Origin of the sequence: Leptospira licerasiae serovar Varillal str. VAR 010 (assembly GCF_000244755.1) — a bacterium.
Taxonomy (GTDB): domain Bacteria; phylum Spirochaetota; class Leptospiria; order Leptospirales; family Leptospiraceae; genus Leptospira_B; species Leptospira_B licerasiae.
Map to the genome: position 1 here is coordinate 376,479 of NZ_AHOO02000011.1, position 57,671 is coordinate 434,149.

56 protein-coding genes (2 of these 56 cut by a window edge) are annotated in these 57,671 nt (G+C 41.8%); 29 read left to right on the forward strand and 27 right to left on the reverse strand.

Features of this window, described 5'->3' with window-relative positions; all coding sequences use genetic code 11:
- The 3 genes in view from LEP1GSC185_RS14260 to LEP1GSC185_RS14270 are tightly spaced (at most 53 nt apart) and all read right to left on the reverse strand, a layout consistent with a single transcriptional unit that may run on beyond the window.
- On the reverse strand, positions 1-98 hold the 5' end (the start) of the coding sequence (locus LEP1GSC185_RS14260; protein WP_024864019.1) for an ABC transporter permease. 658 nt of this gene lie to the left of the window's left edge; the window shows 98 of its 756 coding nt (coding positions 1-98); the start codon lies at positions 96-98; its stop codon lies beyond the left edge, outside the window.
- 53 nt (positions 99-151) lie between these two features.
- Positions 152-823: a JAB domain-containing protein gene (locus LEP1GSC185_RS14265; protein ID WP_008594623.1), complete on the reverse strand. Its 672-nt coding sequence runs from the start codon at positions 821-823 to the stop codon at positions 152-154.
- Between the two features lie 2 nt (positions 824-825).
- On the reverse strand, positions 826-1,050 hold the full coding sequence (locus LEP1GSC185_RS14270; RefSeq protein ID WP_010515858.1) for an LIC12298 family protein: 225 nt from the start codon (positions 1,048-1,050) through the stop codon (positions 826-828).
- A 286-nt stretch (positions 1,051-1,336) separates the two neighbouring features.
- Here LEP1GSC185_RS14270 and LEP1GSC185_RS14275 point away from each other — a divergent pair, with 286 nt between their 5' ends.
- Together LEP1GSC185_RS14275 and LEP1GSC185_RS14280 are read left to right on the forward strand one after the other, a co-directional pair.
- Positions 1,337-2,203 carry a hypothetical protein gene (locus tag LEP1GSC185_RS14275; RefSeq protein ID WP_008594306.1) on the forward strand — a complete coding sequence of 289 codons (867 nt, stop codon included), beginning with the start codon at positions 1,337-1,339 and terminating at the stop codon, positions 2,201-2,203.
- On the forward strand, positions 2,204-3,502 hold the full coding sequence (locus tag LEP1GSC185_RS14280; RefSeq protein WP_008594399.1) for a hypothetical protein: 1,299 nt from the start codon (positions 2,204-2,206) through the stop codon (positions 3,500-3,502). It abuts the gene before it with no gap.
- Here the strand turns inward: LEP1GSC185_RS14280 and pssA are convergent.
- The 5 genes from pssA to lexA are packed head-to-tail and all read right to left on the reverse strand — an operon-like array spanning position 3,499 to position 7,600.
- Positions 3,499-4,257, reverse strand: a complete 759-nt coding sequence (pssA, locus tag LEP1GSC185_RS14285; RefSeq protein WP_008595416.1) for a CDP-diacylglycerol--serine O-phosphatidyltransferase — start codon at positions 4,255-4,257, stop codon at positions 3,499-3,501. The two genes, LEP1GSC185_RS14280 and pssA, sit on opposite strands and share 4 nt — an antisense overlap.
- Entirely contained in the window at positions 4,254-5,270 is a 1,017-nt protein-coding gene (tsaD, locus tag LEP1GSC185_RS14290) for a tRNA (adenosine(37)-N6)-threonylcarbamoyltransferase complex transferase subunit TsaD (RefSeq protein WP_008595466.1), read from the reverse strand. Before tsaD ends, pssA begins: the two co-directional genes overlap by 4 nt.
- Positions 5,271-5,272: 2 nt before the next feature.
- The gene (locus tag LEP1GSC185_RS14295) at positions 5,273-6,640 is read right to left on the reverse strand and encodes a S41 family peptidase (RefSeq protein ID WP_008595200.1); all 1,368 of its coding nucleotides are present in this window, start codon (positions 6,638-6,640) and stop codon (positions 5,273-5,275) included.
- Positions 6,630-6,932, reverse strand: a complete 303-nt coding sequence (locus LEP1GSC185_RS14300) for an LA_1448 family UV-C exposure upregulated protein (protein ID WP_008593789.1) — start codon at positions 6,930-6,932, stop codon at positions 6,630-6,632. Before LEP1GSC185_RS14300 ends, LEP1GSC185_RS14295 begins: the two co-directional genes overlap by 11 nt.
- Before the next feature lie 59 nt (positions 6,933-6,991).
- Positions 6,992-7,600 carry a transcriptional repressor LexA gene (gene lexA / locus LEP1GSC185_RS14305; protein WP_008594759.1) on the reverse strand — a complete coding sequence of 203 codons (609 nt, stop codon included), beginning with the start codon at positions 7,598-7,600 and terminating at the stop codon, positions 6,992-6,994.
- Positions 7,601-7,687: 87 nt separating this feature from the next.
- Here lexA and LEP1GSC185_RS14310 point away from each other — a divergent pair, with 87 nt between their 5' ends.
- Positions 7,688-7,984, forward strand: coding sequence for a type II toxin-antitoxin system Phd/YefM family antitoxin (locus tag LEP1GSC185_RS14310; RefSeq protein WP_008594550.1), 297 nt, complete (start codon positions 7,688-7,690; stop codon positions 7,982-7,984).
- 3 nt (positions 7,985-7,987) lie between these two features.
- Positions 7,988-8,389: a type II toxin-antitoxin system VapC family toxin gene (locus LEP1GSC185_RS14315; RefSeq protein ID WP_008594652.1), complete on the forward strand. Its 402-nt coding sequence runs from the start codon at positions 7,988-7,990 to the stop codon at positions 8,387-8,389.
- Here the strand turns inward: LEP1GSC185_RS14315 and LEP1GSC185_RS14320 are convergent.
- From LEP1GSC185_RS14320 to LEP1GSC185_RS14335, 4 genes are all read right to left on the reverse strand, one after another.
- Positions 8,379-9,560: an efflux RND transporter periplasmic adaptor subunit gene (locus tag LEP1GSC185_RS14320; RefSeq protein WP_008595898.1), complete on the reverse strand. Its 1,182-nt coding sequence runs from the start codon at positions 9,558-9,560 to the stop codon at positions 8,379-8,381. The genes LEP1GSC185_RS14315 and LEP1GSC185_RS14320 overlap by 11 nt on opposite strands.
- A gap of 2 nt (positions 9,561-9,562) precedes the next feature.
- Entirely contained in the window at positions 9,563-10,957 is a 1,395-nt protein-coding gene (locus LEP1GSC185_RS14325; protein ID WP_332306309.1) for a TolC family protein, read from the reverse strand.
- Positions 10,958-11,103: 146 nt separating this feature from the next.
- Entirely contained in the window at positions 11,104-11,700 is a 597-nt protein-coding gene (locus tag LEP1GSC185_RS14330; RefSeq protein ID WP_008595350.1) for a hypothetical protein, read from the reverse strand.
- Between the two features lie 33 nt (positions 11,701-11,733).
- Entirely contained in the window at positions 11,734-13,296 is a 1,563-nt protein-coding gene (locus tag LEP1GSC185_RS14335) for a tetratricopeptide repeat protein (RefSeq protein WP_008594849.1), read from the reverse strand.
- A 310-nt stretch (positions 13,297-13,606) separates the two neighbouring features.
- On the opposite strand from LEP1GSC185_RS14335, the gene LEP1GSC185_RS20205 reads away from it, so the two are divergent.
- From LEP1GSC185_RS20205 to LEP1GSC185_RS14360, 5 genes are read left to right on the forward strand one after another with little or no spacing between them, the layout of a single operon-like run.
- Positions 13,607-13,891 (forward strand): hypothetical protein, encoded by a 285-nt coding sequence (locus LEP1GSC185_RS20205; RefSeq protein ID WP_232298506.1) that lies wholly within the window; start codon positions 13,607-13,609, stop codon positions 13,889-13,891.
- Positions 13,888-14,553, forward strand: coding sequence for an ABC transporter ATP-binding protein (locus LEP1GSC185_RS14345; RefSeq protein WP_008594711.1), 666 nt, complete (start codon positions 13,888-13,890; stop codon positions 14,551-14,553). The genes LEP1GSC185_RS20205 and LEP1GSC185_RS14345 overlap by 4 nt, the downstream gene beginning before the upstream one ends.
- Complete coding sequence (locus LEP1GSC185_RS14350) at positions 14,550-15,455, forward strand: ROK family protein (RefSeq protein ID WP_008595657.1); 906 nt, start codon at positions 14,550-14,552, stop codon at positions 15,453-15,455. The genes LEP1GSC185_RS14345 and LEP1GSC185_RS14350 overlap by 4 nt, the downstream gene beginning before the upstream one ends.
- Complete coding sequence (locus LEP1GSC185_RS14355) at positions 15,452-15,799, forward strand: histidine triad nucleotide-binding protein (protein ID WP_008595386.1); 348 nt, start codon at positions 15,452-15,454, stop codon at positions 15,797-15,799. Before LEP1GSC185_RS14350 ends, LEP1GSC185_RS14355 begins: the two co-directional genes overlap by 4 nt.
- A gap of 19 nt (positions 15,800-15,818) precedes the next feature.
- Positions 15,819-16,766, forward strand: coding sequence for a lysylphosphatidylglycerol synthase transmembrane domain-containing protein (locus LEP1GSC185_RS14360; RefSeq protein WP_008594560.1), 948 nt, complete (start codon positions 15,819-15,821; stop codon positions 16,764-16,766).
- A 4-nt stretch (positions 16,767-16,770) separates the two neighbouring features.
- On the opposite strand, the gene LEP1GSC185_RS14365 is transcribed toward LEP1GSC185_RS14360, so the two are convergent.
- A complete protein-coding gene (locus LEP1GSC185_RS14365) occupies positions 16,771-17,289 on the reverse strand; it encodes an OsmC family protein (protein WP_008594603.1) in 519 nt (172 codons plus the stop codon).
- Between the two features lie 78 nt (positions 17,290-17,367).
- Entirely contained in the window at positions 17,368-17,796 is a 429-nt protein-coding gene (locus LEP1GSC185_RS14370; protein ID WP_008595652.1) for an LA_2478/LA_2722/LA_4182 family protein, read from the reverse strand.
- A 264-nt stretch (positions 17,797-18,060) separates the two neighbouring features.
- On the opposite strand from LEP1GSC185_RS14370, the gene LEP1GSC185_RS14375 reads away from it, so the two are divergent.
- The gene (locus LEP1GSC185_RS14375) at positions 18,061-19,347 is read left to right on the forward strand and encodes a beta-ketoacyl-[acyl-carrier-protein] synthase family protein (RefSeq protein WP_008595590.1); all 1,287 of its coding nucleotides are present in this window, start codon (positions 18,061-18,063) and stop codon (positions 19,345-19,347) included.
- A 7-nt stretch (positions 19,348-19,354) separates the two neighbouring features.
- Entirely contained in the window at positions 19,355-19,894 is a 540-nt protein-coding gene (locus LEP1GSC185_RS14380) for a SiaB family protein kinase (RefSeq protein WP_008595145.1), read from the forward strand.
- 36 nt (positions 19,895-19,930) lie between these two features.
- On the opposite strand, the gene LEP1GSC185_RS14385 is transcribed toward LEP1GSC185_RS14380, so the two are convergent.
- The 4 genes from LEP1GSC185_RS14385 to LEP1GSC185_RS14400 form a co-directional block, all read right to left on the reverse strand.
- Positions 19,931-20,695, reverse strand: a complete 765-nt coding sequence (locus tag LEP1GSC185_RS14385; RefSeq protein WP_008595137.1) for a PP2C family protein-serine/threonine phosphatase — start codon at positions 20,693-20,695, stop codon at positions 19,931-19,933.
- 96 nt (positions 20,696-20,791) lie between these two features.
- Positions 20,792-21,553: an SDR family NAD(P)-dependent oxidoreductase gene (locus LEP1GSC185_RS14390; protein WP_008594348.1), complete on the reverse strand. Its 762-nt coding sequence runs from the start codon at positions 21,551-21,553 to the stop codon at positions 20,792-20,794.
- Positions 21,550-22,419 carry a four helix bundle protein gene (locus LEP1GSC185_RS14395; RefSeq protein WP_008595890.1) on the reverse strand — a complete coding sequence of 290 codons (870 nt, stop codon included), beginning with the start codon at positions 22,417-22,419 and terminating at the stop codon, positions 21,550-21,552. The genes LEP1GSC185_RS14390 and LEP1GSC185_RS14395 overlap by 4 nt, the downstream gene beginning before the upstream one ends.
- A 5-nt stretch (positions 22,420-22,424) precedes the next feature.
- Positions 22,425-22,865 (reverse strand): acyl-CoA thioesterase, encoded by a 441-nt coding sequence (locus LEP1GSC185_RS14400; protein WP_008597046.1) that lies wholly within the window; start codon positions 22,863-22,865, stop codon positions 22,425-22,427.
- A gap of 330 nt (positions 22,866-23,195) precedes the next feature.
- Between LEP1GSC185_RS14400 and LEP1GSC185_RS14405 the strand changes: the two genes are divergently transcribed.
- The 6 genes from LEP1GSC185_RS14405 to LEP1GSC185_RS14430 all read left to right on the forward strand — a co-directional run bounded on the left by LEP1GSC185_RS14405 (position 23,196) and on the right by LEP1GSC185_RS14430 (position 33,930).
- Positions 23,196-25,007: a CoA-transferase gene (locus LEP1GSC185_RS14405; protein ID WP_010515867.1), complete on the forward strand. Its 1,812-nt coding sequence runs from the start codon at positions 23,196-23,198 to the stop codon at positions 25,005-25,007.
- Between the two features lie 72 nt (positions 25,008-25,079).
- Positions 25,080-26,057, forward strand: a complete 978-nt coding sequence (locus tag LEP1GSC185_RS14410) for a ketoacyl-ACP synthase III (protein ID WP_008593558.1) — start codon at positions 25,080-25,082, stop codon at positions 26,055-26,057.
- 48 nt (positions 26,058-26,105) lie between these two features.
- Positions 26,106-31,481, forward strand: a complete 5,376-nt coding sequence (locus tag LEP1GSC185_RS14415) for an AAA family ATPase (protein WP_008595866.1) — start codon at positions 26,106-26,108, stop codon at positions 31,479-31,481.
- Between the two features lie 32 nt (positions 31,482-31,513).
- On the forward strand, positions 31,514-32,065 hold the full coding sequence (locus tag LEP1GSC185_RS14420) for a SiaB family protein kinase (protein ID WP_008595640.1): 552 nt from the start codon (positions 31,514-31,516) through the stop codon (positions 32,063-32,065).
- 2 nt (positions 32,066-32,067) lie between these two features.
- Complete coding sequence (locus LEP1GSC185_RS14425; RefSeq protein ID WP_008594487.1) at positions 32,068-32,442, forward strand: DUF1987 domain-containing protein; 375 nt, start codon at positions 32,068-32,070, stop codon at positions 32,440-32,442.
- Positions 32,443-32,463: 21 nt separating this feature from the next.
- Positions 32,464-33,930: an adenylate/guanylate cyclase domain-containing protein gene (locus LEP1GSC185_RS14430; RefSeq protein ID WP_008595544.1), complete on the forward strand. Its 1,467-nt coding sequence runs from the start codon at positions 32,464-32,466 to the stop codon at positions 33,928-33,930.
- Positions 33,931-34,046: 116 nt separating this feature from the next.
- On the opposite strand, the gene LEP1GSC185_RS14435 is transcribed toward LEP1GSC185_RS14430, so the two are convergent.
- Positions 34,047-34,505 carry a VOC family protein gene (locus LEP1GSC185_RS14435; protein WP_008594118.1) on the reverse strand — a complete coding sequence of 153 codons (459 nt, stop codon included), beginning with the start codon at positions 34,503-34,505 and terminating at the stop codon, positions 34,047-34,049.
- Positions 34,506-34,575: 70 nt separating this feature from the next.
- A complete protein-coding gene (locus LEP1GSC185_RS14440) occupies positions 34,576-35,661 on the reverse strand; it encodes an endonuclease/exonuclease/phosphatase family protein (RefSeq protein ID WP_008596981.1) in 1,086 nt (361 codons plus the stop codon).
- Between the two features lie 149 nt (positions 35,662-35,810).
- Here LEP1GSC185_RS14440 and LEP1GSC185_RS14450 point away from each other — a divergent pair, with 149 nt between their 5' ends.
- Positions 35,811-36,836 carry a hypothetical protein gene (locus tag LEP1GSC185_RS14450; RefSeq protein ID WP_024864017.1) on the forward strand — a complete coding sequence of 342 codons (1,026 nt, stop codon included), beginning with the start codon at positions 35,811-35,813 and terminating at the stop codon, positions 36,834-36,836.
- A 51-nt stretch (positions 36,837-36,887) separates the two neighbouring features.
- Here the strand turns inward: LEP1GSC185_RS14450 and LEP1GSC185_RS14455 are convergent, their stop codons facing one another.
- Entirely contained in the window at positions 36,888-37,838 is a 951-nt protein-coding gene (locus tag LEP1GSC185_RS14455) for an alpha/beta hydrolase (RefSeq protein ID WP_008594343.1), read from the reverse strand.
- Between the two features lie 262 nt (positions 37,839-38,100).
- On the opposite strand from LEP1GSC185_RS14455, the gene LEP1GSC185_RS14460 reads away from it, so the two are divergent.
- Positions 38,101-39,495, forward strand: a complete 1,395-nt coding sequence (locus LEP1GSC185_RS14460; protein WP_008595036.1) for an MFS transporter — start codon at positions 38,101-38,103, stop codon at positions 39,493-39,495.
- The gene (gene mtnC / locus LEP1GSC185_RS14465) at positions 39,496-40,200 is read left to right on the forward strand and encodes an acireductone synthase (protein WP_008593921.1); all 705 of its coding nucleotides are present in this window, start codon (positions 39,496-39,498) and stop codon (positions 40,198-40,200) included.
- 42 nt (positions 40,201-40,242) lie between these two features.
- Here mtnC and LEP1GSC185_RS14470 read toward each other — a convergent pair whose 3' ends face one another.
- Both LEP1GSC185_RS14470 and LEP1GSC185_RS14475 read right to left on the reverse strand, forming a co-directional pair.
- A complete protein-coding gene (locus LEP1GSC185_RS14470; RefSeq protein WP_008594667.1) occupies positions 40,243-41,010 on the reverse strand; it encodes an ABC transporter permease in 768 nt (255 codons plus the stop codon).
- A gap of 4 nt (positions 41,011-41,014) precedes the next feature.
- Positions 41,015-41,815 carry an ABC transporter ATP-binding protein gene (locus LEP1GSC185_RS14475; RefSeq protein WP_008595744.1) on the reverse strand — a complete coding sequence of 267 codons (801 nt, stop codon included), beginning with the start codon at positions 41,813-41,815 and terminating at the stop codon, positions 41,015-41,017.
- Positions 41,816-41,961: 146 nt separating this feature from the next.
- Here LEP1GSC185_RS14475 and LEP1GSC185_RS14480 point away from each other — a divergent pair, with 146 nt between their 5' ends.
- The gene (locus tag LEP1GSC185_RS14480; protein ID WP_008593855.1) at positions 41,962-43,242 is read left to right on the forward strand and encodes a tetratricopeptide repeat protein; all 1,281 of its coding nucleotides are present in this window, start codon (positions 41,962-41,964) and stop codon (positions 43,240-43,242) included.
- A gap of 113 nt (positions 43,243-43,355) precedes the next feature.
- Here LEP1GSC185_RS14480 and LEP1GSC185_RS14485 read toward each other — a convergent pair whose 3' ends face one another.
- A complete protein-coding gene (locus LEP1GSC185_RS14485) occupies positions 43,356-44,489 on the reverse strand; it encodes a putative glycoside hydrolase (RefSeq protein WP_008594826.1) in 1,134 nt (377 codons plus the stop codon).
- A 93-nt stretch (positions 44,490-44,582) separates the two neighbouring features.
- Here LEP1GSC185_RS14485 and LEP1GSC185_RS14490 point away from each other — a divergent pair, with 93 nt between their 5' ends.
- From LEP1GSC185_RS14490 to LEP1GSC185_RS14525, 7 genes are all read left to right on the forward strand, one after another.
- A complete protein-coding gene (locus LEP1GSC185_RS14490) occupies positions 44,583-45,509 on the forward strand; it encodes a histone deacetylase family protein (RefSeq protein WP_008594111.1) in 927 nt (308 codons plus the stop codon).
- Between the two features lie 73 nt (positions 45,510-45,582).
- Positions 45,583-45,822 (forward strand): hypothetical protein, encoded by a 240-nt coding sequence (locus tag LEP1GSC185_RS14495; RefSeq protein WP_008595551.1) that lies wholly within the window; start codon positions 45,583-45,585, stop codon positions 45,820-45,822.
- Between the two features lie 283 nt (positions 45,823-46,105).
- Positions 46,106-48,145 carry a hypothetical protein gene (locus tag LEP1GSC185_RS14500; protein WP_008595194.1) on the forward strand — a complete coding sequence of 680 codons (2,040 nt, stop codon included), beginning with the start codon at positions 46,106-46,108 and terminating at the stop codon, positions 48,143-48,145.
- The gene (locus tag LEP1GSC185_RS14505; protein ID WP_008595405.1) at positions 48,142-50,163 is read left to right on the forward strand and encodes a tetratricopeptide repeat protein; all 2,022 of its coding nucleotides are present in this window, start codon (positions 48,142-48,144) and stop codon (positions 50,161-50,163) included. The genes LEP1GSC185_RS14500 and LEP1GSC185_RS14505 overlap by 4 nt, the downstream gene beginning before the upstream one ends.
- Before the next feature lie 35 nt (positions 50,164-50,198).
- A complete protein-coding gene (locus LEP1GSC185_RS14510) occupies positions 50,199-50,687 on the forward strand; it encodes an SRPBCC family protein (RefSeq protein WP_008594315.1) in 489 nt (162 codons plus the stop codon).
- Between the two features lie 621 nt (positions 50,688-51,308).
- Entirely contained in the window at positions 51,309-53,717 is a 2,409-nt protein-coding gene (locus LEP1GSC185_RS14520; RefSeq protein WP_008594721.1) for a TonB-dependent receptor, read from the forward strand.
- Between the two features lie 8 nt (positions 53,718-53,725).
- Positions 53,726-54,115 carry a hypothetical protein gene (locus LEP1GSC185_RS14525; protein ID WP_008594923.1) on the forward strand — a complete coding sequence of 130 codons (390 nt, stop codon included), beginning with the start codon at positions 53,726-53,728 and terminating at the stop codon, positions 54,113-54,115.
- Between the two features lies 1 nt (position 54,116).
- On the opposite strand, the gene LEP1GSC185_RS14530 is transcribed toward LEP1GSC185_RS14525, so the two are convergent.
- Positions 54,117-54,563, reverse strand: a complete 447-nt coding sequence (locus tag LEP1GSC185_RS14530) for a methylglyoxal synthase (protein WP_008593796.1) — start codon at positions 54,561-54,563, stop codon at positions 54,117-54,119.
- A gap of 93 nt (positions 54,564-54,656) precedes the next feature.
- Here LEP1GSC185_RS14530 and LEP1GSC185_RS14535 point away from each other — a divergent pair, with 93 nt between their 5' ends.
- Entirely contained in the window at positions 54,657-55,463 is an 807-nt protein-coding gene (locus LEP1GSC185_RS14535) for an FcpA-related putative periplasmic flagellar protein (RefSeq protein WP_024864015.1), read from the forward strand.
- Between the two features lie 221 nt (positions 55,464-55,684).
- On the opposite strand, the gene LEP1GSC185_RS14540 is transcribed toward LEP1GSC185_RS14535, so the two are convergent.
- The gene (locus LEP1GSC185_RS14540; RefSeq protein ID WP_008594009.1) at positions 55,685-56,521 is read right to left on the reverse strand and encodes a hypothetical protein; all 837 of its coding nucleotides are present in this window, start codon (positions 56,519-56,521) and stop codon (positions 55,685-55,687) included.
- Positions 56,522-56,607: 86 nt separating this feature from the next.
- A protein-coding gene (locus tag LEP1GSC185_RS14545) for an LptF/LptG family permease (protein ID WP_008595049.1) crosses the window boundary here: on the reverse strand, positions 56,608-57,671 show its 3' portion. 706 nt of this gene lie beyond the right edge of the window; 1,064 of the gene's 1,770 nt are visible here — the last part of the coding sequence; the start codon falls outside the window, past its right edge — the gene reads right to left on this strand; its stop codon occupies positions 56,608-56,610.

A 57,671-nucleotide genomic window follows, 5' to 3' on the forward strand; every position in this document is an offset into this window, starting at 1 on the left:
TGTAGGAACATCCAGGCCAGGCCCAAAGCGGAACCTGCATACTGCAATGCATAATCCCTTCTGACAAGAACCGATAAAATTCTGAGATTACGCAACAAAACGAAAGAGGTCATCTAAAACCTAGGATTGGAATTTAAGAGGAGAATGGATTTTAGTTCTCTTCTAGTCGAGTAGATTGTTTGCAGGAAAAGATCCCGTCAATTCCAAAAATCCAATGGTCCAAGAGCTCTACGTCCAAATTGCCAAGCAGTTCTTTTAAATTGAAATAGACTTCCCAATCCTCTTGGCTCGGATAACAGATCATGCCGGGATGATTATGGGCCAGTATCGCTTGAGAAGCCTCGTCATTCAGTATGATCCGGACCAAATCCCTGGGAAGAACTCCCACTTCTTCCAGACTACCTTTGGAAACGATCTCTACTCTTAAAAGATCTCCTGCAGGAGAGATAGTCGCTAATACAAAACATTCTCTTTTTAAAGGGAAGAATAAACCCTTAAGATAAGAAGAAAGGGTTTTCGGGTTATAACCCGCCATTCGGATGGACTTGTATTTGAGTCTTTTAGCAAGTTCAAGGGCAGCAAGTAGAATACTCACCTTTGCCTTTCCCAGACCGTTGATGCGAAAATTTCTAGGAATATTGGATGAGAGAAGTCCTCCCAATCCTCGGGACATTTTTAGGATATCTCGGCTGAGATCTTCGACAGGAAGGCCCCTGCTCCCTTTGCCCAAAAGAACGGCAATCAGTTCCCAATCTTCCAGATTCTCTGCATCATGAAAGATACGGGATCTAGGATCCAGGCCTGAGCCCCAGCGCTCAGCCAAGTTTAAATTTTTCTCAGGTTCTTCTTACTCAGCTCGGAAAGTGTTTCAGAGAACCAATTTCCATCCTGGACTAAGTCCCCTTGGAAAGATTCTTCCAAATAATCCGCGAAGGTCTTAGAGTTCGGCTCAGAAGAACGAACTTTTTCCCTCCAATCGAATCCCGCTCCTGCGAGACCTTTACGGTTTCTCTCGTAAGCACCTGAATCTTGTAGAGATCGAATCATCATAACTTTCTCTCCCTCGTCTATTTAGACGACATAAATTGAATTTATTACACCAATAATCTACTAAACGGTTATTAATATACTATACGAATTTATAGTTACCGTCAAGCGTTTACCGTAATTTTTTAGAGAAATTTCCGGACTTTTGGCCTTCCGTTCCTCATTCATAAGATCCATTCTACCCTTGGCCCGGACAAATCCCGAATTCAACCAGGTTTCATTTTGAAAAAAAATGCCAAATCCCGGAAAAATCACACTCGCCGCTTACTAAGTTTGACCCGTCCCGGGAATGAGGTTCCTACATTTAGTCGTTCTTCTTCTCCCCAGCGCTTTCATATTCGGATTCGATCGAAACATACCTGCTGAACTTTGGATTCGTCCCTGGTGGAAGGGAGGGGAAATATCCTTTTTCGGAATATATGAAAAGGAAGAAGTTCCTCTGTCAGGAATTTCTCTCCAATTCCCATTCTCATTCGATCCGAAAGAAGAATATAGAATCTCCTACATTCGCACGAACCGAAACAAAGAAGGGAAATTTTTCGAAACGGTTTCCTTAGGTTACCAAGCGGAACTATACCACAATTTCGGTTTTAGGTTTCGATTCGGAGGAGAAGGTTCGGAACCTTCTTCTTATTTTACTTCACTCGGACTTTATGCTCCCAAATTGAGTTGGGATCTTTTCGGAAAAAAGAACCAAGAAGAAAATTCATTAGGATTCCTACTCAATTCTTCTTACGACTCCGAATTCAGGATCGGTTTAGGTTTCGAAAGAATCCGAAGTAGTCATTCCCATTTTGAAGATAGGATCTCGATCGCCGTCTACGGGAGCTGGGAAGGATTTTTAGGCCAGGCAGAAGGATTTGAATCGGAGAAAGCTCCGATCGGATTCGTCGCACTCGGATACTCTCCATTATACAAAAAAGAAGAAGATCATAAACTTACTGTTGCCCCGCAAACACCAGTCATAAGGACAAATATCTATCCTTCTCTCGAAGCGGAAGAACTTTTGAGACTTGGATTTTCCTTACAAGAATCCATTTCCATTTCTTCTTTTTCCAAAGGTACTGCGGAAAAATTTGAAACTTATCTAGAAACACTCCCGGAAACAAAAAAAAGAAAAATCAAAAGACTGATCCGCGCCAAAAGAGGTTTATAAATGAAAAAGTCCCTTTTGGCACTATTATTTTTTTCGAATATTATAACTGCGGAAAGTAATCCTTCCGTTTTCTCCACGGGCGTTTCTTTCTCAGGATATGACTCCAGATATTACACTAAAAGGCAAGAAACTGTTTGGTTCAGAGGAGAAGTTTGTTCCAAAGATCTTGTTTTGGTCCTTACAGAAGAAGAATGTTCCAAACACAAATTATTTTTGGAAAAAAGAGGAGAAACATATTTAGGTTCCTATCTATTCGAAAATAGAAATATTTATCTTTCTTACGGAAATCGCTTCAGACCTCTAAATCATTTTTTCTTTTTAAGGGAAAAATTCGATTTTTCTTCTTTCTGGTTTTTAGAACAACCGACCGTAAGAACGGGTTTTTTAGGAATAAAATCCGGAGAGAGTGTATTAGGAACTTATTATGCAGACAATTCCGCTGATAAACGGCCCGGCTTCTTCTTCAAACCTTATAAAAATTATCTGGAGTTAGCCTATTCTCCCCAAACAAAAGAAGGATTCCTTCTTTTAGAATTTCCGTCTTCCGACGAAAGAAAATCAGAAAAGAAGCCATATTGGTTTAGGACAGAAATTTTCGGGACCAAGACAGATCCTCAAGGAATTGTATCCGCTTCCTGGACGGATAGAGAGAAAGACAAAAGAGTTTTTGTCTCCGGATTTAGAGGAAGAGCAGGACAATTATTCCAACTTTCAGAAAGAACGGATCCGGAAGAAAAAGCGGGATTGTTTCGATTCGTTTGGGAGCCGGGAATATACAGAAGATTACAATTCGCAGAATCGAGCCGATATTCTTCCGATACAAAAGAGATCTATTCCGCGCAATCGATTTCAGGCAGGATGGAAATTTTAGAATTTCCTTGGTTTGCAGTTCTGGCTCAGGCCAGAGCCTATTCTTTTTCGGATCATTCTTCTTGGGTCTGGGGGAAAGGTTTATTCCTTTCTTACCAAAGAAAATTTTGGACATGGGAAATAGGACAAGAGTGGAGAAAGAATGGAGATAGACTCACAGAAGCAGGTTTACAAATTTCCATCGGTAAAAACTGGAAGATCTACTCAAGCCTCATATACGCAGAAGAAAAAAATCTACTTCCTGCTTTTGCGGAAGAATCTATTACTCCGGAAGAAACAGGTTTAGTCGTTACCGATAAATCCTTTTATTCTTTTTTACGGATCTTTCACCCTAACTTTGCCATCCATATCCGACATACAAGGGAGAAGGAAGGCAAAGGTGACGGTTTAAGTATGAGATTTCAGGTATATATTCCGCTATTTGATTAATCCAGTTTCACTCTCAGTTCTTGGATAATATGGATCAAGAAGGTCAATAATCCGGAAAAGATATAAAGACAGATCAGTCCGTAAACAAGCCAAGGCCAACGTGGAAATCCTACAAAAAATAATGCGATCAAAGCGGCGCCAAGCATCAAACCTGCGCGCAATGGAGTTAGCTTAGAGCGAATCGCTACCTGAGGCTTTCCGTAACGAATATTGGAAACCATTAAAAATGCAATCAGGACAAACAGAGGAATTCCTAACCAATGAGGAAGAGTATGATCCTTTCCTAAAAAGATAGGAAGGAATCCGATAGTGATCCCTGCGATCGGAGAAGGTAATCCAGTAAAAGAAGAAGGATCGTGAGCTACATTAAATCTAGCTAATCTATATGCGGCACAAGCAGGAAAGATCGCAGCTATCAACATTCCGATAGGGAAAAGATCCTCTTTTCCGAATACGTCTATCTTGTATTCTCCCAATACCATATTATAAAAAAGGAATCCAGGTGCGATACCGAATGCAGTAAGGTCGGCGAGACTATCTAAGTCGGCGCCTAGCTCGCTGGTTGCATCCAAAGCTCTAGCCACCATCCCATCCAATCCGTCGCAGATCGCTGCGAGTAGGATAAAAAACCCGGAGAGTATATAGGATTGAGGTCCGTTACCTGTAGCCTCGGAAGCGATCAGTATGGAAACAAACCCCATACTCAAGTTCCCGAGAGTGATCATATTTGGGATCCAATGTATCCTGCGATTCATATATAGGTCTCCTGCCTTACCGGACTTACGGTAAAGTCCAAACTCTTAGAATATCCCTGCTTAAATAGATAATAACCGAGGGCAGCAACCATCGCGCCGTTATCCGTGCAGTAGATCTTTTTTTGGGGAGAAAAAAATTCCAGGGAATTTTTTTCCGCGAATCGGGATAATCTGTTACGAAGTGTAGAATTCGCCAAGACCCCTCCTCCTGCTACGATCCGTTTGATCCCGGTAATGGAGACCGCACGTTTTAGATTTCTCTCCACAAGTTCGAACGCCGTCTCTTGGAAATGATAACATACCGCCTGAGTAGACAATTCGGGTTGTTTTGCGATCAAATGAGAAACTGCAGTTTTTAAACCTGAAAAAGAAAACGCGACACGGTCCTGTTCCAAATTCCTAAGTAACAGAGGTAAAAGGTCCTTTTCCTTTGGGTCGGGAACATACTTGGAAGCTTCCTTTTCGATGGGAGGTCCGCCGGGATAAGGTAAGGATAATAGGCCGGCAACTTTATCAAAGGCTTCTCCCAAGGCATCGTCCATTGTATCTCCTACCACTTCCATTTTGCCAAAATGAGGGATCTTGTAGATTGCAGAGTTCCCACCAGACAGAAGTAGCCCCAATACTGGAAAAACCGGCTCGACTCCTTCTAAATGTAATACTGCAAAATGAGCCTGCAAATGACAAAGTGGAACGATAGGTGTTCCATACACAGCATGAATAGATCTTGCGAGTTGTGCACCGATCATTAGAGAGCCGGTTAATCCTGGAGATCTAGTCACAGCCACATAGTCTAGATCGGAAAGAGTAAGTCCGGATTCTTCTAAGACTTCAGAAAGCAAAGGGTTGATCTTTTCCAAATGAGCGCGAGAGGCGATCTCCGGAACAATCCCTCTAAAAGGTTTGTGCAAATCTATCTGGCTAAAAATTTTGAGAGAAAGTAATTCTTTCCCGTCTTTTACAATGGCGAGACTGGTTTCGTCGCAGCTAGTCTCTATTCCAAGACCGATCATAATTAAGACTTGGAAGAAAGTAGATCCACTGCCTTTTTCAACTGAGGATCCAATTCCAAATCGGTCATAGTTCTGTCTTTTTCGGCCTGAGTTTTATTTTTATAAACCGCCCTTGCGACATCCGAACTGAGTTTGATCCCTTGTTCTTTCAGCGCCTTTTCAAAATTTAAAAAATTTTGCTCATTATATTCAGGATACTTGGAAACAAGTTGGTCTAGTAGTTTTTTTTCACTCATCTTTCTGAGATAAAAACGATCATCCTCATTTGGCTCTATACCTTTTACAAGCACGTCCGGTTGGATACCTTTTCCGTGAAGTGATTTGCCGGAAGGAGTATAATACTTTTGGACCGTAAGCTTTACGGCCATTCCGAAAGAAAGTGGATAAACAATCTGAACGGATCCTTTTCCGAAAGAAGTAACTCCTACAATTTTCCCTCTTTTATGATCCTGGATCGCTCCCGCAAAAATTTCCGAAGCGGAGGCGGAACCTTCGTTTATAAGGACGACTAAAGGTATAGTTGTATATTTATCTCCTTTGCCAGTCGACTTGGAAACATCTGCAAGTTCTCCGCCTCTTCCTCTCACGGAAACTATATCCAATCCTTCCGGTAGAAAAATATCGGACAATGCGACGGATAAAGGTAATAAACCGCCGGGATTCATTCTTAGATCCACGATCAGCCCTTCCGATTTTTTATCGGCAAGGGATTTCAGATGTTTTTTAAATTCTTCTAATGTGTTTTCTCCCATGAACTGGTTCAAACGGAGATATCCTACTTTTTCTTTTTCAAAGAAGAAGGAACGAACATATCGTATCTTGATGTTTTCTCTTACTAAGGTAAACTGTAGAGGTTCTTTGATATTTTTTCTTTCTACCTTAATACTTACGGAACTTCCCGGCTTTCCGCGCATTAGTTTGATACCTTCCGCGTAGCCCAAATTTGAGGTACTTTTTCCGTCTATTTCTATGATCCTATCTTGCGGCAAAATACCGGCCTTCATAGCAGGAGTATCCTCAATCGGAGAAACGACTACTATAGCGCCGTCGGTATAAGCTACTTCCATTCCGACTCCGCCGAAAGATCCTCGAGTCTCTTCGCGCATCTGCCTATATTCTTCTTCTTCCAAAAAAGAAGAATGAGGATCTCCGAGAGATCCTAACATTCCCTTGATCGCGCCTAAAAATGCTTTTTCTTCGTCTACGGTTTCTACATAACCGTTCTGCATGAGCCCGAAAACTTCGTGGAATAATTGCAGGTATTTTTCGGCGGTTTCGGAAACCGCTTTTGCATGGACCGGGCGAAATACGAGCGTGGTAAATAAGATCAGAACCAAACTGGCCCAGGCAAATCTTTCTTTATTCTTCATTTTTGCCGACCAATGCGAAGTAAGTCTTCGGATATTTGATTCGAATTTGTTCCATTACGGAATCCTTATCTAGTTGGTATCTTTCGCAGGCTGCTTCCAAAATTTCGGAATCCTTTCGAATCGTTTGTTCGGAAGCGTAATTCAATCTTTCCGCAAGGCGGGCCTCTGTCAGATATTCAAGGACTAGTTTTAAGTCCTTGTCTCCGATCTCTTTTTTTCGGGAGGCACAATCGAATAATAGAAGTAATAGGAAGAAGGTCGCAAATATGCGGAAAAAGGAAAGATAGTTCACTCTTTCAAAATCTTTCCTCTCTCAAGGGCTAATGTCAACTCCGAAATCCGGAGAGCGAATCAATAGGAACGATAAAGACCGATCAGCTTTCCTACGATGGTTACTTTTTTACTACGGATGGGTTTGTATTTTGGATTTCGAGCTTCCAGACGAACATGATCCGCTTCTTTAAAATATACTTTTAGAGTAGCCTCGTCTTCGATGAGTGCGACTACGATCTCTCCATTTCGGGCTATATCCTTTTTCTGGATAATCGCCACGTCTCCGTCGTTAATTCCAGCTTCTATCATGGAATCACCTTGCACTTTCAGAGCAAAGGTAATCCCTTTAGAGGCCATCTCCTCCGGAACTGGTATATATGCTTCGATATTTTCTTCGGCCAGGATGGGCAGTCCGGCGGCAACTCTACCTAAGAGAGGAATGCTTGGGGTGGGAACCGGTAAACTTTCGAATGGACTTTGGCGGGTAAGCTCGATTGCTCTGGACTGGTTTTTGGAGGTTTTAAGATATCCTTTTTTCTCGATGGCTTTTAGGTGATCGTAAGCACCCTTTGCAGTGATCCCAAACTCATCTCCAATCTCTCGGATCGTCGGCGGAAAGCCTCTTTCTTTGATCACACTGGTAATAAATTGTAAAACTGCGAGCTGCTTTTCCGTTAAGTCCTTCATGCTTAACAAGTTATTAGTGAATAAATGTTGTGCAAGTACTTTTTCGGTGATAGGATATTAAATAAAAATCCAGGTTGAAAAGTCCAAATGACCAAAAAACAATTGAACCATTTAAAGACCAATAGTAGACTAAATATAGACTACTTTATGAAAAAGATCAATTTAAGCGAGGCAAAGGCGCATTTAGGGCGTTATTTAAAAGCGGCCAGTTCTGGCGAAAGAATTGTAATCGCTGAACGAAATCGCCCTATCGTAGAATTAGTCGCCATACATACATCTAAGACAAAAAAGCTCAAACCTGGGCTTCTGGCCGGTAAATTCACCGTACCGGATGATTTCAATTCACCTCTTGTAGAATTCGAATCCGATTTTTACGGGGAATGAGATTTGAGAACGATCCTATTAGACACCCAGATCATTCTCTGGTTTTTATTGGAAGATCCAAAACTCCCTCCGATCATTAAAGAACTCTGCAAGGAAGAAGATACCAGGCTTCTATTCCATCAAGTCTCCCTTTGGGAAATCCAGATTAAATACGATTTAGGTAAATTACCTCTGCCTGAAATGCCCGGATATTTTTTAGTGAATGCATGCGTTCAATCCGGTTTGGAAAAATCGGCGATGCAAGACGAAGCGATTTTTTTCTTAACTAGACTTCCTAATATACACAGGGATCCGTTTGACAGACTGCTTCTTTCCCATGCAATGATCAACGGTTGGGAATTTGCGACTACGGATGAGATACTTAAAAAATATCCGGTTAGAATATTAGAAAATATTAAAACTTAAGGAATTCGCTCTTTAAAACGAAAGATCCTTTGGAGACAACTTCCGAGCCTTCAGGAAGCCCGCCTAAGATGATTATATCGTCTTCTATCGTGTCTCCTACGATTACGTTTACCGCCTCAAAACTACCGTCTCCATGAGGAACGAATACGAAAGATTTTCCTTCTATTTCGTGGACTGCTTCTAGAGGGATCATCTTACGTTTCCCTCCTCCCGCGCTCACTACAAGACCAGCAACTTTTGCAGTAACAGTTTGACCCGGCTTTAGCTTATTTCCTTTATTGGAAACCATGATCCGAAGTTTTGCGGTACGTTTCACGTTATCTAAAACTGTTCCGACATAACCCACTTTTCCTTGGATCTGAACGCTACTGTGTTCGTCTCCAAGAGGAAAGATTGTTGCCTGTGCGCCTTCTCTCACCCCACCTAAATCTTTTTCGTATACATCTAGCAAGACCCAAAGATGACTTAAGTTGGCGATCGTGAATAATTCCTCGTTACGAGTCACTTGTTGACCTAGGATTGCTTTTCTTTCGGTGACTTCTCCGTTGATAGGACTTCTAAGGATTAAATTAGAAGAAACATAGATCCCTCTTTCAATCCCTTCTATCTCGGAAGGAGTTAGACCGTAATTGTCCAACTTGATACGAGTGGTCTCCACTTCCGTTCTGGCAGTTTTGTATTGCATAGTAGCAAATTCGTATTCTTTTGCGGAAGTAACCTTCATCTCGAAAAGTTCCTTAGCACGATCCGCTTGCATTTTCAGAGCATCTAAAGATGCTCTCGCTTTTACATAGGCTGCTTCTACTTCTCCCAATTGAATGGAAGATAAAATTGCTAATGGAGATCCTTGGCTAACCTTATCTCCTTCCTTGACCAATACTTTTTTAATCCTGGCCTCTACCTGAGAGCCGACCTTTGCCATACTTTCCGGATCGTAGGTGATCCTACCAGGTAATGCAAGTTCTTCGAATTGAGAAACTTCTTTTAAGCCTACATATGTGAGAGGGTGTCTTCTGAGTACGTCTTCCGGAACCGTGAATACGTTTTTGTTCTCTTCGGTGATCTTTTTTTCGGGCTTTTTTTTGGAGAAGTATTTGAACCCGAAAAATGCGATCGTGATCCCCAAGGCTAAAACGATCAGAACTTTATATTTTTGGAATAATAGTTTCATTGTCATTCTCCCTGTGCCTTGTTTGCAGAAGAAATTTCCGCGATTTTTCCGGTTGCAGCTTTATAATTCTCTACTGCGTTAAAATATAAATATAGTAGGTCGTAATATTCTCTGAGAATGGTGAGGTAGTTTTTTTCTGCTTGGAGGAAGGTTACTTGATCGGAGGCGCCGCGGACGTATGCAATTCTGGACTTCTCTTCCAATTGTTTGTTTTTCTGGAGAAGGTTGATCCTTTCATACTTGGTTAATAGCTCTTCTCTCGCCAATAGTTCTTTTTTAGCGGCTTCTATCTCGGCGATCACTTCTCTCTTTTTTGCATCCAAGGCCAATTCGAACTTTCTATATTCTTCTTTTGCAGAATATACTTTTCCTTGGCCTCTATCGTTCAAAGGGATAGGAATGGAAGCGAATACTCCTCCATAATTCTCCCCGCCTTTGACCCTCCATTCTCCGCCTAACTGCAACCATCCGAAGGACTCCCTTCTTTGCAGTTCTATGTTCATCTTCTTTTCTTGTAACCTTTGTTCCAAGGCGGTAAGGTCAGGACGTTCTATGGAAGGAAAGTCCTCCTTTAGGCGAAGTCCCATTTCTTCCAAAGGTCTGAACTTCATGGAGTCCACATTGAATGCGAATACACCTTCTTCTTCCGATAGACCGGAAAGAATACGCAGATCTTTTTCAATAACTTGTCTGCGAACGATCGCATCACGGTAGAACTTTTCTACCTGTATCCTTTCCAACTCGAGGCGTTCGAATTCCAAAGGAGAGATATCTCCCTTTTGTACTCTAAACTTGGTAAGTTCCAAAAGGTCGCTATAGTTTTCGTAGAATTCTTTATTAGTATCTACTAAAAGCGTAAGAAATACGAATGCCCAATAATTTTGGCGAAGCCTCATTCTAAAAATTCGATCGAAATTTCGAAAATCCTGGATGGACGCTTCGAAGGATTTTTTTGCTACTCTCGTTCTAAGAGGCACAACTCCATACACATCCACCTCTTGGTACATTCCGGGTGCGGTTTCCGGACTTCCCCCTTGGGAGTTAGGAGTTCCTCCGATGAACTGTTGTTGGAACTGGACGACCGGATTTCTATACAAGGAAGCGGTGATCACCCGCCCTCTTTCGATCCCCATATTTTGTTTTTCGGATAAATACAGCGGATTGTTAGCGATCGCATATTCGGTTAAACGATCCACATCCCAATCTATGACCTTGCCTATAGTCTGGGCAGCGTTTGTAGTATTAGTAGTGGTTACAGGATTAGTATTTTGATTTGGTTTGTTAACCGAGCTTCCTTTTTTATCTTCGCTAGTCGTTTCAAAAGGAATAGTTTCCGGAAAGACAAGTGTCCCGAACGGAAATAAGAATGCGGAAGCGGCAAAAATAGAAAGAAGGATCCAACTTCTATTCTTATTGTAGGAAGTTCTGTCGAGTAGATCTTGTTCGTGTCCCGATTGGAAGTCTCGCATCCTCTTTCCTTATGACTATTTCAATATCAAGCCCTGGTACCGCAAGTCCGTTTGCCTTTTTAGATGATTTCATCTTAGAAAAGCCGGAATAAGTACCATTTTCCGTCCTGCTTTATGAAATACGGATTGATCAGTTCCCTTTCTAGTTTCTGGTTCTCTTTAAACTTGAGTTTCAACTCGCAAGCGTTCTTGCTCTCATAATAGAAATCGACATCGATCCCTCCGGAAGAAAGTAACAAATCCCGGACGGTTCTTACTTCTTTCGAGTTTTTTTGTTTTTCCAATAGTTCTCGATCGAAGAAGTATATGCGAAAATAATTATCCGCATTAGAAAGCTCTTGGATAAGTTGTTCCTTGGTCCAATTGCCTTTAATGTCCAAATAGATACCGTCTTTCTTGGATACTAGCTCCGGTAAAAAGTTCAGATCTCTTGCAATCGTTCCTGAAACGAGACGTTGTACTAATTTCAGGATCTCTTCAGTGTCTTTGGAATGTTCACCTGTATGTCCTGCTAAAAAAACTTTTCCTTGAGTAACAATCGGAGGGATTTCCGGACTTCGCTTAGCAGAAAGAGAAAATTCTCCTCCCGTCGTAATGCAAGAAATTTGTAATAATATTAGAAGTAATAGTCCTCTGAACAAAACGGATCCGTAAAATGATAGATGGAACATGATTAGGACCCCTGATAAAACTGAAGGTTCCCTTTAGCCTTGGGATTTCAGCGCCTTTTTTAAAAGTTCTTCTAGATCTCTTCCGTAAAGAACGGAGAGCCTGGACGGATTATCCGCCAAAAATCTGCGAGCGCCTTCCGTGAAGTCCGCATCTCCTACGATAAACGCCTTGTCCAATCCCATATCTTTTACCTGGCCCAAGGTATCTCTTAAAAATATATCCGAAATTTTAGCATCCTTCCATTTTCTGAATTTGAAAAGCGCTCTTGTTTCCTTATCCGTTTTATTTAGACCTTGGAAATTAACACCATCCCCTTCCTTGTTCGGGATCTCTCTACTCACCGTATAATTTAGGGCGAGCACGACCTTCACGCATAAATTCTTGAAATCCACACCTTTTAAGGATCTGTAATGATCCATGGCGCTAATCCCGATCTTATTTACGTCGATTACGATCTTATTCCCTTCTTCGTCTATGATCCCTTTGATATGAAAAGACTTGGAAGACTTTAAACCTGAGATCTCATAATAACGTTCGACCGGAAATAACTCCGAAAATAATTTTCCGAGTTCTTGCTCCGGAACAAATCCACTCTTAGATACTTTTCCAAGTTCTAGTCTTTTTGTCTCAACCTGGTATTTATAATTTGCGAGTTCGATGATCCGATCATCATCCACTCTCTCTGATTCAGCTTCGATCAGATACTCGCTGGCGTCTTCCAACCTTCCCATATTGATCGCGATCAAAGCAAAATGGAAATCGGAGTCTATCATCTCCTGTTTCCATCCGTTATTCCTTGCGATTTCCATACAAAGTCTTGCGTGTTTCAGGGCTTCGTTCCAATTCTCTTTAAGTATGAATTCCAACATGATGAATTGGAATAATGTGTAACGAACGTATTCATCCATGACAACATCTACGACCGAGTTTGCTACACGGATCGCCTCGTCATGGTCCCCTGCTCTAGACAAAGATACTGCGTATAAAAATCCGCCTACCGACGATGTCGGATCTTCTTCGAATGCTTTTTGGAAATAAGTTCTGGGATCTCCCTTTCGTAAGATCCCTGCGACCACACCTTTTGCTATTAGTAATGCAGGCATTTTGATCTTCTCATCCGGGATCCTAGAAAGGAATTTATCCGCGATCCCGAATTCTTTCTGACCGATCGCCATAAAACCGATTCGGATACAAGCTTCTAGATTATCCGGGTCAACGGAAAGGGTATCCGAATAATGAAATACAGCTTCTTCGTATAGATCTTGTTGGTAATATATATCTGCAAGACGATTAGAAACTGCTATTTCCGAGATTTCCTTATCGAAGCTTCCGATCTTTTTGATCTTATCCAAATGTTTTGCTTCGTTATTATAATCGCCTTCCATGGCGTAAATTTTCGCCATGATAAAATGAGCCCTGGTGTTAGATGGATTGGAATCTAGAATATCTCGGATGAGGATCCGAGAGTCGACGTAATTTCCCATAGCCGCCAAAGCTAGAGCTTTCTCAAACGAATCCTTTTTGGATTGAATGAGAAAAGAACCTGCCGCGACGATCAGGATGATTCCAGCTGCTACGAGAATTACAAAGATCATTTTTCGGAATTTCTGCTATTAACTAAATAAATGTTGGATAAAATCAAACGTTTTCAATATCCTGCTCCCGATGGGAAGAATCACTTACCTGAGGTTTGCATTTTCCCTTTTTCTCCGGGACTGGATCACCAGTGTATTGCACGTCGTATTCTCGACGTTTTTCGCCTACGGATTTATATTCGGATTTTTTTCCCTTCGTACGGAAAAAAGACCCACGGACATTTCTAGTATCGATCTATTTCTGAATTCTCCGTACTTGGTTTTATCTCTTTGTGCCCTTGCTTTAATTTTTATGAGCATAGTCCGGGTCATGACTCGTTCCGGGGATAACGGGATTATGATGGCTGTAGGCGGGAATAGACAGGGGGTCGTACTCCTACAAACCGTAGAACTCTGGATCATCCACGGGTTCGGGTTCTTATTCTCTTTAATTTTAAGCGTTTTTGTCCCTATCGGAAAGTCCGAATTGGTCTCTCCTCTAGACTATATCGCAAGTCTAGGTTCCGAAACCATTCTAATAGGCGGGATCAGCGCCCTGGTCGCCTATTTATATACATTGGTTGATCCTTATAGATCGATACGGAGGGGAAAATGATCTTACGGATCAATAATCTCTCCAGACATTACGGTTCCACCAAAGCGGTAAACGGAATATCGTTCGACATCAATCAATCCGACTATGTCGCGATCGTGGGACCTTCCGGTTCGGGAAAAACCACTCTTCTTTCCATGATCACCGGAATGTTGTCCAGTAGCTCCGGAGAGATCTACTTCGACACTTTAAAACTTTCCTCTATGACCAAAGGGGAGCTCGCCAGGTTCAGGGCAAAAAATATAGGACTAATTTTCCAATTTTCAGAACTGGTTTCCCATCTAAACGTGGAAGAGAATATTCTTCTGCCTGCCTTGCTCGTAGGAAAATTCGAGGAACAGGAATACAGAGAAAAATGCGAATATCTAATCTCTAGTTTGAATCTTCATACGATAAGAAGCCAACTCCCAAGTAGTCTTTCCGGTGGGCAGATCCAAATGACTGCAATCGCAAGGGCTCTTATCAATGAACCTGAAATACTTCTCGCAGATGAACCTTCCGGAGACTTGGATCCGGAAAACAGTGAATTAGTACGTAAACTTCTCTCCGATTTTAATTCAAGAGGACTAACGATCCTACTCGTGACCCATGATATGAATCTTGCATTCGATGCAAAGACGATCTACGAAATGAGAGAAGGAAGTTTTACCAGAGTCGTTAAATGAGTTTTATTATAGGCGTGGATATCGGCGCCCAAAGTATTAAAGCCTGCCTTACGGATCGTTCCGGCAAAATAATTTCCCATTCAGATAGAAAGACGGGACCGGAAATGGATTCTAATCATTTTTTGTCCGTATTGGAAGAACAGATCTCGGAACTTATCGCAGGTTCCAAAGATTCGGTACTAGGTATAGGGATCGGAAGTCCAGGTCCAATAGATAAAGAAAATGGAATATTGATCTCTTCTGCCAATCTTCCCTTGTTAAAGCACGTTCCCTTAGTCGATTTCTTAAAGAAGAAATTCAACATTCCGGTTTATTACGATAACGACGCGAACTGTGCAGCCTTAGGAGAGTATTGGTTCGGCGAAGGCAAAACTTCTCCCAATCTGGTCGTTCTCACATTAGGGACCGGACTAGGCGGCGGCTGGGTTTTCGAAGGAAAACTATTCGACGGATATCTTGGAAATTCCATGGAAGTTGGACATACTACGATCCATCCAGGTGGAGCGTTATGCGGTTGCGGTCAAAGAGGATGTGCAGAGGCCTACTTCAGCGCAAGCGGATTCTCTTCTAGATTTTTAGAAAAGACAGGATCCAAACTTCAGGATGTAGAAACCCTATTCGATCTAGCTTCAAAACATCATAAGGAAGCGAACGAGATCCTGGAAGAAGGGATAGAAAGTTTAGCACAACTGATCCGCAATCTGATCCATTTACTCAATCCGGAACATATAGTACTGTCCGGAGGAATAGCCAAGTCTTACTCCTTTTTCGGAAAACGACTTGAAAACCGAGTGAGAGAAATCATTTTTCCCATATTCAAAGAATACGTAAAGATCCTTCCGGGAAAATCGGTCACCGGCGCCCTGGGAGCCGCAAGTTTATGTTTGGACAATAAAACATGACAGATTCGTGTATATTTTGTAAACTAATCAACAAAGAGATCCCGGCCAATATCGTTTTCGAAGATGATAATCTATTCGCTTTTCATGATATTGCTCCCCAGGCCCCTACTCATTTTCTAGTCATTCCCAAAAAACATATCGTGGACATAGACCACACCAGCGCGGAGGATAAAGCTCTTCTTGGAGAAATTTTATACAGAGCCACTGAGATCGCGAGATCCTTGGGCTTGAACAAAGAAGGTTTCCGCATTGTGAACAATATGGGCTTACTTGGCGGCCAAACAGTATTCCATCTTCATTTCCATGTATTGGGTGGAAGACAAATGAAATGGCCTCCGGGCTGATCTGTAACGAGGATCTATTTTGAAAAAATTATTACTCGGATTCGGTATTAGCGCTTTATCACTCGGTTTCCTATTCTGGAACCTCGATCTTTCCGGATTCGATTCCATCCTAGAAAGATGGAAACCTATCTTCTTAATTCCATTCTTCATCGCTATTCTTTGGGGATTACTTCTATTCTCTTGGAGATGGTATTTACTACTCGGCAAAAAAGTTCCGTTCCGAACCGCACTTCTTTCGGCTTATATCGGGGTGGGAGCCAATCAATTTTTACCTGCAAGAGGAGGAGATATCTTCCGTCTTTATCTCTGCAAAAAAGGGGAAAATATAGGTTACGGAAGTTTGGTGAGCGGTATCTTTCTAGAAAAGGTCCTGGACTTCTCCTTCATATTCTGCGCGGGACTCGGTGCACTTTTTATCTTAGGAGTGAACGGGTCCGAAACCAAAATACTATTTCCTTTGCTCGGTATCTTCGGGATCTTTTCCGCACTCATAATCGTTCGTTTATTTCACAAACACCTCATCTCTTTCGGAGAGTTCTTATTCTCTAAAATAGGAAAAAAGGAATTTTTCTCCGAAAAACTCGCGCCCCAAGTAGAGGAATTGGGGAGTTTTTTAACTTTTCGTAATGTTTCCAGTTATGGAGTTCTGACCGCCTGTACTTGGCTTCTAGGATATGCGCTCCATTATACTCTTTTACAATACTTAGTCGGGATCCATTTAAGTCCTTTGGAAACCGTATTTATTATGTTCTGCGGAGCCGTGGGTGTGATGGTACCTTCTGCACCATCAGGAGCTGGAGTATATCATGCTTCTATCACTTCCGGATTCGTTCTATTAGGTAGGGAAAGTTCGGAAGGTTTAGTATATGCAACCACCGTTCATTTAGGACAGATGGTCGCACTTGGGATCTTGACGGCTATACTTTACGTGTACTGGTCTTTTACCGAAAAAGAAAAGATCAAATAGATCATCACGCAAGAACGGGACTATTTTTGATCTCAGTATTGATCTTAGTTCCGGAAACAATCGTTTGATAAACTACGCAGTATCTTTCCGTAAGTTTTAATAAAGTCTGGGTCTTTTCCTGATCGGCATCCGAATTCAAATCGAAAAATAGTCTGATATCTTTGAAACCTACCGGAATATCTTTAGAAACCCCTAAAGTTCCTCGAAAATCCAAATCCCCTTCCGCTCTTACAAACCCTTCTTTGATATTAACTCCTATAGAAGTTGCAACTGCACCTAACGTTACACCCGCACAGGCAACTAATGCTTCTAAGAGTAAATCTCCTGAACAAGCGAGCATTCCGTTCCCACCAGTCGCTGGATGAAGTCCAGCATCCGCCATGGCCCTACCCGTCTCTACTTTACAAGAGATCCCTTCTCCTAATTTACCTTTTGCTTTTAATGTATAAACTGCGGAGTCCGGGGCCTCGCGGTATTTGTCTTTTAAAGGAGTTTGGATTTTTTTTAATTCTTCTGAATTCATGTATGACCTGTTCGGAATTTTGGATTTTTATCCCGATACGGATCCAACAATCAGAGAAGGAATAAAAACCGGAAAATTTTAGGGAATATCCGGTTGAGCGATCTTAGGAAGACCTTCGCAACCTGGAACACCGAGTTGTTTTGTTTCTTTCTTTTGGAACAACTCACAACTGGACTTTTCAAGAGCAGAAACGCAGTTTTCAAATTCTTGAGCCATTTCGGGAGTCGCCTCCTCTCTCTTTAACTTTCTTTGTCCCCTTGCTTGGTCGAAATTTTCCTTAAAATAAGTAACGCATGCTTCTTGGGATTGTAAAAACGTAGGAAGAGTATTTCTGTATTTAGGCGGGATCTTTTCTATCTCCCCCTTTCCACATTCTATGATCTTAGAACAAAATGCTAATTGGAATCTAGGCCCTAATTCCAGGATTTTTTGCTCAGGCGACTTGGAACAATTGACTGCGATAAAAACTGCAGTCGATAATAACATTAGATTTTTTATATATTTCATAGGATTCCCTTTGGAAATTTTTTAGCTATATTAATATCCCGGGTAGAACGGAAAACCGTTTTTCATGTATCCCTAATCAGCGACCTAACCATATCCGAGGGACTTCCGGGCGAATTTTCACAATCAGAGAAACTTATCCTCATTTTGCCCATGTATTTACGGTTTTATGAGAATTTTCTCCCTTTTTTGCGTCCAATACGTTTCGAAATGATTTTTTTATTTCCAAATCTAACCAACATAGGTAATTTCTAAACCCGCTATTCTATGGATAAATCTAAAAACGGAAAAAACTCTCGGGTAGTCATCACTGGTATCGGAGTCATTCTTCCGAACACCTTTTCAGTACAAGACTTTTGGACAAATCTTTCCGAAGGAAGATCCCAACTGGATTTTATCACTCGTTTCCCTACCGAGGACTTCCCGATCAAAGTTGCGGGAGAGATGAATACGTTCGACTGGAAGAAACATCTACCCGATCTGAGCGATAAATATTCTAAAAATTATAATACGGAGACTTTGGCTTTGATGGCCGCCATGGAAGAAGCCAATAAGGATGCGGGTATATCTAAAGGAGATTTACATCCCAGTAAAGTCGGCTTTATAGATTCTTCTTCCAGAGCGTCTATGGCTTGGTGGGATTTTGCATGGAGAAAATATTTAGAAGAAAAGGATCATAACGTGTTCGATCGTTACTCAGTTCTCACTTCTATGGCTTCTAACCCGACCAATTTAACGGCGATTAACGCAAATATCCAAGGGTTTGTTACCACCGTATCCGCAGCTTGTGTGGGCGGGCATCATGCGATCAGTTTATGTTACCAAGCCATACGTAAAGGTAGAGCCGAAGTTATGTATGCCGGAGGTCATGAATTTCCGATTCTCAAAACTCTAATGATGATGTATTCCGATCCGATGAGCAGGGTTATGTCTTTGGAAAAAGATAATCCTAAAAAAGGAATTCGCCCTTACGATATAAATAGAGACGGGTTTCTATTGGGAGAGGGTGCAATCGTTCTCGTAATGGAAAGATTGGACAGAGCATTACAAAGAGGTGCTAAGATCTATTCCGAAGTTTTGGGAACTTATAGTTACAATGAAGCGGACCACGCGATGAGAATGGATTTAACCGGCAAAAAAGCCACAACCGGTCTCAGGCATTTGATGAAGATCAGCGGACTTCGTTTGGGAGATATAGATTATTTCTGCGGACACGGAACTGCAACGCATAATAACGATTTGGCGGAGAGTCGTGCGATAGGCCATCTATATGAGGGTCGTCCGAAATTCCATTGGGCGCCTGTAGGTTCCATCAAGCCGATATTCGGCCATACATTCGGAGCTGCGGGAATTATCAACGTAGCGGCAACTTCTCTGATGTTGAAAAACCAGATTCTATGTCCTACAATCAATCTGGAGAATCCGGATCCGGAATGCGATCATGACCATGTCGCAGAAGGAGCCAGAAAAGCGAAAATCAGATATGCCATTTCCATGGCGTTCGCGATCGGAAGCCAATCTTCATTCGTAAGTTTGGCGGCTCCGGAGTTTTGAGGGGTATATGCAGTTATCAAAACAATATAATGTTCTTAAAAGGACTGGAGTAGCTCTTCTTTATAAGGGACCTTTTTCTGAGACTACCATTTCCTCCTTAAACGATCTTCTAAAAGAAAAATTGGAAGGAGAAAAGAAAAAGAACCGTATCCTCACAGTATTTGTGGAAATGGCCCAGAATGTTGCCCATTACTCGATAGAAAGAGACGAAAAAAGCGGGATAGGCATTTTAGTTTTAAGAAGAAAGGCGCATAACTGGGAATTGAATTGTGGGAACGCGATCACTCCCGAACAAGCTGCATTCTTAAAAGGTAAATTAGAAGAAACTAAAAAACTTTCCCAAGAAGAACTCAAACAAAGATACAATGAACAGATCCGTTCCGACAGGCCGGAAAAAAGTAAAGGTGCCGGTTTAGGTTTTTTTGAAATAGCAAGGAAATCGGATTTGCCTTTGGTGTATCAATTAGAGGAGGCGGATAACGGGGATCTATTCTTCCGATTGACCGCCCGATTTCTGTTAGAAGGGGCTTATTCTTCCGGCTTATGATATTCGGCGGAAAAGGTAACCGCTACGATTCATCATTCAAACCGAATCTATCCGTATGATGACAATCGTATGATTGTCTCTAGTAAGTCGTAAATTCGCTTCTTCGGAAAGTATTCTACAGGTTTCTCTTAGGTCCTCATGTTCTCTCAGGATCTTTTCTATCTGGTCAATGTTCAGGACCTCAGTGAGACCATCCGTGCAGATCAGTATAAAATCTCCCGGCGACAATTTTCCGGAATAGTCGAATGTATCCACTTCAATACTTTTTGTTCCGCCGCCGATACAACTGGTCAAAAGATTTCTGCCGTAACTGGACCCCAGTTCTTCGCCGATATTATGGTCTACCGTTACTTTGCTTAGCCCGTTCTTTGTAAAATGATAAAGACGGCTATCCCCTACGTTGAAGATCCAGGACTTTCTTCTTCCCAAAAGACAACCGACTAAAGTGGTTCCCATCTTGGGTTTTCCTATGGATTCTCCGTATGCGTTTACTTCGTTGTTAATTTTGCGGATCAGGTTTTTCCAACCGGAGGAAGGTAATTCTTCGATGGGGCGGATCGCTTTCTCCATCCAAGCAAGTTTTTCTAACGCGACCCTGCTTGCGATCTCTCCGGCCTCATGCCCGCCTAAGCCGTCCGCTAACGCGAATAGTCCGGAAGATTCTTCCGTGTCTAATATACGGACTGTTTCCGATTCACCATGAGTTTGGCCGCATACCAAACTATCTGCGGCTAAAAAAGAATCCTCGTTATGAGAACGAAAGTTTCCTTTGTCCGTGATTGCATAATACCGGAGTTTCATATTTTTTTTGACCGGAAAATCCGCTTAGAATTCTCGAAACGGAATTACGCAATTTTGACTCATCCAAACTTTCCTACAAGAAAAAAGATTACGTTTTTATTTAGCAGTATAGCCGCCGTCTACGGGAAGCGCCACGCCTGTGATAAAAGAAGCTTCCTCAGAACATAACCAAACCGCCGCTTTTGCCACTTCACTCGGTTCGGAAAGTCGATTGACCGGATGCAATCTGGTGATTTTTTTCTCGGCCTCCCTTGGATCAGACGAAGAATGGAACAGGCCTTCTAACATTTCCGTTCGAATAAATCCCGGACAAACCGCGTTCACTCTGATCTTTTTTTCAGCATATTCTAATGCTGCGGATTTTGTTAGTCCAACTACTCCATGTTTTGCTGCAGAATATGGAGCCACTTTCCAATCTGCGCCGACTAACCCTGCGATAGAGGAAACATTTACGATAGACCCACCTCCTCTTTTTAAGAGAAGTTCTATTTCATGTTTCATACAGAGCCAGGTTCCTTTTAGATCTACTGCGATCACTTTGTCCCAAACTTTCTCGGGATATTGATGTAGATCAATCGCAAGTCCTCCAACTGCAGCGTTATTCACTGCGTAGTCGAGTCCCCCGAATTCAGACTCCGCTCTTTGCACCAATTCTTTTACTTGGGAATCATCGGAGACATCGCAACGAAAGAATTTTACCTTTCCACCCAGTTTGGAAATTTCTTCCGCAGTTTTTTGTCCTTCTTCTTCTCTTCTTCCGCAGAATATAACCTTTGCACCTCTGGAAACGAATTCCAGTACGATCGCTTTTCCGATCCCTGCGTTCCCGCCTGTTACTAATGCGACCTTATCTTTCATCGGATCTTTCTAGTTTCTCCGGTCCTAACTTTATTCAGATATTTTTTGAGATGAGAATTAATTGTCTGAAGATCTTCCAACTCTTGGGAAGGGTCCACTTTTCCAAGATCCGCTACTAAGATCAAAAGATATCTTAACTCTTCCAAATGCACTTTTGCTCTTAGTATATTTTTTACTTTTTCGGCGCGTATCCTTGTTCCCCAAGCCCCCGCAATCCTAACAGGTAATAAAGAGGAAATAGATCTGATATGTTCCAAAAGACTTGGCTCTACTTTTCCTTTCCAACTCTCACAAAGTTCGTATAAATGAAGAAGGAAAACATGTGATAGATTCCACACTTCCAGTTTACGAAATCCGAATACGAATCCATCCGGACCAACAGCACTCGAGATCTCTTTTCCGATCTCAGGACTTTGCATCTTGATGTATTTGCCTGCGTCGAATTTATTTTTAAATTCAGAAGGCACAGGAACTACTTTCCTTTGTTTATAATCAAAGAATAAGACCCTAATCTTCACGACGGAGACCTTCTCCGCTCGATTCTTTTTAGAAAGCCTAAAATACAGATCGAAAGACTTCTCCCCGAAATTATCCAAAGAAACGTCTATAATCACTTTATCTTTATATAATAATTCTCCCTGGTATTGAATGGAAGCATTCGCGAATATGATACTATTTCCATGTATGTCGGTGACTGAATAACCCAGATATTGGAAGAATTGAAGATGAGCTTCCATTACAAGATCGAGTATACTTGCAAAAGAAACATGTATGTCCAAACTAAGATCGATCTTACGGATCGGTATTTCCGTCGAAAAATAATATTCCGATGGGAACTCAGCTTCTGACTGAGGATTCTGCGCCATGGAATTCATACTTCGAATTTCGCCCTAAATGCGGAGGGGATCTCTAAGGTCTTTTTAGAAACATAGTCGAAGAATACTAGAGAAATTTTCGCAAGCCCTACTTCTTCTTTGGAAACTTTTTGAGAGGCGGAAACATGTAACTCGCAGGACTTCTTTCCTAAATTAAAAATTCCTGCGGAAAATTCCAAAACGTCCCCTGCCTTCGCTTCGGATCTATATTCCACTTCCATTTTAGGAATAATGATATTTGCTCCCGCAATATTTGCCTTGGACCAAGAATTCGATTCTAAGAATGCATCGAATACTTCGTTTACGAGAGGGATAAATGTTTCGTATGTTAGATGAGAAACATAAAGTCCACCCACCACAGTTGCGCTTCTAGTATCCGATCTGCGGACAACTAGTTCTGTCTTGAATGTAAAAGACTCTTTGGTGGCTTCCGACATTTTAGCTTCTCTTTTCGAAGGGTTCCATCCTAGTATCGGAGCCTGGAAATCCGATCTTAAAGGCCGGGTCTATCGTATCACCGAGATTGAAGGGAAGATCTGAAATTTTTTATACCGGAGTCTGGCAAAAAAGAGAGGCCTAATCCATCCGACTTAGTAAACACTCGCATTAAACGATGTTAGTCTTTATATGCGAAATGTCATGGGATTTAAACTCACGATTTGACAGTATTTTCGCGTTGATTTCGTATGAATTCGGCCTTTTTTCCGTCAAAAATTTAACCTTTGGTGAAAATGCCTTTTGTCCGGGCTTTTCTACAAAATAAACGAATGCCACAAGAATCGAAACATCTAACTACTAAGATTCTTTCCGATCCTGATTCCCTTGTACGGGAATTTGTCAAGCCCGGTATGTACTTACACTTGGCCACTACCATGTCTAGGCCAAACGCACTTATCTATTCTCTCTCCAGAGTTTTTGAAGGAACGGATCCTGAGTTCACCATCAGCGTCGCTGGTATTCATTCCAGCGCTCATTGTTTAGCTCTTTCCGGCATCGTAAAAAAGATGATCACAGGTTTTGCGGGAGATAATTATCCTAAGCCTAGTCCAAACAGTTTGTATAAAGACTTGATGAGAGGAAAACCTTTCGAGTTGGAACTTTGGTCCCTTCTCACTCTGGTACAAAGATTAATGGCGGGAGCCATGAAACTTCCCGGTTTTGTTTCCAACTCTTTGGTAGGATCCGACCTAATTACGGACAAGTTAGGTAAGACTGCATTCTTATATCATAAACCTACCGAAGGAAATCCTTACGGAGAAGCTGCAAGTCCTCATCTAGATTCGGAAAGCAGAGGGACCAAAGAAAAAGACATGGTAGTACTTCTTCCTCTCTGCCCGGACATCACATTGGTCCATGGAGTAGTGGCGGACGAAGACGGAAACATTGTACTTTCTCAACCGGGAGGGGAAGGAGCCTGGGGCGCGCTTGCAGCCACAAAAGGTGTGATCGCTACCGTGGAAAAGATCGTACCAAGAGGAACAGTTCCTCCCGAACTAGTACATATACCTAGTTCAAAAGTTTTAGGGATAGCTCCGGCAAGATTTGGAGCTCATCCTCAATCATTAAGAGTGCAGGATTTTCCGGAGATCCCTGCTTTCGAAGGTGTGGAATCTTATTTGGATGATTACGAATTCCAAATGGAGGCCAATAAGGCGGTAAGCATTCCCGCTAAGGCAGAAAAATGGTATAAAGAAAATGTAATGTTGTCCGGGGGTCACGAAGAATATCTGGACCTGATAGGAGAAGTTAGGCTTAGACGTTTGAAGATGACTCCTCCGGAACATTCTCTCTCTTCTCCCGAAAATCCTAAAACGGTAAACGATTCGGAACAGATGATCATTCTTGCCGCAAGAGCGATCATAGAGAAGGTCAAGACGAAAGGATACAAAACAATTCTCGCGGGGATCGGAGCCGCACATATGGCTGCTTGGACAGCGGCCAAACTTCTGGAAAAAGAAGGGATCCATATCAATATCGTCGCAGAACTTGGGTTTTACGGAATGAAACCTTTTGCCGGTGATGTTTTTCTTTTCAGCCAACTTCATACCGAGCATTGTTCCATGTTGTCCGATATCGTGAGCATATTAGGAACGATCGTACCGGATGATTGTTTGGGAGTGATCGGCGCTGCGGAAGTAGACTGGTTTGGAAATATAAACTCAGTATTAGATGGAAAAGGAAACTTCTTAGTAGGTTCGGGAGGAGCGAACGATATCGTATCCACTGCGGACACAATCGTAGTAGCTAAGGCAAACCGTTTTAGATTTGTGAGAAAAGTAAAACATATCACTTCTCCCGGAGACAGAGTGGTAGAAGCAGTTTGTCAATTCGGTAGATTCCAAAGGGCTTCTTTTTCGGACCATCCTTTCGAATTGAGTTCCTGGCTTGCACCCGCATCCGACGAGGAGATGGAATCGGAAGAAGCCGTTCTAAGATACACACTTTGGCTCCCTCCTGACGAGGAACTTCCGATCACTCAAGAACCAGCAGTCAATTCCGACGAATTGACTGCTCTTAGAGAGTTGGATCCGGAAAGAATTTATACAGAACAGTTTATGGTGTATACCCGTTTGCCTTAAGTATGATAAAGATGAAGCAAAAGATTGGAATTATGACTGGAAATTTATTATGGACCAAAGGAGTATTGATCCATGGCGAATTCTAAAAACCTAGTTTCGAACGGGGTGGCGATTACTGGGATCGGACATTATCTCCCGGAAAGGATCGTCACTAACGATGAAATTCGCCCTAGATTAAAATATCCTGAAATGCATCCCGCCGAAAAAGCAGTCATCGGCAACATAGGTGTAACGGAAAGAAGAAGGGCAAACGAAAAAGAGACCGCCCAGTTCATGGCTGCAGAAACCTCCAAAATGATCCTAAAAGACGCGGGAAAAAAACCGGAGGATGTGGACTTATTCATTCTGGCCAACTGGACGGATCGCCTTTATTTGCCGGATCTGGCTCCTCAGGCTTCCAAACTTGCAGGAACTTCCAACGCATTAGCATTCGATATTTCTACCGCTTGCACTGGATTCGTTCACGGTGTTCAAATGGGATCAGCATTCTTAAGTAGTGGTAAATTTAAGAACGCGCTCGTGATCGGTAGCGAAAGATTTTCCGTTAGGACCAGAATGGGCGGTTACGGAGAATTTACTGCGGGTGATGCGGCTGCTGGAGTCCTACTGGAGTATACCGGAAACAAAGAATTCGGAATTATAGATTCCTTCCTAAAGGATGACGGGGATCTTGCCAGCATCATAGAAACAGGACCAGGGCCGAATTTTTACGTAAAAAGTTATCCGGAACTTGTGACCAACGCCGCGGATCTTACGCTTTCTGCGATGGATGATCTATTAAAGAAAAATAATGTCTCATTAGAGGATATAAATTGGGTCATTCCACATCCAGGAACGGACGTTGTGGTCCAGGACGTTCTTAAAAGAACAAAATTTCCTAGAGAAAAAATACTTTTGAATTTCGAAAGAGTAGGAAATACTTCCGCCGCATCCATTCCAATTGTATTATCCGAATATTATTATAAAGGGATCGTCAAAAAAGGCGATTTAATCCTTTCCCCTGCGGTTGGAGCCGGATTTTATTGGGGCGGTCTTTTGTATCGTCTCTGAAAATTCGATATTTAGAATATAATATAAAAATAAAGGTGAAGTAGAAGGATGATCGTAACAGGGTTCGAACTAAAAGAAAGACTGAATGCCGAATCTGCGTCCGAAGTTTATAAAGCTGTTCGTAAAGAGGACAGCAAGTCCGTTATCATCAAATTTCTTCCTGTTTTGGACGAATTACATCCTTCGGTGGTCAATCTTAGGAATGAATTCGAGATCCTAAATTTACTTTCTTCCGGTTATTTTGTTAAACCGATCAAATTCGAAAAACTGCAAGATGGGTTCGCACTTTTTATGGACTTCGTGCCTGGAGGTTCCTTAAAGGATTTTATCTCCAAAAAGCCGATGACCCTTTCGGACTTTTTCCCGATCGCAATCCAACTGGCGGAAAGGCTGAGCGAGATCCATTCCAAAAAGATCATACATAAGGACTTAAAGCCGGAAAATATAATATTCAATAAGGATGAAAAACAAGTCCGTATCATAGACTTCGGAATTTCCACCAGATTGAATAAGGAAGAGACTTCCTGGTCTGCGCCGAATATTCTAGAAGGTTCCATCCATTACGTTTCTCCAGAACAAACAGGAAGGATGAACCGTTCCGTAGATTACAGAAGCGATTTTTATTCTTTAGGGATCACTTACTATGAGATGTTGCTCGGAAAATTGCCGTTCGACGGAGACGATCTTTTACAATTAGTACATTCTCATTTGGCAAAGATCCCTGCATCTCCTAAGGAAGCAAGATCGGAGATCCCTACAGTACTTTCAGAAATTATAATGAAGCTTCTTGCAAAAAATGCGGAAGATAGATACCAAACTGCAAGAGGGCTCCAAGGAGATTTGGAGAAGGCATACGCTCTTTGGAAAGAAAAGACCGATTTTCCTTCTTTCCCTCTTGCCCAAACCGATTTTTCCACCGAATTCAAGATCCCTCAGAAACTTTACGGAAGGGACGAGTATATTAAAACACTTTTGGACGAATTCAAATCCGTTGCCACAAACGGAAGATCCAGAATGGTTCTGATCGGAGGTTATTCAGGTGTGGGAAAATCCTCACTTGTAAAAGAGATCAATAAGCCTCTCACGGAATCCAAAGGTTATTTTATCTCGGGAAAATTCGACCAGTACAATCGTAACCTCCCATTCTCCGCCATTATCCAAGTATTTTCCAGCTTGGTGGAATTGATCCTAACAGAATCTCCGGAAAGGATCGAGGCCTGGAAGAGTAAGATCAAAAAAGCGGTCGGTGCCAATGGAAAAGTAGTTACCGACGTGATCCCGGAACTCGAGATCATTATTGGGAAACAGGATCCTGTCCCTGAACTTGGTCCGCAAGAAAATGCAAACCGTTTTTATATAGTATTCCAAAACTTTATCAAGGTTTTTGCAAGTCCCGATCATCCGCTTGCGATCTTCCTGGACGATATGCAGTGGGCGGACACCGCTTCCTTAGAACTTCTAAAAAATCTAATGGAAGACGTAACAGTAAATTATCTTTTCATCATATTGGCCTACAGAGACAACGAGGTGGACTCCGCCCATCCTTTCCAAGTATTATTGGACACTTTGGAAAAAGAGGGATTGGATCCTTATAAGATCGTTCTTCAACCTTTGGCTCTAAAGGACGTAAGACAATTACTCTCCGACAGTCTTTATATTTCGGAAGATAAAACCGCCGAACTCGCAGAGATCGTTCATTCCAAAACCGGAGGAAACCCTTTCTTTATCGGGGAACTTCTGAAACAACTCGCCAAGGAAGACTCCGTCTATTTCGACCAGGGTTCCGGAAAACCGGGAGAAGGAGTCTGGAAATGGGACATCGCCAAGATCAGAAACACTAAAATTTCGGATAACGTTGTAGAACTTTTAGTGAATAGGATCCGTAAACTTTCTCCTAAGATCCAAGAAACTTTGGAATTGGCTGCATGTATCGGGAGTAGTTTCGATCTGGCGCTTCTCACCAGAATTTTAGAAACGGATTATAAAACGGCCCTTAGTTCTTTGCAGGAAACGATCGCGGAAGAATTGATCGTTCCGATCGGAGAAAATTATCGCCTTGCAGAATCTTTCGAAGAAACTGCTGCGAATAAGGACAAAAATTACCAAACTGCTAAAACGGTAACTTTCCGATTCCAGCACGATAGAGTCCAACAAGCGGCTTACGAAATCATAGAAGAAGAAAAGAAAAAGAAGATCCGCTTACAATTAGGAAGGTTCCTGATAGAAGGAGCGGATACCAAGCATATCGAAGACAATATTTTCGATATTGCAAATCATATGAATATCGGCTCGGGTCTTATCACCGAACCTGCCGAAAAATTGAAGCTGGCCCAGCTTGATTTAATCGCTGGGAAGAAGGCCAAAAATTCCACCGCATACAAACCTGCCCTATCATATATAGCAAAGGCAAGAGAGCTACTCTTCTTACTTCCGGAAGCTTCTCAAGGAGATGACGCTCTCTGGAATGCCAAGTATGAGCTTTGTTATTCTATCTTTAGAGAATTAGGCGAAACCCAATACCTTACCGGAAATTTTGACGATTCTCAAAAAACTATAGATACACTTTTGAAATACGCAAGATCTCCGATCGAAAAAGCGGACGCTTGTAATCTTCTCATCATCCAATATTCCGCTCTTGGAAAATTCGACCTTGCTCTTCCTATGATCATCAAGGCTCTCCAACCTTTAGGTGTGGATATTCCTGAAAAAGATCATGAAAAAGTCACCGAAGAAGAGATAGAGATCGTAAACAAGGCCTTGGAAGGAAAGACTGTGGACTCCTTGTTGGACCTCCCACTGATCCAGAAACAAGAACAGATCATGGCGGTGAATCTTTTGATCAGCGCTATTCCCACAGTTTACAATTTCGCGTTATCGCTTTTTCCGATCGTTTCCTTAAAGATGGTAAATCTATTTTTGAAGTATGGAAACCTTTCCGATCCGTACGGATATTCCATGTATGCGATCCTTCTCACTTCAGGATTCCAACAATATAGAAGAGGTTACGAATTCGCGGAACTTGCCATTAAGGTCAGCGAAAAGTATAAAAACCCGAGCGGTATCACCAAAGCCGCAAATATTCTCGCAAACTATACGACTCCTTTCGTAAGGCATTTAAAATATTCGGAAGAGATCAATCATAGAGGGATCCAAGCCAGCTTAGAATCCGGAGAATTTCTTCACGGCGGTTACTGCGCAATGAACGACGCAGTGAATGTGGTCCTTCAATCCAAAAATCTAGAATTAGTAAAACCTAAAATAGACGGTCTTTTAAAATTCACCCGTAAGGTAAAAAATAACTTAGCGATCGATACCGTTCTCGCATCCGCATTGGTGGTATCCAATCTAAGAGGAAAAACTCCTTCCCATTTGGAATTCTCCACAGATGAAATGAGCGAGAATGATTATATAGAACTATGTAATTCTCACCAGAGTCCCTTCCCTGTTTGTCTTTTTAAGATAATGAAAGCCAGAACTCTTCTCAGCTATGGAGAAGCGGAAAGTGCATTGAAAGAGTTGGAAGAATCGGAAAGTATGTTAGGATTCATCTCCGGTCAGATCGCTGTAGAAGAGCATGCATATCTATATTCTTTGGCAATGGCTGCAAATTACAAACTTTCTACCCAAGAACAAAAGGCTAAGTTCTTAGAAAGGATTAAGAAGAACCAACAGAAACTAAAAATACTTTCAGAAAACGCGCCTGAAAACTTCGAACATAAATATCTTTTGGTAGAAGCAGAACTTTCAAGATTAGAATACAAAAACTGGAAAGCTGCTAAAACTTACGAACAAGCCGTACAACTTGCCGGCAAAAACGAATATTATAATGACGAGGCTTTAGCGGCGGAACTCGCATCCAAATTCTGGTTCTCCAAAGGAAGCGCCAAGATCGGATCCCAGTACATCGCAGAAGCTTACCAAAAATACGGAAGATGGGGAGCCACGAAAAAGCAGGAGCTTCTCAAAGCAAAATTCCCGGAATTCATCCGAGAAAAAGGAAGAGATACTTTCCGCACTACCCGTACAATCGGGACTTTAAGCACAAGGACAGCTTCCGCAACGGAAGTTTATTCAGGGCAAACTTTAGATTTCCAATCCATTCTGAAAAGTTCCACCGCAATCTCCGGGGAGATCAAACTTGAATCCTTATTGGATACCTTGATGCAGATCTCCATAGAGAACGTAGGCGCGGAAAAAGGTGTCATGATCCTGAGAAGGGACGGAAAACTTTTCGTGGAAGCGGAAGGTAGCACAACGGACGACGAGGTCAGAGTACTCCAAGGGATACCTATCCAAGAAAGCAAAAATATACCGATTAGCGTTATCTATTACGTGGAGAGAACCAAAGAAGATCTGGTGCTGCGTAACGCATTTGCTGACGAAAAGTTCAACAAGGATCCGTATATTAGAGAAAGGAAAACAAAATCCGTTCTATGTTCTCCGATCATCAAGCAAGGAGAACTGATAGGTATATTATATTTGGAGAATAATCTTTCCGAGGCGGCATTCACTTCGGATAGACTTCAGACTATCTCCATCCTATCTTCCCAGGCAGCGATTTCCATCGATAATGCATTACTTTACGCGAATTTGGAAAGCAAGGTCGCAGAAAGAACGAAAGAATTAGCTCAAGCCAACGACGATCTGGCATTAAAAAACCAGCATATTACGGATAGTATTACATATTCATTGAATATTCAGCAGGCTATTTTACCTTCTTCTGAAGTATTGGGAAGCTCACTTTCAGATTATTTTGTGGTATTCCGTCCGAAAGATATAGTATCCGGAGATTTTTACTGGTTTTCAAAACAGGAAGATGCAATATATATCGCATCAGTAGATTGTACCGGGCACGGAGTTCCGGGAGCTCTTATGTCCATGATTGGAAATACTTTGCTTAATCAGATCGTGAACGAAATCGGCATTACGGATCCGGGATCTATTTTAGAACAACTGCATGAAAAGGTAAGACAAGCCCTCAAACAGGACATGGACCAGACAAATTCCAGAGACGGAATGGATCTTTGTTTACTAAAGATCGAAGGAAACAATTTATACTTTGCGGGAGCAAAACGGCCTATTTTTATTGGAAAAGGCGGAGTCTTGACCGAAATTAAAGGAGATAGATTCTCGATCGGCGGCAGGCAAAAAGAAGAAACGCGAAAATTTACTACACACTCCATTCCCTTAGAAAAAGGAATACGTACGAGTGTTTATTTAACCACGGACGGTTTTATGGACCAGCCGAATCCTGACCGACAAAAAATTGGTACCAAAGGATTGTTAAACTTCTTAAGCGGGATAGAACATCTTTCCGGTGAAGAACAAAAAGAACGTTTAGAATCCTTCCTGTTAGCCCACCAAAACGGAGAGGCCCAACGGGACGACATAACACTAGTCGGCATAATACTGGGGGGAAGATAAGGAGATGTTTCTGAAAAAGGAAGATGCTGAAGATGGAAAATGAAGTCATAAATCTATTTAAGACTTATCAGGAAACCAGCGAATACAATCTGCTCGTATCCTTTAAGGGCAGACTGTCCCAGGAAGTTCTAACCGAATTAGGATCTATGATCCGGACTTCTTTGAGCACGGAATCCAAAATAAAAAAAATTTTTGCGGTATTTATTGAATTAGCGCAAAATATGCTGCACTACTCCGCTGAGCGAAAAATTAACGAAGAGCAGAAAGATGCAGGCGTAGGTATCCTCATAGTAAGGGAAAATTCGGTTGGCTACCATGTTGCTTCGGGAAATTTGGTACTAAACGAGAAGATCGAGTTTTTGACCGAAAGGATCCAAAAAATCAACTCCATGAGTAAGGACGAATTAAAGTCCTTCTACCAACAGCAACTTAGATCGGAGAGGCCGGAAGATAGCAAAGGAGCAGGTGTGGGATTAATCGATATCGCCAGGAAGTCAGACGGACCTCTGGTGTTTCGTTTCGACAAATTGGATGGTAAACTGTCCTTTTTTACAATCTCCGCATTCTTTACGAAGGAAAACTAATCATGGAATCCTTACATATACAACAGACTAAAACTTCACCGGAAATCATCTTAGAATCGGACAAGGGGCTCGCGGAAATTATCGGAGAATCTTATCCTGAAAACGCAATGGCGTTTTACAAACCAGTCTTTGATTGGTTGTCTGCGATCCAAGCTGCAAACAAACAGATCCAGTTCCGTTTTCAAATGGATTATTTTAACACCAGTTCTTCCAAAGTGATCATGGACATTCTAGACAATCTCCAGAAATATCATGACAAAGGCGGAAAGGTGGAAGTCGAGTGGCTTTATAAAGAAGACGACGAAGACATGCAGGAAACCGGAGAGGAATTCTCTTCCGATTTGTCCCTGCCTTTCAAAATGAAATCTTATAAATAAGATTTCTTTCGTGCGGCACAAGTGGAAAAGAACGAAACTTCGAAAGAGCAGAATACTTTTTTCGAGCAGGAATTTAAACTTCTCTCGGACGCTCAGGCTTTTTTAGAAGATTCGAATACCAAAGAGGATCCTAAACAAAAATTAAAAACCCTTGTAGGATCCTACGAGTCCCTTCTCAAACAATCTTCAAAGATCATGAAGATCGGGGACTCCACCCAGCATAGACTTCTCAAAACTCAGGAAGCATTAACCGATTCTAATATAATGTTAGAGGCCGCTTATATGGACCTCAAACTTGTAACTGAGATCGGAAAGATCATCACTTCTTCGCTCGAACCGAAAGTTATCATACAATCCGTATATGAGAATACCAAATCCATCGTTCCAATGGATGTTCTCGCATTCGGGACCTACGACGAAGAAAAAAAAGAGATCAAATATAAATTTTGCGTAATAGACGGTCGATATGTCCCCGCACCTTCTGTAGATTCTTTGGAAGAAGACAACCCTTCTTCTTATTGCGTTAAACAACAAAAAGAACTGATCACACTGGATATCGAAAAAGATTATCCTAATTATTTAGCGGATATCAGAAAACATTTCGGAGAAAACTCCCAATCTGCGTTATACTTTCCTCTCAAGGTAGAAGAACGCCTGATCGGGATACTCACAGTCCATAGTTATTCCAAAAACGCATTTCAGCCAAACCAACTGAATATTCTAAGGACCTTGGCGAACTATGTGGCAATCGGTGTGGATAACGCGGACGCCTACAGAACACTTTCCAAAAGAAACAAAGAATTAAAGGATTCTTTGGAAAAGATCGAAGTCCTGAACAAAAGTATAGAAGAAGAAAGACAGAAATCCGAAAACTTACTTCTGAACATTCTACCTAGAAGTATCGCGGATCGTTTAAAAGGAGGAGAAGGTGTTATCGCGGATTATTTTCCTTCTTCCACCGTATTATTCGCCGATATAGTCGGATTTTCCAAACTTACCACTAAAATCCAAACTCCTACCAGACTTGTAGAGATCTTGAACCGTATTTTTACTGAGTTCGACGTGATCGCCGACAAATATAAATTAGAAAAGATTAAAACAATAGGCGATTGTTATATGTTGGCCGGCGGTATTCCTGTTCCGACGGAAGACCACGCTCATAAGGCCGCCCAGGCTGCATTGGATATGATCCATCGTTTAGATGAATTAAAGCCTGAGCTGGAATTCGAGTTTAACGTTCGTATCGGTCTTCATACCGGAGAGGTTGTTGCTGGAGTGATCGGAAAGAACAAATTCGTGTACGATCTCTGGGGCGATTCCGTAAATACCGCCTCGCGCATGGAATCTCACGGGGCGACCGGAAGGATCCATGTTTCCGAATCCGTGTATCTTTCCTTAAAAGATAAGTATAATTTCGAAGATAGGAATGTGATCGAGGTAAAAGGAAAAGGCCCGATGCATACTTACTTCCTACAAGGCATTAAATAATCCTAATATAAGAAAGGATCTCCTAAGAGATCCTTTTTTGTCGTCGTTATAGTCCGTCTAAAATATAAGTGATCGATCAATATTTAAGTTTCGGACCTCACAAGAGCAAGAAGATCTTAGCCTAGGGCGTCTATCACATCCTTAGGAGCTTGTACAAGTTCGATAAGCACTCCCTCGCCGCAAAGTGGAAATTCCTCGTTTCCTTTAGGATGGATAAAAGTCACTTCGTGACCTCCCGCTCCTTTGCGGATACCGCCTGGAGTAAAACGGACTCCTTGTGAGCTCAACCATTCTACAGCCTTGTGAATATCATCTACCCAAAGTCCGATATGATTCAGCTTTGGATCGTTCACTCTTGGGCTTTTGGTCGGATCCACAGGTTCCATGATATCTACTTCTACAGCGTAAGGTCCTTTTCCCATCTGTAGGATGTCCTCATCTACGTTCTCTTTTTCACTTCTAAAAGAACCGATGTTTTGCAATCCGAGAGTATCCACCCAAAATTTTTTGAGTTTATCCTTACTGTCTCCGCCGACTGCGATCTGCTGCACTCCCAGAATTTTAAACGGTCTCATAATGCCCTATCTTTCCTTTTTTTCCAAATTCTTTCCCTCATAGAAAAGAGCAAGGATTTGTCCAATCGGATTAACGAGATTCCAAAGAGAAGGTAGCCTCTAAAGGAAGGTGATCGCTGGATTCAAAGGCCTCCCCTTCTTTTAACACCACATATTCTTTTTTAGTTAAACCTTTAGAATAGAACATATAATCTATAGTTCGATCCGGCTTTGCAATCTGAGGATCGTTAGGCACATGGGTATAAAATTTTTCCTGATTGGGTCCGTTCAATTCCTCCAAACTTGCGGTCGAATCCCATTTTTTGAATAAAGGAGCGATCTCTTCGTCGTCACTATAGAAATACGCTCCGTTAGGATGTAATTGTTTTCTGGAAAATCCGGGAGGAAGAAGATTAAAATCTCCGGCCAAGACCCATTCCGATCTTTCAGAATCCAATTTTTCTAACAATCCAGATATGAATGCAACCTGCTTCTGCATGGTATCCGTTCCCATAGAGAAAGCGTCCAAATGTGTATTCAAAAGTACCAAAGGTTTTTTATCTTTTACTTCTATGAATGCTTCTAGGACAGCCCGTTTTAACTGCATTTGTTTAGTGATCGGATCTGCAGGAGGCGTGGGGAGTTGATGGCGAGAAGCGGAAAGAATTTTATATTTACTGAATATAGTGAGTTTCATTCCGACGGAACCCATGATCTTTGGATGGGGAACGAAACCCGCCTTCCAATAAAAAGCTTCCGTTTGACAAGGGTATCTATCCGAAAGTAAGGGAAGAATTCTTTCAGATTGATTTTCGGAGTACGTTTTTTTAGCTCCATCATCCACTTCTTGAAATAAAACAAAGTCAGGATCTCTTTCTAAGATTACATTCGCAACTTTTTTAAGAGTAGATTCTATCTCCTGCCTGGAAGGTCCAACATCCGGTCCGGTTTCATCCGGAACGTCATACCAAAACACTCTATTCCTTCCCGCAAAATATTGCACGTTCCAAGATAATACCTTGATCGGCTCCGAAGACTCCAGACTAGGAGCACCGTCTTCACATTTTACTCGGGCTGTTTCCAAGTCGGATGGATGGAATGTGGAAAAATAAACCAGCAGAAGTAATAAAGCGAAAACACTTAATAACACCAGAAGGATTCTTTTGAATAATTTCAAGACTGCCTCATCTATTTATTTCGTTTCTTGGCCTTCCTTTCTAATGAAATTCCCCACATTCGTCCACAATTTTAGAGTTTTCAGATACAAGAATCAGAACGGAAAGACTTTCCCTTTTTCAGGGGATAAGAAACATTGGAATCGGTCCCATGCAGAACAAATTTCTAATCCTATTCTTTTCTCTTTTTATATGTTTTAGCCTATCTCCCTTGTTTGGGGAGGAACTGGAATTGCAGATAGTTCTCAAAAATGGAAGTACAGGCGGACCGGGCTCCGCAGAATCGATTCGTCTATTCGCTTTGGAAAGACAGATGATGCCCTTGCCTCTTCCTGAGCAGGGTCCGGTAAGAGGAAGTTTTAAACTTCCTAAGATCAACGCTCCGGATGGACTTCCTATATTGCTCCAAGTGACTTATAATGGCGTAAATTATAATAAGATGATCCCTCCGGTACCGATGATGAGGTCCCGTCCGCAAGAGGTCACAGTTTACGATAAAACCCTGGATCGTTCAGTAGTCAAAACAAAGTCGCTTCTACAAGTAGTGAGAGAAAAAGACGTATTAGTAATTTCTAAAGTATCTATTCTTACCAACAATACTATTCCTCCTAAAAGTTTTCAGAACCCGAACGATCCTTTAGAAGTTTACGTTCCGGAAGAAGCATTAGAAGTAAGCGCCCAATTGACCCAAAGCACGAATAAGATGGCGATCCCCATCCAGTTGACTAAGGGGAAAAACGGTTGGGTGATCGACCGGGCAATTCTTCCTGGAACTTCCCAGTTGTTTGTGAGTTATGTGATCCCTTCCACCAATCTATCTCCTACTCAATTTAAAGATAGATTATTATTCGAAAACCAAGAAGGAGAGAAAGTGATCTTCTCCAAACCGAAAGACATGCAGGTTTCCTTTATCGGACAAAAGGGGACACGCCCTGTTTCCGTGGACGCTCCTCCTGATGTGAATTCGAATATAGTCAGCTATGCCGGACCTCAATATGAGATCACTCTTTCCGTGATCGGGGGAGAACCGATCAATGAAACTGCTAACCAAGAAAGAGAGATCAATAACGGGAGCATATTCGTCTCCACCGAAAAAACAATCTATGGTGTGATTGGAATTCTTTCTTTCTTATTCTTCCTTTCTTTTACGATCACTTATAGACTTAGAAAAGAATAAGTAGTAGGATCGATACCTGACCGGATGTTGGAATTCCAACATCCGATTGTGTCATTTCTTCTTTGCGGCTAATTTCTTTTTAGGGGAAGGCTTTGATTTTGCCGCTTTCTTAATACTTGGCTTTTTAGCGGAAGACTTTGCCCTTTCAGGAACCAGAGAATCCATAAATTCTTTGATATCCTTTAGGACCTTCTCTCTTTCTCCCGCAGGCTCGTTCATAAGTTCATGATAGAAACCTTTATAGGTCTTCATTCTTTTATTTTTATAAACTAAATGATTATAAAATTCCAAACTCCCGGCAGGATCTGCAATCCCGTCCGCTAAACCGTGCAGAATGAGGATGGGAGTCCTTAGGATCGCCGCCTTTCTGTTCGCAATCGCTCCCTGTTGGAACAATTCGTAACCCATAGAGAACGAAATTTTACCATGAACTAAAGGATCGTCAATGTACGCCTGGACAACTTCAGGATCTCTACTTACCAGACTTGTATCTAAGTTTGCGTCCAAAGTGGTAGAAGGTGCAATCTTACGCAAAAAACCTGCTACAGAGATCTGAAATCTTTGGAATGCAGTAGTAGGGATCTTTAATGCAGAAGAGCAGGCAACAACTCCATAGATATAGTCCTGATTGATCCCTTCTAAGGCGTAACGAATGACCACCACTCCACCCATCGAATGGCCTAAAAGTAGGATCTTATCTCTCTGCTCTCTTTTGCGTACCTCTTGCACAAAGTCGGCAAGATCGTCTACAAATGCTTCGAAACCGGAGGCGTGACCTCTTTTACCTTCCGATTTACCATGACCTCTTAGATCCAGACCGTAAAAATTTACATCGCTATCCTTAAAATACTGGATGAGGTTGGAATACCTACCGCTATGTTCTCCGAATCCATGACAAAAAACAATTACACGATTTGCTCCGGATTTGGTCCACGCTTGGGCGTATAATTTGGTATTGTCTCTGGAAGATTGAAAGAAGAATTCTTTATGTTGGTAGGCCATGCTGTTTGGCTCCATCTAGGTTAGGGGCGGTATCCCTCGTAGTCGGACCGAAGCTATAGACAAGTAAACGTTGGGTCAAGTATTTATTCCAAAACGGAAGAAAGAGGATGTTCTAGGACTAAAATCGGACCTTTCTTTCTCTCAAAGCTCTAACAGTAAAATCACATTTTCGTTGCCGATTCCTTTTCCTCTCACCAATCTGTCGCTTTACGTGCTTCTTATGGAAGCTGACATTAAACAGAAACACAGTGGAGAGAATTGGATGTCTCAACCGACCTCGGAAAAAAGCCTGCTTCGATATTTCGGATTAGGCGAACTTGCCGCCCATGGAGGAAACGCGATCCTCGCCTTTTGGATGATCATGGGAATGGCCTTCTTTCTATTCGCGGACCAAAACCTGATCGCGCCGAACCTCAGAAATATAGCCGGCTCTTTCGGGATCACGGATCAAAAAGAGATCGATTGGAAATTGGGAGGACTTATCCCGATTTGTTTCTTCGTTTTAGGAGGATTGGTTTCGGTTTACATGGGTTATCTTACCCAAAGATTTCCTAGAAAACCTTTGGTTATCGGAACGGTATTATTGGGAGAGATCCCTTGCCTTCTTTCCGGATTCGCAAGAAACTACGAAGAATTTTTAATCCTTAGGACTCTCACCGGTTTCGGCTTGGGAGGGAGTTTCCCTCTTCTATTCTCTCTTGTAGGAGATTATTTTTCGGATAAATCCCGCTCTACAGCGGCAGGTTATCTTTCTCTAGCCATCGGGCTCGGAGTCGGAGTCGGCCAATTGGTAGGAGGGACCTTAGGTACAGAGGATCCGATCAACGGATGGAGACAAAGTTTCATCTATATGGCGGCTCCTTCTTTCCTATTCATGCTTGTTTACGGATTATTTTGCAAAGAGCCTGTCAGAGGCGGAAGCGAGAAGGAACTGGCAAACCTAAATCCGGATTCTTTGGACGTGAATTCTGAAGCGGTCCGTTTAACTTGGAAAGATATCAAAAACATTTTCCAAAGTAAAACGAACGTCGGGATCTTTATGCAAGGAATACCGGGCTGCGTGCCTTGGGGAGTATTCTTCGTATTCTTGAACGACTATTACGAATTCAGCTACGGTCTACCTAAAGACCAAGCGTCCGCGTTAGTGATCTTCGCTGCATTAGGGATCTTTGGCGGTACATTTTTCGGCGGAGTGATCGGACAAAAACTTTATGATACGAATAAAAAGTTCCTGCCGATATTCTGCGGAAGTTCCATCTTACTAGGTATTATCCCTACATTGTATTTACTTTATGCAAAGAATATTGCAGGAAGCCCAATGTTCATTTTTATTAATATTCTCGCAGGTATTATCATTTCGGTAACCGGCCCGAATGTTAGAGCATTGATTATAAACGTCAATCCACCTAAAAGTAGATCTTCCATGTTCGCACTTTACAATCTAACTGATAATCTTGGAAATGGACTCGGACCTGCAATGGCAGCGTTGATCCTTACAGTATTACCGGACAGAACCCAGGCATTCACGATCGCGATCCTTTTCTGGATACCTTGCGGACTCGCTTGGTTCTACATTTTGAAAAATTTCAAACAAGACGAACAAAAGATGCACGAAGAGCTGGCAGCCGAAGTCGGCAGGATCAAAAGGACGGCTTAATTGGAAGAACAAAGCACCGAGTTATATTTATTTGATATAGAAGGGACAACCACGCCGATAGAATTCGTGCACAAGGTCTTATTCCCCTACTCGGTCCAAAACTTTCAGACATTCTTCTCGGAAACCTCGGCGGAAACAGACTTCGCCGAGGAGCTAATCCTTGCTTCTAAAAATGAAAAGGAATATACGGAAGAAGTTTCCAATTCTCCGGAATCGCTTACTAAATTCTGCAAATACCTAGTATCCAAAGATCGTAAATTAGGGATTTTGAAAGAGATCCAAGGAAGGATCTGGAAGAAGGGATACGAATCCGGAGAACTAAAGAGCACAATTTTCCCGGATGTCCCTCCCTTTTTAGAAAGGATCAAAAAATCAGGCAAACGTGCGGCAGTATATTCTTCGGGAAGTGTTGAGGCTCAAATCCTGATCTATAAATACTGTGAAGCAGGAGACCTAACGATATATTTCGAAAATTATTTCGATACGGCTGTTGGCGGAAAAAGGGAATCCTCAAGTTATACCAAAATTTCCGAAAAACTTTCTATTCCTCCTAAATCCATCGTATTCTTTACGGATATAAAAGAAGAAGCGGATGCGGCTACAGAAGCAGGAATCCGATCCATTCTACTTTCTCGGCCAGGAAATCATCCGCAGGCAGAACATAAATACCAGGTGATAGAGAACTTTGCTAAGATCTTAGCATAGGTATATTTATATTTTTTAATATAACTTGTTCGCCTTCCTAGATTACATTGCCACTCTTTTATATAAGATCGCCCCGAGCGAAACCGCAATGCAGGAGGACAAAAATAAAATACCAAGATCTAATCCTAGATTAAATGCGGAGGGAGTTCCTAACATAAAAGTCCTAAGTCCGTCGATCACATAGGTAAGAGGATTTACATGTGACAGTATCTTTAGCCAATCCGGCATTATCTCTATCGGATAAATCGCGTTGCTTGCGAAAAAAAGAGGCATTGTGAGTAATTGTCCGATTCCCATAAATCTCTCCCTTGTTTTTACGAGGCAGGCAATAATAAGGGAAAACGTGGAGAAAAAAATCGATCCTAACAAAACAAAGCTTAAAACTCCGGCTATGCTAAACAAGTCCCAGCGGACAGAAACTCCCAAAATGAAAGCCAATATATAAATGATCAAAAGGATCGGCAAAGTCCTAAGTCCTGCAGAAATTGCCTTACCTAAAACGATAGACGCTCTTGGAGTCGGTGTAGTAAGCATCTTTTGGATCAAACCTAGGTCCTTCTCCCAAATGATCGCTATTCCGGAGAAAATCGAAACGAATAAAACGCTTTGTGCAAGAATTCCGGGAGTCATAAAAGATATATAGTTGGTTCTTCCTGCCATCATAGGCATCTTTGCAAAAACCTGGCCGAAGACCAAAAGCCAGAGAGCTGGCTGAACCGATCTGGTCAGAATTTCGGTAGGATCATGAATGACCTTTCGAATTTCGAGTTCAGTTATGACGCAGGTCTTTTTTAAAAAATTTAAGATCATCCGTTTATCCTAATCGCCTTGCAGTCTTTCTTTCTTGATTTATCGCATGTAAGTTTTCATCGGAGTCGTTCAAATTTTCCTGCGCGTAATGAATAAAGACATCCTCCAGAGTTTTTGAAGAACCTCCGACGGATTTCTTTAGCTCATCCGGAGTTCCGACAACTGCCAGTCTTCCCCTTGACATTAATGCGATCCTATCACAAATTTTATCGGCTTCATCCATCAAATGTGTGGTCAAGACGATCGTACTAGAATATTGTTTTTGCAAATCTATAATGTGCTCCCAAACGACACTCCTGCCTATGGGATCCAGCCCTACGGTAGGTTCGTCCAAAAAGAGAACTTTAGGTCTATGTAAAGTTGCCTGAGCGATCTCTAATCTTCTAAGCATTCCCCCGGAATAACTTTGCAATAATGATTTTCCATACGCTTCTAACCCCATAAAATGTAGGCTTTCCTCCACTCTACGCTTTCGCTCGGAAGAAGGAATATCGTAAAGTTTGGCGAAAAGCATAAGGTTCTCGTATCCGGTAAGACTTCCATCCACGGAAATCATCTGCGGAACATATCCGATCATCCTACGGATTTTTTCCGTTTGCCCCTTAAGATCGAACCCTCCGATAGATGCGCTTCCGGATGTAGGAGGTAAAAGTGTAGTCAACATCTTGATCGTAGTAGTTTTACCCGCTCCATTGGGTCCGATCAAAGCGAAAATTTCACCTTCTTCGACCGACAAGTCGAGTGAATCTACCACAGTAGTTTTACCGAATATCTTAGTTAAACGATTTGTCTTAAGTATTATCATATGAAAAACGAGTCCCGTACCAAATACAAAGTCTCTCTTCACCGCCGGATTTAGTCTCTCGAAAACGATTTTATGGATGCTCTTTTTGCATAAAAACCCTCAAAATTCGGATACTGCACTATTCCATTCCGACCGAAAATAAAACCATGGCCCTAACCCGACCTGTGCTCATCCTTTGCTTACTCTGTGTAAGCCTCTCTTCCACATTTTCTAGAGAATTCGTGTACGCATTTAGAGATGTGGGAATGCCTAAAAACTCAGGAAAAGACGGGATGCCTAGAAAAGAAAAAATGGTCTTAGTTGGGGAGACCATTATGTTCGATAAGGTCAAACCGATCGAATACGAAGGAAAATACAAAAGTTTCGAATTAGGATACGATACCAGACCGGATATAGTCACCGTAAAAGTGCATTACGATCCAGGAATACGCCCTGGACAGATACTCTATCTGATCGAAAAAGATTTCGATCATGAAACATTCAAAGACGGAAGTATCGTAGGACAGATAGAAGTTAAATCCATCTTCCAAACCGCATTCACAGGAAAACAATTACGAGGGGTCGGGTATTTAGGAATGGCAAAAGAGAAGGTCCTAACCGTTGCCTATCCAGTCTCCTCCGAACTAAGCGGCCCCGCACTAGTAGAACGTAAAACCGGAGATTATCATTTTACAAGAGACGAGATCCCAGAGGCAATCCAATCTTACCGTAAAGCAATCCGTCTAGATCCGATGTCCCCAGTTCCACATTACAGATTAGGAATATTATACTTAAGCGAGGCAGGGGTCGATTCCAAAGAGCCTGTATGTTCCGGAATACTCCCCATGAGCGCAGGAGCGGAGTTTTTTTCGGCATGGAAAAAGAGATCCAGATTCGACTCCGACCAAGACTTGATCCGATTCTCTAGAGAATATGTTTCCTTTTTAAATTGTAAGGCGGACCAGGCTCCTAGCTATTCCAAAAACAGTTTCGTTCCGGAAGAATTAGAAAGAGCGCAAGAAGTCGCTAGAGAAGGGTTTCGACTTTCCAAAACAGATTATGAACTTTTGATCCGAAGCGCAGAAACCTATTATAAATTATATGTTTCTTATTCTTCCGGGAAAAGACCCAAGGGAAGTATATCTCCGGAAGAAGAACCCAAACTCAGAAATCGTCAGGAAAAATCTTGGGAAATCGCCCAGAAACTTTTAAAAGAAGCTGGGCTGGATAATATCACGGATTACAGACTTCATAGACTGACTTCACTTTTATATGGGAAGAGATATATGGAGCTTTCAGGAGGAGCAAAATCCACCACGATCAGTGATGAAGCAAACTTCTTAAGAACGAAGACCGTAGAATCTATCCAAGCGTATAAATTGCATAGACCGAAAAATGTTCCGGGAGATAAGGATCTCCTAATATTAGAAAAAGATCTTGGACTTTAGCACAGGATCTCAGGTCTAAAAATCGTATGTTTGGGACTCCAACATAGTAACTTTGAGATAAAATTTAATTCGAACCTGAGCGTTGGAATTCCAACATACGAGACTAAGTAATATTAGTCCTCTATCTTCAATTTTCCGCTCTGGATACTTTCTTCAAGCGCTCGAAACGTATCTCCGTATTTTCCGACGATATTCCAAACGACAAAACCGTCGCTATCGCTATCAACACTGGCTTCGATCTGAGCCTTGATATAATCTTTCAAAGATTTACCGGAAGGACCAAGACTCATTCCGAAACCTTGGATCCAGCCGACCACTTTCGTAGTTGATAGGGATCTCTTTCTGGTATTCTTCAGACCGTCATAGACGGTTTGGTAAGGATTTGCAATACGCCCCGGTTGGCCGTAAAAATGAGAAGGATACAACATAGGATAGATCACATCCACAAGCTGGGCAAAGTTCTCCACCTTCTGCCCGATCTGATCGTCTTTATTAAATGGAATCCTACCGAAAATATCCGCACCTAGGTAAGGAAGTTTTTCGCATTGGTTCGCCTCTCCTCTGATCCGATTCACGATCTCGTTAATATTACTATATTTTTCCTTCAAAGAAAGGTCGATATCAGTGATATCCGCATAACGAATATAATCCAGTTGAACTTCGGGAAACCCGGAAAGACAAGCTCTTCTCACATAACCGAAGATAGAATTCAATTTTTCCGGACTAGGATACTTAGTCTTAAGTCCTCCGTCAAAATTTACGAGCCTTCCCACGGGATAAAAACCCATTTCCTTGATACGCGAAATCTCTTCCTGTGAAGGGGTTTTAGGTTGAAGATCGATTACCAGAACATTAACGCCATAATCGGAAGCATTCTTTAATAAGGAATCCCATTCATTCTTACGGGATTTATCCGAAATCAAAGAATTATTTACATATAGACCGCGATAGAATTTAGGACGATCCCCGTAAGTCCCCTTGTTTGAAGGTCTTGTAAAAAACTTTTTAAGTTTCTCTTTTGGAGCTTCCTTTTCGCTTTCCATCGGAGTGTTTCTGGAAGAAAGTCGTATCTCCTTCTTCTCCCTTTCATTGGAAACGGACTGGGGTTTGGTTTTAGTCTCGGGAGAAGATTCTAAAACGGGAACTTTCTTCGTATTAGAATTATCGGGATAAGGGATCGTGAACTCTGCACAAACCGGAAAAGCGGTTAGAACTAAAATAGGAAAAAGTGAAAACGGTTTGCGCACAAATTTACTCCGGATCTATATTAATAATATCGAACCGAAGACCTCGGTACTTGTCCTCTTTGTAGGACTTCCGACAAAAAACGGGAGCAGAAAATGAAACTCGGCTACGCCTATGACGATACATTCTTATTGCATGAGACCGGTACTTTCCATCCCGAATCCCCGCAAAGATTGGAATCCATACTCAATCGACTATATAAGACCTCTTATTTTAAGGACTTACATTGGATCAAACCTAACAAACTTCCATTAGAACTGATCGATCCAGTACATAACCAAAGACACAGAGAAAGATTTTCAGTCATCCAAGGAAAAAGAGGAAGTTTCGACGGAGATACACCGTATTCGGAATCCAGTTTTGATGCAGCACTCTTAGCAGCCGGAAGCGGAGTCGATCTAGTAAACAAGATCAGATCCAATGAAATAGAATCAGGGATCGCGCTCGTCAGACCTCCAGGTCATCATGCGGAAACCGGAAGGTCCATGGGTTTTTGTTTGCTAAACAATATCGCGATCACTGCAAACTATCTACTTAGCCAAGGAATCGAAAAAGTCTATATACTGGATTGGGATGTACATCATGGAAATGGTACCCAGGAAATATTTTACGACTCGGACAAAGTATTTTTCACGTCACTCCACCAATATCCTTATTATCCCGGAACAGGTTCAGTCCATGAAAAAGGAGAAGGTAAAGGACAAAACTTTACGTTAAATATACCGCTATCTATGGGCTCCGGAGATAAAGAATACCTACATTACTTCCAAGAAGTAGTGGTGCCTTCCGTGTTGGAATTCCAACCGGAGTACGTATTAATCTCTGCCGGCTTTGACGGACATAAAAGAGACCCGTTAGCGGGCATGAACCTTAGTACGAACGCGTTCGCAGAATTCACACGATTGATCTTATCCGCAACAAAACAGATCGGCTCCAAAACAATATCCTTCTTAGAAGGAGGTTATGATCTTGGAGCCTTGGCCGAAAGTGTTGAAGCTCATGTAGCTGTCCTTGCAGGTTAGAAATCCGATTTCTTTTTTATTTCCGACCAAAAATTCCTAGAAAAATTGCCGCTTACCTCCTGCTTGGACCGATATGAAAATCATGCAGGAACTTTCCTCAAACACCGACCTGGCCCTGCGATTCAGAAACTACGTGATCCTATTGGACCGACTGATGAGAGAGGTCGAAGAGGAACTCCAACAAAACCAATCGGTTCGCAACGAATGGTCCGAATGGCATTCCAACTGGAAGAACGCTTGGCTATCGCCTACCGGCAACCCAACTTCCTCTAATCTAAAAGAAAGATTCTCGGTTAAAAGAAGACTAGGTTAATTTTCAGGGCGGTTCCTCGCTTCGCTCGGTCGGGCTACTACGGGTTCGCGCATTCGCGCTCATCCGGGCTTCGCCCGGACTAAAAGCCCTTCGTATCCCTTCCGCACGACCCGTGTAGAGAGCGAGGAAACGACCACGCAAGTGAGGGCCTACCTTTTTGTAGGAGCTCCCACAAAATCACTCCCTTTAATTGCTTGCAAGAGTAGCAAAACCTATATACAAGTCCCGAAAAATAGGTTGAAATTATGTCTCTTAAACTGTTCCATCGACTGAGAGGATTAGAATGGGGAGACGTACGCAAACAAAACTTTTCGTTTTATTTCTACTCTTAGGAATTCTCACACAGTCCGGATGGTCCGAACCCCTACCCAACTTTGGACTGAAAGAAAAAGAAGCCAAGACGTTCTTCAAAAGAGGTCTCGCTTACTATAACAAGGGCGAGTTCGCAGCCGCCAGAGAGAATTTTGTCCGTTCCCTCTCCATCAAACCTGATTTCGTTCATCCAAAATTTTTTCTTTCGGAAACATATTATCTTAGCGGAGATTGGCAAGAGAGCCTTTCCGAACTGGAACAATTAGAATCTTCTAATAAATTAGATCTGATCAGCAAAAACCGTTTAGATGCGCTTAGATATAGGTTAGGCGGCGGAAATAGAAAAGATAATTTAGAATATTATAAATCGATTCTTGGAGACGACCTTAGAAGATTCCGTTTCAGAAACCCAGCAGACTTAGCAGTAGACGAAGAAGGGTATCTTTATGTGGTAAGTTTCGACACTGCTAACGTGGTTAAATTCGACGCCAATGGTTCTCCTATCGAAAATTTCAAAGGTTCTTTCGGCAGAAATTTAGAAGGCCCGGTCGGGATCAGCATCCGAGGTAAATCAATCTTCGTTGCAGATTATGCAGGAGATAAAATTTACGAATTCGACACCAGAGGTTCTTACATAAATCGTTTCGGTTCTACCGGAAAAGATCCCGGAAGTTTTCACGGACCTGCAGGGCTTTATTTTACGAAGGAAGGATTTTTGTACGTCTCCGATATGGGAAATAATCGGATCCAAAAACTTTCCAGAACTGGGGAACCTCTCCAAGAGATAGGCGTTGGGATCTTAAAACAACCTGCAGGAATCAAAGTCAATAATCGTGGCGAAATTTTTGTAGCAGATCGAGGAAACAAAAGACTGGTAGTGTTCGATCACGAGGGAAATTTTTTAAAAGAGATCAACAATCCTTCGTTCAAAAAGCCCAGAAATCTTTCTATCAAAGACAATAAGGTTGTAGTAGCGGACGAAACTGCGGGACTTTTTATCTATGACTCTGTTTCTAAAAATTGGTCAGGCTTTGATAACTTTAAGGATTCCAAGAATACCGTCCGAAATTTCGACCAAGCTTTCTCAGTCACTTTCGATTATACAGGCTCCATGTTTGTTGCGGATTTTAACAGACATAGAATAGAATCCTTTTCTCCGAAAGGGCAACTTTCTTCCAATTTAGATCTAATTGTTGAAAGGACCATCAGCTCGGATTATCCGGATATTTCTTTGGTTCTTCATGCAAAAGATAGACACGGGGTCCCGGTTAAGGCAATCCCTCGTGATTCTTTCCGCATCTATGAGATGGACAATCTTTCTCCTTTAATCGGTTTGACCGATATGAAAAAATACAATAATAGAATAAGCGTTTCCATCGTTGCGGAAAATTCCCAGATCGTTTCAGATTCTTATGCCACAGTCGAAAAGGCGATCCGTCCGTTTTTATCCGAAATACGAGCAGAGGATAAAATCCAACTTTTACGCTCAGGTAAAGATACACAGACCGCCTACTCTTTCGGAAAAAGTATGTATGATATCCTGAAAGCGTTACGCTCCTTTGTCCCGGAAGAAGAGTCCCAAATCGGGAAATCGCTTCAGAAAGGTATTACGGATTTATTGGATAGTTTGGGCCCGAGGGCAATCATAGCGATCGTTTCCGGAAAGGATTCCAAAGCAGCATTCACACAATTCTCTCCCACAAAGATCATTCGTTTCGCAGTGGTCCACGATATCCCGATCTACTTCTTATGCTTGGGGGAAAACGGAGAATCCGTTTCTGTGTATAAGGAAATCGCGGAAAAAACGGGAGGAAAATTCTTAACAATTCCTTCCGGGGGAACGGAAAAGAATCTAAGAAGTTGGATAGATTCTAAGAAAGACAGAAGGTATCTTCTTTCCTTTAAAAGTAGGATCAATCCGGACGGAATGGATGTCTATGTTCCCGTGGTCGTTGAGGCTATCTTCAGAAATTCTAATGGAAAAGCGGAGACCGGATTTTTTACGCCATGATATTCGGATCCAAAACCTCAAATAAATATATGAACTTAAAATTTCTTTTTCGGAATTTTGCGGTTCTTTTTGCTCTATCTTTCTCCTTCTCCCTTTCCTCCAAACAAACCATAGATTGGATCAAAGAAGGGGAAGGAGCTTTAGCGTCCAGAAATTATCCCGCTGCTTATGATTCCTTTAGAGAAGCAGTGAACTTAAATCCTCTTTCAGTCCGTTCCAGATTGGGATTAGCGGATGCTGCATTAAAACTTCATAAAGAAAAAGAGGCATTACAATCTTTAGATAAGGTTTTGGAGTTAGAACCTAAAAACAAAAAGGCAGTTCGCGAAAAAGCGATCACACTCGCGAAATTAGGACGTTATGAAGAAGCTTTTTTGATCCTAAAACCGTTTTTGGAAGAAGACAGATACGACGCCGATCTATTTCCGATCTATATAGAAGTACAACTTGCATCTGGAAAAACCCAAAAAGCAAGTTTTGAATTTCATTCCGCATATTCCAGGATCCCTAAAAATAAAGAAGTAAAGACATTAGAAGCTAAGGTAGAAGCGTTCGACGGGAACTTTACAAAAGCTGCATATCTTAGAAACCAATTGGAAGCGGAAGCCTCCGATGATCCTGGGATCTTTTTAGAATCCGGAAAATTCTTATTGATCTGGGCGGAAAAATCCCAAGGAAGCAAGCGAGATTCTAAAATTGCAGAAGCGGCTGAAAAATTCGAAAGATCCGTTTCCTTGCATCCGAACGAGGAAGAAGCACTTAAACTATTGGCAAAAACCAGGATCTATTTCGGAAGATACCAAGAAGCGGAAGAATATCTAAATCGCTTATTAACTTTATTTCCGAATTCCACGGAATATCTATATTTACGCTCTTATGCAAGATTAAAAAAAGATCCTGCCTCCAAGGAAGCAAGAACAGATTTAGAAAAATTAATCTCCTTGGATGATATAGATCCGATTGCAAGAAATAGATCGGAATTATATGCGTTAGAGAATCTACCCGAGGGAAATTCTCTAAGAAGAACCTTAGGAGAATATAGACTCCAAAGATACAGAGCGAATAAAAACGCATTCTTATATGATTTAGCTTGGTACCATTTAATCAGGGCCAAGGAACTTCTTCCGAACCGTCCCGAAATCCTGGTCTTAACATTAGAAGAATATAAAAGAAGAGGACTTTTCCCAAGTTACTTTAACCTACTCCTACTCTTAAGAGATAAATTCCCGGATAATAAAAAATACGGCTATTCTGTGGAAAATAACCTAGAAGGCTTTAAAACTTCATTAAGTTATCGGGAAGGTTTAGTAAAGATCGGAGAATTCGGGATCCAAGAAGATTACGGCAGGACTCCTCCCGAAATACTCGTTTTCGATCCGGACGGAGAGGATTTTTTGGCGAAGCACACCGACCTTCCCGCTTTGGCAGGAAAAATTCTCCGCCATTTCTTAAATTCCGATCCGAGAATACGTAATATTGACTTAGACAATATTAGAAAATCCGAAAGTTTAGAATCGGAGCCTTATTCGGGAGCAATCCATAAAACGGAAAAAAACTATTCTTCCATCAAGAATTCCAAAGGTGAAAACGTTCGCTTCGTTGTGAGTGGAAAGATCTCTTTCCAAGACGGTAATTTACGCATCGAGTGGAGTCTTAGAGATCATAAAGAAGAAAAGATATTAGGCAAATTTAGGATCTATGCTAAGGGCAGAGATGCTCTTGCGGAGGCAACTTTAAGAGCAAGAGATAAGATCCTGGCCTTAATTCCGTCCAGCGGAAAAGTGCACAGAGTAAAAGAAGATTCACTGATCGTAAATGCGGGAATCATAGACGGACTCAAAAAAGGAACTACTGTCTATTTCTTCAACTCGGCGACTCTGCTTGGGGAAGGAACAGTTACGGAAGCGGATCTTTACACGGCAAAAGTGATCCCCAAAAACCAAGATGCAGTCTTAAGAAATATTGCAGTAGGAAACAAGGCTTACTGGAAAAAACCGGAGACTCCTCCGTCTAATTAAATATATTTCAATTTTTTAATATTGTAGGATTTATTTTGATCTTCATTTGTCGTTCCGAATTCGACTGCAAGGTTTCCGAATTATTCGGATTTCACGCCGGCCCGGATGGATTTTCCGCTTTGGTAGGCTCTTCCAAAAAAGCGGAAATTATTTCCCCTCCTGCATCTTTGGAACCTGGCTCAAAGGCGATCGTTAGAATAAAAATTTTTCCAGGAATTTCCTTTCGGTGGATCGCCTTGCATACCGAATTAGAATCGGAAAAACGTTTTGTTGATGTCCAAGAATCCGGACCCTTTGCAAAATTCAAACACGAGCATATATTTATAACCGGTAAAAATTCTTCCATCTTAGAGGACAGGATCACTTGTATTCCGCCTTGGTATGCAAATCACTTTCTGTTCGAACTCGTACTTGAGAAAATCATGAAGGATGAATTTCATACTAGGCATAAAATTACTGCAAGGGAGATCGGCTGTAATTTCAAGACAGTGTTCTGTGGGAAAATAATAGAACCCCAGTCCTAAGCAGAAACTTTTTCCTCCGCCAACAAAAGTCTTTTACCTCGACAAAATCTTTTTTCCAGAATCCGCCAGGGATGCAAAGGGCCTCTGTCCGAAAGGACGAGTCCGCAGCAGCCCGGTTCTCTCTTTGCAAGGAGGCGGGCCAAAAAAACACTTGCTTATTAATAACGATTTATCATTATTGAAAAATGCGATCTTTGGTGGGAAGACAAAAAAATGGGCTAAAATCCTTTTTTGCTCTGTTCGCGTTTTGCGGCGGACTCTTGCTTACCAGTGCCCACTCCCATGTGGACATATCCGAAAAGGGAATATTTTCAAAACATTCTCTAAAAATTTCCTCGGATTTTTGTTTTGTTTGTGTTCACACTCAAATTAATTCCGGAGCGGACTTCGTTCAAGGTCCTAAATCGGAACAACCCGTTCTAGAATATAATGAATTTATAATTTTCGATCTTATTCCTGTTCAATTCTCCCAATCGGGGATTTTGAGAGGACGCGCCCCTCCTTATTTTTCCTAATCTATCTGCATCTACTGTTTTCGGCGGCTTTCGTATGTTTGATCCGCTTTGAATTTTATTTTGTATATGAAGAACCCGACCTCAAAAGGTCCGGAGTTTAGGAAGAATGAAAAGTATTTTATATAAATTTAATGTATTACCGATTTTTATCGGTTTATTTTTGCCTTTTTCGGAAGTTTTTTCCCTGGATGTAAACGTTAGAGGTATTCTTAAAGATCCGGAAGGACGCCCTATTTCGGGCGCCAAATTGTTCCTTACGGAAAACAAGTTTGTGTCCAGATCCGGTAAGGATGGTAGTTTTGAGTTCCAGCACGTTTCTCCTGGAAACTACACATTAGTTGTTTCTGCCCCGAATTATGAACTGAAAACGGAAAGATTCGAAGTGAAGGATCTTGATAAAGTTCTGGATATAGTTATAAAACCTTCTCTCTTGGAAGGTATAGCGATAAACGTCACTGCTAAGACCTTAGCCTCCGATTTTTTATCCACTCCCCAGCCTACTACGGTTTTGGAAGGAAGACAGCTACAAAGGTTGAGAGGTCAGAACGTTATGTCTGCCTTAGAAAATACTCCTGGAACCACAACCTTGACTACCGGGGCCGGAACTTCTAAGCCCGTGATCCGAGGTTTGACCGGCCAAAGAGTTTTGGTTATGACCGACGGAGTAAGACAAGAAGAACAACAATTCGGCGACGATCATACCGTAGATTTAGATGCGTTTAACGTAGACAAAATGGAGATTGTTAGAGGACCTGGATCCGTTCTTTACGGTTCGGATGCTTTGGGCGGTGTGATTAACGTAATTCGCTCCAAGGCCCCTACTGCAAAGGACGGAGCTCCTCTCCTGGGCGGAACGATTTCCACAAATAGTTTTTCTAATAATAAGCAAGATGCGGGCGCAATTTCTTTATTCGGTTATCATAAAGAAACAAACTTTGGCTATAGAGTCCAAACGGATACTCGAAAGGCTGGAAGGATCACCACCCCCAAAGGAACTCTCCCAAATACAGGCTTTCATGAGAGAAACGTGAATGCTTCCTTGGGAACGGACGGTTCTTGGGGAAACTTCTACGTTGATTCTTTTCAGAGATACCAAGAACAGGATTTGTACGATAACCCGAATGAATCTCCTGGTGCGAGCGCTTACCAAACTGTTCTTCATCAGAAAACTCATATGCATGCGTTCTTCATTCTGCCTTTTGTGAATGTGGAACTGGATGCTGCTTATCAAAGAAACAATCGAAGAGAGATCGAGGATAAAAATCGATACATTCCTATTCGGGATACCCTGCTTGATCCATCCATCGATTCTTTCACAAAGGCAGCTTCCGTTTATCAAGTGAATAAATACGATTATAAGCAGGGCTTAAATCTTTCCTTAGATACTACGACTGCAGATGCAAAAGTTCATCACAAAGAGTGGAAGGGCCTGAAAGGTACTGTCGGTATTTCCGGTATGCAACAAAAAAGTAATACCATCGGGACCGAGCCCTTGATCCCAGGTTACAGTTTGAGCAACGTCGGATTTTTCTTATTCGAAGAATGGAAACTAGGAGACTTTAGTTTTTCAGCAGGTGCTCGGACAGATAGAAGAAGTATGGACATCAGAGCCAACACAGATCTGGGAAATCCGGAACAGACCCGAAATTATTCGGCAAGCACAGGGACTCTTGGAACTGTCTGGAGATTTGCAAAAGATCTTTCTTTAGTCTTGAATGCAGGTAGAGGTTTTAGGGCCCCGACTCCATTCGAGTTATTTGCCAACGGTGTTCATGAAGGAAGTGGCAGATTCGAAATCGGTAAGGATAGTTTAAGACCGGAAACTTCGTTGAATTACGATGCTTCCGTCCGTTTTGCTAACGATAAATTCCAAGCGGAGTTAAGCGTTTTTAGAAATAAGATAGATAATTACATTTATTCCGTAAGTGCAGGTGCAATTGATCCGGATTCCGGTCTGCCTGTTTATAGATATAGGCAAGATACTGCGAAGTTAGAAGGAGGAGAATTCAGTTTTCAAGCTCAGGCTACATCTTGGCTGGTGCTCACCGGCGGGATCGATATCTTAAGAGCTACCATCCAAAAAAATATCCCTCCTGAAATTATCCTGAATCCGGGGGGCACCGATCCTAATTCAGTATATTCGGATATTAAGAACAAGTATCTTCCAAGAATGTCTCCGAACCGAGGCCGTTTAGGGCTTAGGTTCACTACGGATAAACTTTTCGGGATTTCCAAACCCTACTTCTCCGTGAATGGCACTTTCGTTCAATCTCAGTATAAGGTAGATAAATTAGAAACACCAACCCAAGGTTATAATTTATATGATGTAGGCTTCGGCGGAGAAATTCCGGGTTTAACGAACGGGACGGAATCCGCGACTTTCGATGTTGCTATTCTGAACATCTTTGATAAAGAATACGTTAATCATTTAAGCCGCTATAAAGAATATGCCTTGAATCCGGGGACAAATGTCACTTTTAAAACGACGATCCCGTTCACATTGATCTCTGAATGAGGAATTTTATGGACTTCAGACACTTTACACTTTATTTATTTTTAATATTCTCGTTTTCCTTCTGCACTTCCGATCCACAGACTAAAAAGGAAAAGGAGGATTATCAAAACCAGTCCTTAATTTCCGCAGCATTGAACGGAAATCAAAGATCCGACTGTGTTTATTGTTCGGACACCAGAGCCTTCGAAGGAAATTGTTCCTGCTATAAAGATATCCCTGTTTTTTCCTGCGCAGGGATCCCTTCCGGTAAAGGCAAATCGAATTCTTATAAGATTTCCTGTAATGAGTTAGTGGAATTGGGGACTTGGAGCCAAACTTCTCCCGATTCTTATTCCTGTACTTATCTGACCTGCCCTCCCGAAGCATATAGGGCAGCATTTACGGAAGAAGGGAAATAGCTCAGTAAATCGGAAGCCCAGTATTATAATCGATTGTGGTCTTTTTATAGGAGCTAGCCAGAAGGTCGGAAGAAATTAAATAATCTGCAGACCTCCTATTATTCGCTATTGGAATATTATAAAGTACTGCAATTCGTAAAAGAGCTTTAACATCCGGATCGTGAGGCTGAGCGGTCAATGGGTCCCAGAAAAAGATCACCACATCTATTTCTCCGTCCACGATCTTAGCGCCTATCTGTTGGTCCCCGCCGAGTGGTCCGGATAAAAATCTATGGACCGGCAGATCCGTCTTTTCATGAACAATTTTTCCCGTGGTGCCTGTCGCGTAGAGATGATGTTTGGATAGTACTTCTTTATGGAGTTGCACCCATTCCACTAGATCTTCTTTTTTATTATCGTGTGCGATAAGCACGATACGTTTAGTTTTCGGGACTTCGGCGCTTTGCATATTCTGCTCCTAAATCAAATTCATCGGAAGGCGTTCCGAATGAAACCATTTTTATGGTTTATCTCTATAAGTGATTTCCCGATCTTAGTGTTAATGAAACTTGTTAAGCTTTCATGCTTAAGATCTCTGCTCTTATTTGCATTGATCATATCGTCCCCCTATTTATTTTCCCAAGAAGATCCTCACGATCGCCCTAAAAAACTGGAAATCCTGATCCCTGAATCCGCGAAGGACGGCCCTTGGAGTGATGACCCCAACGAATTCAAGGATATCGATTTTTTAGGGGATTTTTCAGAAGGCAAATCCAAAGAGGCCTTAGAAAAAACGGAAGAGTATTTCTCGGCTGCCTTGGACGGTTTCAGAAAAGTTTCCGATAGTATCAAATCCAAAAGAGAGAAAGAAGAAGGTAAAGTTTTAGATTCGGAAAGATTCCCTTGGCAGAGAAAGACCAGACTGGAAAATGCGGAAAGAATTTGGAATAGGGAACTTACAAGAGCGAGATTGGATTCAGTCAAAAATCTTTCTCTCGCAATGAAAAACCTTGATAAGATCGCAAATCCAAATATTAGAAAATCCGAATCTTTCCTCGAATTGCAGGCAGGGGTTTATAGAGAATTCATTAAACATCAGTATGCGTTAAAAAACTTCAACCAGTCCGCAGAGTTTTTGGAGAAATATATCTCCTTAGATCCTAAGTTTAACGACGAAGCGGAACCTCATCGCATTCTATCTCATTGTTACGAAAGGCTTTATCTTTCCGCTAAGAAGTCCGGCCATCCGGAAGGAATGGATTATTATAAGGATAGAAGAAAAAAACACGGAATCTTATACGCAGAAAAGACCTACGGTAGGAACTCCTACGAATTTAAAAAAGTTTTGGAATTGTTTTCTAGAGATTGAGGGCGAAATTACAAGCGAAAAAGTAGCGTGTGTAGGAACTCCTACACGCACGTGATGTTTCCGTTTGTTGGAATTCCTACATAAGGTAGTGGTATAAAATTCTATTGTAAGTTCGAGGGAATTATGGTAATGGGGAATTTGCTCTCCCACTGGCCACTCCCCCCTCCCTATGCAGGGTGGGGGCGATCTCCGCTCCCATGTTGGAGTTCCTACACTAGTATTTAATTATTCTCAGGCAGTCCTAGTTCCTTTCTGAGACGTTTGTTTTCCTCGACTAGCTCTTTAATTTCCTGTTCGGTGTATTCGAATAGTTTAGTATGAGCTTCGAGGATATTTTTCATTTCAATCTCTTCTATGCTCGAATATTCCAATGCTCTTTCTGTAGCTTTTTTCAGCTCAAGCGCATGTTTTAATTCCATTGTTTTGAGATTGTCTATGATCTCGGAAACTTTCAATCTTTCGTGAAGAGTCAGAAGTTCTTGGTTCTTAAGTTCGTTCACCCTTTCGATTGCTTTATTAATATCTTCGTTGTTTTTCTTGATCTTTGCTTCAAACTCAAGGATCGCATGTAAAGCGGCATTCGCCTTATGCGCATCTTTATATTCTTTGTTAGCGAGCTCGAAAACTCCCTCGAAAAATCCCACGTTCGCGAGACAGCTATTCCCGATCTCGTTAGCTACCATTTTAAAAAATTCGGTTTGGATCACTCTGTCCAAAATGATCCGTAAAGATCTTGGCTGGACCGGATTTTCTAAGACCTCTGTTTTACCTTTAGGGGAAAGTTTGTTGTAAATTTCTTCCGCCTCGGGGGAAGAAATAATAGTAAGCGCAACAAATGGATGAAGTTCAAAACGTTTTAGGAAATCTTCCTTAATTTCCGACCATTCTTTCAGGTTAGTATTCACATAGAATACGTTGATATCCTGAGCATCTAATTCTATCGATCTGTAGTCTTTTAACTGAACCTTACGCAGCTCGATATTAATTCTCGGATGTTTCCATATATGTACGGGGAATTCAGCTCCGGAAGTTATGTGCCAAATATTCGCGGTTTTCAAAGCCGACTCTCCCCCTTACTCGACGCCATACATAGGACGCCGAAAGCCGTTCCCGTCCTTCTAAAAAACGGAAATCAGTATCGATTTTATCGATTTCTCCATAAGGATAATTTTTTGAGTCCCTCTGTCAATTTTGTTTTTAGGGAAGAAAGGGGTCCTTCTATCCGGGCCAAAACGCGGACAACGGGGGAAAAGAACTTAGTTAAGATCTGAAAGAAATTTACTACAGCGGGCGGAAAACGCATATCGGTTCGTTTTAACATAACAACCGAACCAATGATCGCTATCGCAATATTCCCACTCCACGGTCCCAGCCAAACCGGAAACTTGGAATTTTCGGAAATATTCGATCCGAATGTGAAAAGCGCCCAATACACGATGATCAAAACTACGGCCATCGTAAAACTCATCCCTTTTCCGGAACGCTTTACTACGAGACCTAAAGGCAAAGACACTAAGGAAAAAATAATACAGGAAACAGGAATTGCATATCTTCTCTGGATCTCCACATCGAATTGAGAGACCCTTTTTTTAGCTTCTTTCAATAAAGTAGTCAGCTGAAGAACTATGGTCACGCTCTGAGATTTTTGAGCGTCCGAGACTGTAGGATCATTCATAATATTCGGCAATTCCAATTGTAACCGCAGAACTCTATCTTTTAAATTTTCAGAACCGTCGGAAGGAATTCCCATCTCTTGCAAAATTTCGAGTCCCGGGATCTTTTCCAATCTCCCAGCTTTGATATTATTTCTAATATCGATCAAAGTCAAAAGAGTGAATGAACCTGGATCCACGTTGATGACCAGACTTTTTTTCTCCTCGGTCTTCGGGATGTTATAATCCATCTCCCCCTTTCTAAGATCTCCCACGGAGAACTGATGCTTTGCTCTGTCCCATTCTAAAATCCAAGCGTCCTTCAATCGGATGGATTTTTCGAATTCTCCGTCAGGTCCCTTCTTCTCCACTAAAGTCCCTTTTTTAGCGGATATGATTTGTGTAATATAAGATTCTCCTAATTGAATAGGACGGCTCGCAGCTCCCATGGAAAGAAGAAACGGATCTTGGTTTTGCGGAATAAATACTGTCCATTCGCGGATCTGCACACCGGAAAGTTCGCCAGTCTTAGCGTTCACACCTTCCGTGTACATTG

Coding starts and splice junctions, on each gene's coding strand:
- LEP1GSC185_RS14355 (WP_008595386.1), top strand. CDS start 15,452: ATGACAGATTCGTGTATATTTTGTAAACTAATCAACAAAGAGATCCCG.
- LEP1GSC185_RS14435 (WP_008594118.1), bottom strand. CDS start 34,505: ATGAGACCGTTTAAAATTCTGGGAGTGCAGCAGATCGCAGTCGGCGGA.
- lexA (WP_008594759.1), bottom strand. CDS start 7,600: ATGAAGGACTTAACGGAAAAGCAGCTCGCAGTTTTACAATTTATTACC.
- LEP1GSC185_RS14385 (WP_008595137.1), bottom strand. CDS start 20,695: ATGAAACTCCGGTATTATGCAATCACGGACAAAGGAAACTTTCGTTCT.
- pssA (WP_008595416.1), bottom strand. CDS start 4,257: ATGAATCGCAGGATACATTGGATCCCAAATATGATCACTCTCGGGAAC.
- LEP1GSC185_RS14425 (WP_008594487.1), top strand. CDS start 32,068: ATGGAATCCTTACATATACAACAGACTAAAACTTCACCGGAAATCATC.
- LEP1GSC185_RS14495 (WP_008595551.1), top strand. CDS start 45,583: ATGAAAATCATGCAGGAACTTTCCTCAAACACCGACCTGGCCCTGCGA.
- LEP1GSC185_RS14505 (WP_008595405.1), top strand. CDS start 48,142: ATGATATTCGGATCCAAAACCTCAAATAAATATATGAACTTAAAATTT.
- tsaD (WP_008595466.1), bottom strand. CDS start 5,270: ATGATCGGTCTTGGAATAGAGACTAGCTGCGACGAAACCAGTCTCGCC.
- LEP1GSC185_RS20205 (WP_232298506.1), top strand. CDS start 13,607: ATGACTCGTTCCGGGGATAACGGGATTATGATGGCTGTAGGCGGGAAT.
- LEP1GSC185_RS14480 (WP_008593855.1), top strand. CDS start 41,962: ATGGCCCTAACCCGACCTGTGCTCATCCTTTGCTTACTCTGTGTAAGC.
- LEP1GSC185_RS14525 (WP_008594923.1), top strand. CDS start 53,726: ATGGACTTCAGACACTTTACACTTTATTTATTTTTAATATTCTCGTTT.
- LEP1GSC185_RS14410 (WP_008593558.1), top strand. CDS start 25,080: ATGGCGAATTCTAAAAACCTAGTTTCGAACGGGGTGGCGATTACTGGG.
- LEP1GSC185_RS14470 (WP_008594667.1), bottom strand. CDS start 41,010: ATGATCTTAAATTTTTTAAAAAAGACCTGCGTCATAACTGAACTCGAA.
- LEP1GSC185_RS14475 (WP_008595744.1), bottom strand. CDS start 41,815: ATGATAATACTTAAGACAAATCGTTTAACTAAGATATTCGGTAAAACT.
- LEP1GSC185_RS14450 (WP_024864017.1), top strand. CDS start 35,811: ATGCAGAACAAATTTCTAATCCTATTCTTTTCTCTTTTTATATGTTTT.
- LEP1GSC185_RS14455 (WP_008594343.1), bottom strand. CDS start 37,838: ATGGCCTACCAACATAAAGAATTCTTCTTTCAATCTTCCAGAGACAAT.
- LEP1GSC185_RS14310 (WP_008594550.1), top strand. CDS start 7,688: ATGACCAAAAAACAATTGAACCATTTAAAGACCAATAGTAGACTAAAT.
- LEP1GSC185_RS14535 (WP_024864015.1), top strand. CDS start 54,657: ATGAAACTTGTTAAGCTTTCATGCTTAAGATCTCTGCTCTTATTTGCA.
- LEP1GSC185_RS14380 (WP_008595145.1), top strand. CDS start 19,355: ATGCAGTTATCAAAACAATATAATGTTCTTAAAAGGACTGGAGTAGCT.
- LEP1GSC185_RS14370 (WP_008595652.1), bottom strand. CDS start 17,796: ATGAAATATATAAAAAATCTAATGTTATTATCGACTGCAGTTTTTATC.
- LEP1GSC185_RS14350 (WP_008595657.1), top strand. CDS start 14,550: ATGAGTTTTATTATAGGCGTGGATATCGGCGCCCAAAGTATTAAAGCC.
- LEP1GSC185_RS14395 (WP_008595890.1), bottom strand. CDS start 22,419: ATGGCGCAGAATCCTCAGTCAGAAGCTGAGTTCCCATCGGAATATTAT.
- LEP1GSC185_RS14365 (WP_008594603.1), bottom strand. CDS start 17,289: ATGAATTCAGAAGAATTAAAAAAAATCCAAACTCCTTTAAAAGACAAA.
- LEP1GSC185_RS14335 (WP_008594849.1), bottom strand. CDS start 13,296: ATGATCTTTGTAATTCTCGTAGCAGCTGGAATCATCCTGATCGTCGCG.
- LEP1GSC185_RS14295 (WP_008595200.1), bottom strand. CDS start 6,640: ATGAAGAATAAAGAAAGATTTGCCTGGGCCAGTTTGGTTCTGATCTTA.
- LEP1GSC185_RS14280 (WP_008594399.1), top strand. CDS start 2,204: ATGAAAAAGTCCCTTTTGGCACTATTATTTTTTTCGAATATTATAACT.
- LEP1GSC185_RS14390 (WP_008594348.1), bottom strand. CDS start 21,553: ATGAAAGATAAGGTCGCATTAGTAACAGGCGGGAACGCAGGGATCGGA.
- LEP1GSC185_RS14270 (WP_010515858.1), bottom strand. CDS start 1,050: ATGATGATTCGATCTCTACAAGATTCAGGTGCTTACGAGAGAAACCGT.
- LEP1GSC185_RS14405 (WP_010515867.1), top strand. CDS start 23,196: ATGCCACAAGAATCGAAACATCTAACTACTAAGATTCTTTCCGATCCT.
- LEP1GSC185_RS14345 (WP_008594711.1), top strand. CDS start 13,888: ATGATCTTACGGATCAATAATCTCTCCAGACATTACGGTTCCACCAAA.
- LEP1GSC185_RS14500 (WP_008595194.1), top strand. CDS start 46,106: ATGGGGAGACGTACGCAAACAAAACTTTTCGTTTTATTTCTACTCTTA.
- LEP1GSC185_RS14330 (WP_008595350.1), bottom strand. CDS start 11,700: ATGTTCCATCTATCATTTTACGGATCCGTTTTGTTCAGAGGACTATTA.
- LEP1GSC185_RS14400 (WP_008597046.1), bottom strand. CDS start 22,865: ATGTCGGAAGCCACCAAAGAGTCTTTTACATTCAAGACAGAACTAGTT.
- LEP1GSC185_RS14460 (WP_008595036.1), top strand. CDS start 38,101: ATGTCTCAACCGACCTCGGAAAAAAGCCTGCTTCGATATTTCGGATTA.
- LEP1GSC185_RS14490 (WP_008594111.1), top strand. CDS start 44,583: ATGAAACTCGGCTACGCCTATGACGATACATTCTTATTGCATGAGACC.
- LEP1GSC185_RS14375 (WP_008595590.1), top strand. CDS start 18,061: ATGGATAAATCTAAAAACGGAAAAAACTCTCGGGTAGTCATCACTGGT.
- LEP1GSC185_RS14420 (WP_008595640.1), top strand. CDS start 31,514: ATGGAAAATGAAGTCATAAATCTATTTAAGACTTATCAGGAAACCAGC.
- LEP1GSC185_RS14320 (WP_008595898.1), bottom strand. CDS start 9,560: ATGAAACTATTATTCCAAAAATATAAAGTTCTGATCGTTTTAGCCTTG.
- LEP1GSC185_RS14275 (WP_008594306.1), top strand. CDS start 1,337: ATGAGGTTCCTACATTTAGTCGTTCTTCTTCTCCCCAGCGCTTTCATA.
- LEP1GSC185_RS14415 (WP_008595866.1), top strand. CDS start 26,106: ATGATCGTAACAGGGTTCGAACTAAAAGAAAGACTGAATGCCGAATCT.
- LEP1GSC185_RS14520 (WP_008594721.1), top strand. CDS start 51,309: ATGAAAAGTATTTTATATAAATTTAATGTATTACCGATTTTTATCGGT.
- LEP1GSC185_RS14530 (WP_008593796.1), bottom strand. CDS start 54,563: ATGCAAAGCGCCGAAGTCCCGAAAACTAAACGTATCGTGCTTATCGCA.